At 57.4% G+C, this 55409-nt stretch carries 57 protein-coding genes and 2 pseudogenes (2 of these 59 cut by a window edge); 29 read left to right on the forward strand and 30 right to left on the reverse strand.

The features are described from left to right. From H7R58_RS25450 to gapA, 3 genes are all read right to left on the reverse strand, one after another. Positions 1-7, reverse strand: partial view of an autotransporter outer membrane beta-barrel domain-containing protein gene (locus H7R58_RS25450; RefSeq protein ID WP_182929069.1) — the 5' portion only. 4022 nt of this gene lie to the left of the window's left edge; 7 of the gene's 4029 nt are visible here — the first part of the coding sequence; its start codon is at positions 5-7; its stop codon lies beyond the left edge, outside the window. A 322-nt stretch (positions 8-329) separates the two neighbouring features. Beyond that, positions 330-1214, reverse strand: coding sequence for a D-hexose-6-phosphate mutarotase (locus H7R58_RS09555; RefSeq protein ID WP_106926477.1), 885 nt, complete (start codon positions 1212-1214; stop codon positions 330-332). Positions 1215-1298: 84 nt separating this feature from the next. Next, on the reverse strand, positions 1299-2294 hold the full coding sequence (gene gapA, locus H7R58_RS09560; RefSeq protein ID WP_106926479.1) for a glyceraldehyde-3-phosphate dehydrogenase: 996 nt from the start codon (positions 2292-2294) through the stop codon (positions 1299-1301). Positions 2295-2633: 339 nt separating this feature from the next. On the opposite strand from gapA, the gene msrB reads away from it, so the two are divergent. Both msrB and H7R58_RS09570 read left to right on the forward strand, forming a co-directional pair. Continuing rightward, on the forward strand, positions 2634-3047 hold the full coding sequence (msrB, locus tag H7R58_RS09565; protein ID WP_182929068.1) for a peptide-methionine (R)-S-oxide reductase MsrB: 414 nt from the start codon (positions 2634-2636) through the stop codon (positions 3045-3047). 43 nt (positions 3048-3090) lie between these two features. Further along, positions 3091-3369, forward strand: coding sequence for a YeaC family protein (locus tag H7R58_RS09570; protein WP_106926617.1), 279 nt, complete (start codon positions 3091-3093; stop codon positions 3367-3369). On the opposite strand, the gene H7R58_RS09575 is transcribed toward H7R58_RS09570, so the two are convergent. After that, positions 3366-5294, reverse strand: coding sequence for a sigma-54-dependent Fis family transcriptional regulator (locus tag H7R58_RS09575; protein ID WP_182929067.1), 1929 nt, complete (start codon positions 5292-5294; stop codon positions 3366-3368). The genes H7R58_RS09570 and H7R58_RS09575 overlap by 4 nt on opposite strands. 273 nt (positions 5295-5567) lie before the next feature. Between H7R58_RS09575 and ssuD the strand changes: the two genes are divergently transcribed. From ssuD to H7R58_RS09590, 3 genes are read left to right on the forward strand one after another with little or no spacing between them, the layout of a single operon-like run. Beyond that, positions 5568-6740, forward strand: a complete 1173-nt coding sequence (gene ssuD, locus H7R58_RS09580; RefSeq protein ID WP_106926485.1) for an FMNH2-dependent alkanesulfonate monooxygenase — start codon at positions 5568-5570, stop codon at positions 6738-6740. A gap of 10 nt (positions 6741-6750) precedes the next feature. Next, positions 6751-8142: an FAD/NAD(P)-binding protein gene (locus tag H7R58_RS09585; protein WP_182929066.1), complete on the forward strand. Its 1392-nt coding sequence runs from the start codon at positions 6751-6753 to the stop codon at positions 8140-8142. Positions 8143-8190: 48 nt separating this feature from the next. Next, entirely contained in the window at positions 8191-9588 is a 1398-nt protein-coding gene (locus H7R58_RS09590) for an LLM class flavin-dependent oxidoreductase (RefSeq protein ID WP_106926489.1), read from the forward strand. A gap of 96 nt (positions 9589-9684) precedes the next feature. Here the strand turns inward: H7R58_RS09590 and H7R58_RS09595 are convergent, their stop codons facing one another. From H7R58_RS09595 to sppA, 4 genes are all read right to left on the reverse strand, one after another. Next, on the reverse strand, positions 9685-10938 hold the full coding sequence (locus tag H7R58_RS09595) for a chitinase ChiD (protein WP_182929065.1): 1254 nt from the start codon (positions 10936-10938) through the stop codon (positions 9685-9687). Between the two features lie 215 nt (positions 10939-11153). Then, positions 11154-11795, reverse strand: coding sequence for a bifunctional nicotinamidase/pyrazinamidase (gene pncA, locus H7R58_RS09600; protein WP_182929064.1), 642 nt, complete (start codon positions 11793-11795; stop codon positions 11154-11156). A 10-nt stretch (positions 11796-11805) separates the two neighbouring features. Next, positions 11806-12822: an asparaginase gene (gene ansA, locus H7R58_RS09605; protein ID WP_106926496.1), complete on the reverse strand. Its 1017-nt coding sequence runs from the start codon at positions 12820-12822 to the stop codon at positions 11806-11808. 56 nt (positions 12823-12878) lie between these two features. Continuing rightward, the gene (sppA, locus tag H7R58_RS09610) at positions 12879-14735 is read right to left on the reverse strand and encodes a signal peptide peptidase SppA (protein ID WP_106926498.1); all 1857 of its coding nucleotides are present in this window, start codon (positions 14733-14735) and stop codon (positions 12879-12881) included. 160 nt (positions 14736-14895) lie between these two features. On the opposite strand from sppA, the gene H7R58_RS09615 reads away from it, so the two are divergent. The 3 genes from H7R58_RS09615 (at position 14896) to H7R58_RS09625 (ending at position 18561) form a co-directional block, all read left to right on the forward strand. Further along, positions 14896-15447, forward strand: a complete 552-nt coding sequence (locus H7R58_RS09615) for an NAD(P)H nitroreductase (protein ID WP_182934705.1) — start codon at positions 14896-14898, stop codon at positions 15445-15447. A 128-nt stretch (positions 15448-15575) separates the two neighbouring features. Then, positions 15576-16619: a selenide, water dikinase SelD gene (gene selD / locus H7R58_RS09620; protein ID WP_106926502.1), complete on the forward strand. Its 1044-nt coding sequence runs from the start codon at positions 15576-15578 to the stop codon at positions 16617-16619. Between the two features lie 4 nt (positions 16620-16623). Beyond that, positions 16624-18561, forward strand: coding sequence for a DNA topoisomerase III (locus tag H7R58_RS09625; RefSeq protein ID WP_182929063.1), 1938 nt, complete (start codon positions 16624-16626; stop codon positions 18559-18561). A 111-nt stretch (positions 18562-18672) separates the two neighbouring features. Here H7R58_RS09625 and gdhA read toward each other — a convergent pair whose 3' ends face one another. Next, entirely contained in the window at positions 18673-20016 is a 1344-nt protein-coding gene (gene gdhA / locus H7R58_RS09630) for an NADP-specific glutamate dehydrogenase (RefSeq protein ID WP_106926506.1), read from the reverse strand. Positions 20017-20250: 234 nt separating this feature from the next. Between gdhA and H7R58_RS09635 the strand changes: the two genes are divergently transcribed. Then, a complete protein-coding gene (locus H7R58_RS09635) occupies positions 20251-20520 on the forward strand; it encodes a DUF1496 domain-containing protein (protein ID WP_182929062.1) in 270 nt (89 codons plus the stop codon). Here the strand turns inward: H7R58_RS09635 and H7R58_RS09640 are convergent. After that, positions 20480-20896: a pyrimidine (deoxy)nucleoside triphosphate diphosphatase gene (locus tag H7R58_RS09640; protein WP_106926510.1), complete on the reverse strand. Its 417-nt coding sequence runs from the start codon at positions 20894-20896 to the stop codon at positions 20480-20482. The genes H7R58_RS09635 and H7R58_RS09640 overlap by 41 nt on opposite strands. 78 nt (positions 20897-20974) lie before the next feature. Here H7R58_RS09640 and H7R58_RS09645 point away from each other — a divergent pair, with 78 nt between their 5' ends. Both H7R58_RS09645 and H7R58_RS09650 read left to right on the forward strand, forming a co-directional pair. Next, positions 20975-21541, forward strand: coding sequence for a carboxymuconolactone decarboxylase family protein (locus H7R58_RS09645; RefSeq protein ID WP_223878926.1), 567 nt, complete (start codon positions 20975-20977; stop codon positions 21539-21541). Then, positions 21534-22166: a CDP-alcohol phosphatidyltransferase family protein gene (locus tag H7R58_RS09650; RefSeq protein WP_106926512.1), complete on the forward strand. Its 633-nt coding sequence runs from the start codon at positions 21534-21536 to the stop codon at positions 22164-22166. The genes H7R58_RS09645 and H7R58_RS09650 overlap by 8 nt, the downstream gene beginning before the upstream one ends. On the opposite strand, the gene H7R58_RS09655 is transcribed toward H7R58_RS09650, so the two are convergent. The 6 genes from H7R58_RS09655 to H7R58_RS09680 all read right to left on the reverse strand — a co-directional run bounded on the left by H7R58_RS09655 (position 22163) and on the right by H7R58_RS09680 (position 28230). Continuing rightward, positions 22163-23467 carry a rhodanese-like domain-containing protein gene (locus tag H7R58_RS09655; protein ID WP_106926514.1) on the reverse strand — a complete coding sequence of 435 codons (1305 nt, stop codon included), beginning with the start codon at positions 23465-23467 and terminating at the stop codon, positions 22163-22165. The two genes, H7R58_RS09650 and H7R58_RS09655, sit on opposite strands and share 4 nt — an antisense overlap. 84 nt (positions 23468-23551) lie before the next feature. Beyond that, complete coding sequence (locus H7R58_RS09660; RefSeq protein ID WP_106926516.1) at positions 23552-24184, reverse strand: ATP-binding cassette domain-containing protein; 633 nt, start codon at positions 24182-24184, stop codon at positions 23552-23554. Then, on the reverse strand, positions 24184-25719 hold the full coding sequence (locus H7R58_RS09665; protein WP_182929061.1) for an ABC transporter permease family protein: 1536 nt from the start codon (positions 25717-25719) through the stop codon (positions 24184-24186). Before H7R58_RS09665 ends, H7R58_RS09660 begins: the two co-directional genes overlap by 1 nt. Then, a complete protein-coding gene (locus tag H7R58_RS09670) occupies positions 25692-26879 on the reverse strand; it encodes an ABC transporter substrate-binding protein (protein WP_413774309.1) in 1188 nt (395 codons plus the stop codon). Before H7R58_RS09670 ends, H7R58_RS09665 begins: the two co-directional genes overlap by 28 nt. After that, the gene (locus H7R58_RS09675) at positions 26879-27571 is read right to left on the reverse strand and encodes a TVP38/TMEM64 family protein (protein ID WP_182929060.1); all 693 of its coding nucleotides are present in this window, start codon (positions 27569-27571) and stop codon (positions 26879-26881) included. The genes H7R58_RS09670 and H7R58_RS09675 overlap by 1 nt, the downstream gene beginning before the upstream one ends. Beyond that, positions 27568-28230: a TVP38/TMEM64 family protein gene (locus H7R58_RS09680; protein WP_182930647.1), complete on the reverse strand. Its 663-nt coding sequence runs from the start codon at positions 28228-28230 to the stop codon at positions 27568-27570. The genes H7R58_RS09675 and H7R58_RS09680 overlap by 4 nt, the downstream gene beginning before the upstream one ends. On the opposite strand from H7R58_RS09680, the gene H7R58_RS09685 reads away from it, so the two are divergent. Further along, positions 28156-28314, forward strand: a complete 159-nt coding sequence (locus tag H7R58_RS09685) for a hypothetical protein (RefSeq protein ID WP_181357991.1) — start codon at positions 28156-28158, stop codon at positions 28312-28314. The two genes, H7R58_RS09680 and H7R58_RS09685, sit on opposite strands and share 75 nt — an antisense overlap. Positions 28315-28429: 115 nt before the next feature. Here the strand turns inward: H7R58_RS09685 and xthA are convergent, their stop codons facing one another. Then, entirely contained in the window at positions 28430-29233 is an 804-nt protein-coding gene (gene xthA / locus H7R58_RS09690) for an exodeoxyribonuclease III (RefSeq protein ID WP_182929059.1), read from the reverse strand. A 449-nt stretch (positions 29234-29682) separates the two neighbouring features. On the opposite strand from xthA, the gene H7R58_RS09695 reads away from it, so the two are divergent. From H7R58_RS09695 to spy, 6 genes are all read left to right on the forward strand, one after another. Continuing rightward, on the forward strand, positions 29683-30903 hold the full coding sequence (locus H7R58_RS09695) for an aspartate aminotransferase family protein (RefSeq protein WP_182929058.1): 1221 nt from the start codon (positions 29683-29685) through the stop codon (positions 30901-30903). After that, positions 30900-31931 (forward strand): arginine N-succinyltransferase, encoded by a 1032-nt coding sequence (gene astA, locus H7R58_RS09700; protein WP_182929057.1) that lies wholly within the window; start codon positions 30900-30902, stop codon positions 31929-31931. The genes H7R58_RS09695 and astA overlap by 4 nt, the downstream gene beginning before the upstream one ends. Continuing rightward, complete coding sequence (gene astD, locus H7R58_RS09705) at positions 31931-33409, forward strand: succinylglutamate-semialdehyde dehydrogenase (RefSeq protein WP_182934706.1); 1479 nt, start codon at positions 31931-31933, stop codon at positions 33407-33409. Before astA ends, astD begins: the two co-directional genes overlap by 1 nt. Beyond that, positions 33406-34731, forward strand: a complete 1326-nt coding sequence (astB, locus tag H7R58_RS09710; RefSeq protein ID WP_182929055.1) for an N-succinylarginine dihydrolase — start codon at positions 33406-33408, stop codon at positions 34729-34731. Before astD ends, astB begins: the two co-directional genes overlap by 4 nt. A gap of 9 nt (positions 34732-34740) precedes the next feature. Next, complete coding sequence (astE, locus tag H7R58_RS09715; RefSeq protein ID WP_106926535.1) at positions 34741-35712, forward strand: succinylglutamate desuccinylase; 972 nt, start codon at positions 34741-34743, stop codon at positions 35710-35712. Between the two features lie 318 nt (positions 35713-36030). Next, a complete protein-coding gene (spy, locus tag H7R58_RS09720) occupies positions 36031-36537 on the forward strand; it encodes an ATP-independent periplasmic protein-refolding chaperone Spy (protein WP_181357992.1) in 507 nt (168 codons plus the stop codon). A gap of 81 nt (positions 36538-36618) precedes the next feature. On the opposite strand, the gene nadE is transcribed toward spy, so the two are convergent. Then, positions 36619-37446: an ammonia-dependent NAD(+) synthetase gene (nadE, locus tag H7R58_RS09725; protein ID WP_106926539.1), complete on the reverse strand. Its 828-nt coding sequence runs from the start codon at positions 37444-37446 to the stop codon at positions 36619-36621. Between the two features lie 217 nt (positions 37447-37663). Here nadE and osmE point away from each other — a divergent pair, with 217 nt between their 5' ends. The 8 genes from osmE (at position 37664) to cedA (ending at position 43894) form a co-directional block, all read left to right on the forward strand. Beyond that, complete coding sequence (osmE, locus tag H7R58_RS09730; protein WP_182929054.1) at positions 37664-38005, forward strand: osmotically-inducible lipoprotein OsmE; 342 nt, start codon at positions 37664-37666, stop codon at positions 38003-38005. Between the two features lie 285 nt (positions 38006-38290). Continuing rightward, a complete protein-coding gene (locus H7R58_RS09735) occupies positions 38291-38611 on the forward strand; it encodes a PTS sugar transporter subunit IIB (protein ID WP_182934707.1) in 321 nt (106 codons plus the stop codon). An 80-nt stretch (positions 38612-38691) separates the two neighbouring features. Beyond that, on the forward strand, positions 38692-40050 hold the full coding sequence (gene chbC / locus H7R58_RS09740; protein ID WP_182929051.1) for a PTS N,N'-diacetylchitobiose transporter subunit IIC: 1359 nt from the start codon (positions 38692-38694) through the stop codon (positions 40048-40050). Between the two features lie 54 nt (positions 40051-40104). Further along, positions 40105-40452 carry a PTS N,N'-diacetylchitobiose transporter subunit IIA gene (chbA, locus tag H7R58_RS09745; protein ID WP_106926547.1) on the forward strand — a complete coding sequence of 116 codons (348 nt, stop codon included), beginning with the start codon at positions 40105-40107 and terminating at the stop codon, positions 40450-40452. Positions 40453-40477: 25 nt separating this feature from the next. Next, positions 40478-41302: a transcriptional regulator ChbR gene (gene chbR, locus H7R58_RS09750; protein ID WP_106926549.1), complete on the forward strand. Its 825-nt coding sequence runs from the start codon at positions 40478-40480 to the stop codon at positions 41300-41302. Positions 41303-41407: 105 nt separating this feature from the next. Then, positions 41408-42754, forward strand: coding sequence for a 6-phospho-beta-glucosidase (locus H7R58_RS09755; protein ID WP_182934708.1), 1347 nt, complete (start codon positions 41408-41410; stop codon positions 42752-42754). An 11-nt stretch (positions 42755-42765) separates the two neighbouring features. After that, complete coding sequence (gene chbG, locus H7R58_RS09760; RefSeq protein WP_106926553.1) at positions 42766-43521, forward strand: chitin disaccharide deacetylase; 756 nt, start codon at positions 42766-42768, stop codon at positions 43519-43521. 133 nt (positions 43522-43654) lie between these two features. Next, positions 43655-43894: a cell division activator CedA gene (gene cedA / locus H7R58_RS09765; RefSeq protein ID WP_106926555.1), complete on the forward strand. Its 240-nt coding sequence runs from the start codon at positions 43655-43657 to the stop codon at positions 43892-43894. 94 nt (positions 43895-43988) lie between these two features. Here cedA and H7R58_RS09770 read toward each other — a convergent pair whose 3' ends face one another. The 4 genes from H7R58_RS09770 to hxpB form a co-directional block, all read right to left on the reverse strand. Next, a complete protein-coding gene (locus H7R58_RS09770; RefSeq protein WP_182929049.1) occupies positions 43989-45380 on the reverse strand; it encodes an L-cystine transporter in 1392 nt (463 codons plus the stop codon). A 178-nt stretch (positions 45381-45558) separates the two neighbouring features. Further along, positions 45559-46149: a metal-dependent hydrolase gene (locus H7R58_RS09775; RefSeq protein ID WP_106926559.1), complete on the reverse strand. Its 591-nt coding sequence runs from the start codon at positions 46147-46149 to the stop codon at positions 45559-45561. Between the two features lie 89 nt (positions 46150-46238). Continuing rightward, positions 46239-46997 carry a 2-dehydro-3-deoxy-D-gluconate 5-dehydrogenase KduD gene (gene kduD, locus H7R58_RS09780; RefSeq protein ID WP_413774310.1) on the reverse strand — a complete coding sequence of 253 codons (759 nt, stop codon included), beginning with the start codon at positions 46995-46997 and terminating at the stop codon, positions 46239-46241. 156 nt (positions 46998-47153) lie between these two features. Then, on the reverse strand, positions 47154-47822 hold the full coding sequence (gene hxpB / locus H7R58_RS09785) for a hexitol phosphatase HxpB (RefSeq protein WP_106926563.1): 669 nt from the start codon (positions 47820-47822) through the stop codon (positions 47154-47156). A gap of 138 nt (positions 47823-47960) precedes the next feature. Between hxpB and H7R58_RS09790 the strand changes: the two genes are divergently transcribed. Beyond that, positions 47961-48497, forward strand: coding sequence for a YniB family protein (locus H7R58_RS09790; RefSeq protein WP_182929048.1), 537 nt, complete (start codon positions 47961-47963; stop codon positions 48495-48497). A 97-nt stretch (positions 48498-48594) separates the two neighbouring features. On the opposite strand, the gene yciA is transcribed toward H7R58_RS09790, so the two are convergent. From yciA to H7R58_RS09810, 4 genes and pseudogenes are all read right to left on the reverse strand, one after another. Beyond that, entirely contained in the window at positions 48595-48993 is a 399-nt protein-coding gene (yciA, locus tag H7R58_RS09795; RefSeq protein ID WP_106926567.1) for an acyl-CoA thioester hydrolase YciA, read from the reverse strand. A gap of 15 nt (positions 48994-49008) precedes the next feature. Next, on the reverse strand, positions 49009-49548 hold the full coding sequence (locus H7R58_RS09800) for a septation protein A (protein WP_106926569.1): 540 nt from the start codon (positions 49546-49548) through the stop codon (positions 49009-49011). A 47-nt stretch (positions 49549-49595) separates the two neighbouring features. Then, positions 49596-50338 (reverse strand): annotated as a pseudogene (locus H7R58_RS09805) (YciC family protein). Between the two features lie 25 nt (positions 50339-50363). Continuing rightward, entirely contained in the window at positions 50364-50777 is a 414-nt protein-coding gene (locus tag H7R58_RS09810; protein WP_106926571.1) for a YkgJ family cysteine cluster protein, read from the reverse strand. Between the two features lie 268 nt (positions 50778-51045). Between H7R58_RS09810 and ompW the strand changes: the two genes are divergently transcribed. Next, positions 51046-51681 (forward strand): outer membrane protein OmpW, encoded by a 636-nt coding sequence (ompW, locus tag H7R58_RS09815; RefSeq protein ID WP_106926573.1) that lies wholly within the window; start codon positions 51046-51048, stop codon positions 51679-51681. A 72-nt stretch (positions 51682-51753) separates the two neighbouring features. Here the strand turns inward: ompW and H7R58_RS09820 are convergent. After that, positions 51754-51828: pseudogene (locus H7R58_RS09820) on the reverse strand (LysE family translocator); the annotation flags it as partial. 261 nt (positions 51829-52089) lie between these two features. Then, complete coding sequence (locus tag H7R58_RS09825; protein WP_182929046.1) at positions 52090-53037, reverse strand: quinone oxidoreductase family protein; 948 nt, start codon at positions 53035-53037, stop codon at positions 52090-52092. Between the two features lie 75 nt (positions 53038-53112). On the opposite strand from H7R58_RS09825, the gene H7R58_RS09830 reads away from it, so the two are divergent. Next, on the forward strand, positions 53113-53568 hold the full coding sequence (locus H7R58_RS09830) for a MarR family winged helix-turn-helix transcriptional regulator (RefSeq protein ID WP_182929045.1): 456 nt from the start codon (positions 53113-53115) through the stop codon (positions 53566-53568). Between the two features lie 32 nt (positions 53569-53600). On the opposite strand, the gene trpA is transcribed toward H7R58_RS09830, so the two are convergent. Both trpA and trpB read right to left on the reverse strand, forming a co-directional pair. Next, positions 53601-54410, reverse strand: coding sequence for a tryptophan synthase subunit alpha (gene trpA, locus H7R58_RS09835; protein WP_182929044.1), 810 nt, complete (start codon positions 54408-54410; stop codon positions 53601-53603). Next, positions 54410-55409: the 3' portion of a tryptophan synthase subunit beta gene (trpB, locus tag H7R58_RS09840; protein WP_106926581.1), read on the reverse strand. It continues 194 nt past the right edge of the window; the window shows 1000 of its 1194 coding nt (coding positions 195-1194); the start codon falls outside the window, past its right edge — the gene reads right to left on this strand; the stop codon is at positions 54410-54412. Before trpB ends, trpA begins: the two co-directional genes overlap by 1 nt.

A 55409-nucleotide genomic window follows, 5' to 3' on the forward strand; every position in this document is an offset into this window, starting at 1 on the left:
CAGGCATGGTAATCCTCTGCTAAAAACTGAATCGGCACATATACGCTTTGCGCAGGTGAGGCCTTTATGGCGTCATGGTTTGCGCAATAGAGTTGATAAGGGAGGCGAGGAGGGATTTAAATAGATAAAAATGGTATTCATTCACTATTAGCTAGTGAGTTGTTTTTATCGATGCAGACTATCACCGATTTTTGTGCCGATTTAGGATCTTGCTTAGAAGATTGATCTATTCAATGTTACCGGTAACTTATTTTGAATAAATGCGCTTTGTTGATGTGCCGTAGAGAAAAAGGCCGGGCAATAGGATAGGCCCGGCCAGGAGGAGGGAATTAGCGGTTGAGGACGCGAATGGTTTGCGCAAGGCGCGCCGGTTTTTCTTCGGTGGCTTTCTGCGTTGCGCTGGCGCAGGCGGTTTCTACGCAAACGAAGGTTTTATAGCCGTCATCCGGCATATCACCCATGCTAACGGACAGGGCCGGGCCAGGGTTCCAGCCGACAACGTTCACATGGTGATGATGAATCACGTCGATAGTACGCTTCAGCGAGGCGTCGTGGATCACGCTGCATGCTTCCGGGTTCAGGTAAACGCGGTCGGTTCGATCCGGGAAGGTCTGTACACCGTCGCTCAGCTCACCGATTTGCGCATTCAGCACTTTATCAATATAGCGATCGCCCAGACCACTCACTTTCACGGCATGAATGTCGCCGACGTTGAAATAGGTATGCAGTGCGGTCGTGGTTTCGAATTCACCGTGGGCTTCCAGCTCCATCTCGCAGGTTTTACCCAGCTTGAAGCGCGCGAGCAGAGAGAACTCGTGCGGCCAGTACTGACGGGTGGCATCGCTGCTTTTGAGCTCGAAGGTTAAGACCACGCCATTATCGTCTTCATTATGCGCCTTCAGCGCCCACGGCAGGTTACGGGCAAAACCGTGCGCCGGGAAACCCTGCTGCGCGGCTGGGCCAAACCACGGCCAGCAAATGGGCACGCCGCCGCGGATGGCAACGCCGTCTTTAAACGGGGTATTGGCGCTTAGCCACAGCACTTCTTGTTCCCCCTCTGGCTTCCAGGAAAGCAGATGTGCACCCTGGAAGGCCACTGAGGCTTTTACTTTGGGATGGTCTACGACAATCAGTTCCAGCTCGTCGAGCTGGCGACGGGAGAGGACAGGGGTAAGCTGTTCGATAACCGGGAGAGCGAAAATTTTGTTAATCATGATGCAATCCTTGGTGTTGAAAACTTTTAGCCATAAAAAAAGGCGACCGAAGTCGCCTTTTTGGATCAGGTTCTCATCTCAAACTTATTTGGAGATGTGAGCGATCAGGTCCAGAACTTTGTTAGAGTAACCAGTTTCGTTGTCGTACCAGGAAACCAGTTTCACGAAGTTGTCGTTCAGAGCGATACCTGCTTTAGCATCGAATACGGAAGTGCAAACTTCACCGTTGAAATCGGTAGATACAACGTCGTCTTCGGTGTAACCCAGAACGCCTTTCATTGCGCCTTCGGAAGCAGCTTTGATTGCTTTCTTAATTTCTTCGTAAGAAGCAGCTTTTTCCAGACGAACGGTCAGGTCAACAACGGATACGTTCGGGGTAGGAACGCGGAACGCCATACCGGTCAGTTTGCCGTTCAGTTCTGGCAGTACTTTACCTACAGCTTTAGCAGCGCCGGTAGAGGACGGGATGATGTTCTGAGCTGCGCCGCGGCCGCCGCGCCAGTCTTTGTGAGACGGGCCATCAACGGTTTTCTGAGTGGCGGTGGTCGCGTGAACAGTCGTCATCAGACCTTCGATGATGCCGAAGTTGTCGTTGATAACTTTAGCCAGCGGTGCCAGGCAGTTAGTGGTGCAGGATGCGTTGGAAACGATGTCCTGGCCTTCGTATTTGTCAAAGTTAGCGCCTTTAACAAACATCGGGGTGTTGTCTTTGGACGGACCAGTCAGAACAACTTTTTTCGCGCCAGCGGTGATGTGCTTACGAGCGGTTTCGTCGGTCAGGAAGATACCGGTAGCTTCAGCAACAACGTCAACACCAACTTCGTCCCATTTCAGGTTAGCCGGATCGCGTTCAGCGGTAACACGGATTTTTTTACCGTTAACGATCAGATGACCGTCTTTCACTTCAACGGTACCGTCGAAACGGCCGTGAGTGGAGTCATATTTCAGCATGTATGCCATGTACTCTGCGTCTAACAGGTCGTTGATTGCAACGATCTCAATGTCAGAACGTTTCTGAGCAGCACGGAAAACAATGCGACCGATACGGCCAAAACCGTTGATACCTACTTTGATAGTCATATATTCCACCAGCTATTTGTTAGTGAATAAAAGGTTGCCTGTAAAATTACAAAAACCTTACGCAGCGTCAAGCGGAATCGTGTCAATCATTGCGACAAATCAATCTGCTGCCTAAGCTTTGCACGACTAACCTGCCTCACTCTCCCTTTGAGCTTGAAACCACGTGGGGGCGGCGCCGGGGATTTTAAAGGGCACTGGAGATAAAAATGTGATTGGCGTCACAATTACCCGGCAGCTTTTTTACGCCGATTAAGTTTAGAACAAAAGTTCACGCTTCATTGTTAATGTTTTGTTAGAATCGACTGGCAAATGTATTTTTCATAGCGAGATGTGAGCAAAATGGTGAACAAACCCACCCCAGAAGAACTGAAAAATACCCTGAGTGAAATGCAGTTCTATGTCACGCAGAAACATGGCACAGAGCCGCCGTTTACCGGGCGTTTACTGCACAACAAGCGTGATGGGATTTACCACTGTCTGGTGTGCGATGCGCCGCTTTTCCACTCCCAAAGTAAGTACGATTCCGGATGCGGCTGGCCGAGCTTTTATGAGCCGGTTAGCGATACCGCCATTCGTTATCTCAACGATTACTCCCACGGTATGCAACGCACTGAAATTCGTTGCGGAAATTGTGACGCGCATTTGGGGCACGTGTTTCCCGACGGTCCGCAGCCAACGGGTGAACGTTTTTGCGTCAATTCCGCATCGCTTAGCTTCACGGATGATGAAAATGGCGACGCAACCAAAGGGTGAAGAAACGATTCAGCAAATTATTCCACAGGAGAGGGGGCTGAACATGAGTATTGAGCAAATGATCGACAATATGACGCCGGAAATTTACCAGCGTTTAGCCACCGCGGTGGAGCTGGGTAAATGGCCCGACGGCGTGGCGCTGACCGCAGAGCAAAAAGAAAACTGCCTGCAGTTGGTGATGCTGTGGCAGTCGCGCAACAACAGCGATGCCCAGCACATGACCATTGATACCAACGGCCAGATGGTGATGAAAAGCAAGCAGCAGTTGAAGGAAGACTTCGGCATTGCGCCGAAGCCTATTGCGACCTTTAAGCAGCACTAAGCGGCGGCCCACGGCTCAATTAACCGCTCTTTGGCGTACCACATCGCCTCTCTGACCGCGACCGGCCTGCTCAGCAGGCCAAGCGCGTAGAAGCGATCGGCGATGGTTTGCTGCGCGCGAATGGCCTGCATATCCATTTCCCGGGTCTGATGGCTGCGCCTTGCCAGCGCGCAGGCCAGAGACCCGGTATCCAGCCCCAACTCCCCGGCCAGCAGCTGCGCGGCCTCCTGGCGGTGACGATCGATATATTTGCCAGTTTTGACCAGCGCGGCCACCACCCCAGCAATAATATCCTCGTTTTGTTGAGCGTACTGGCGGCGGGTGATGTAAAACTGATGATTGTTGACGCGACCTTCGCCCGTGGCCAGGACACGCAGCGTACCGCTGCGCTCGGCGGTGCTCAGCAGCGGGTCCCACATCATCCAGGCGTCGGCTGACAACACGTCGCTGGCGGTCAGCGGGTATTTCGGCGGCGCGTAAACCACTTTCACATCTTCAAGCCCCAACCCGGCTTCCTCCAGAATCTGTACCAACAGCCAGTGCACGTTCGATCCCTTATTCAACGCAATCCGTTTTCCCCGGAGCTGCTCAAGCGTGCGGATATCGCTCGCGTTGGGCACGACCATCGCCACGCTTCGCGGCGCTGGCGGCTCCCAGGCAACGTACAGCAGCGCGTTGTCCTTCGCCTGGGCGAAAATCGGCGGGGCTTCACCGGTGGTGCCAAAATCAATTTCGTTGTGACTTAAGGCCTGTAACAGCTGTGGGCCTGCCGGGTATTCGCTCCACATCACGTTAACCCCCAGTTCGGCGAAGTTTTGTTCAAGCAGCTGACGCGCCTTCAGCACGCCCAGGTTGCCAAAACGCTGATAGCCGATACGCAGTTCGCGTTCGCGTGGCGCAGGGGGCGGCAGCACCCCGGCTTTCCGCCGCTGTTTAATCACGCCCAAATGTGCCAGATGCGTGCGCAGCGTATGGCGGCTGATACCCAGAAGCTGAGCGGCCTGGCTTTGGTTATGGTCGCTTCGGTCCATGGCGGCGTGGATCATCGCGTGCAGCAGGCGGTCGTACAGCGCGCCGCTGTGGCTGTCCAACTGACGACGCATAAAGGCGGCCAGTTCATCACTCTCCTCCGGTGCGCCCGGCTGCGTGGGCGAAACCGGCGTTAAGCGCAGATGTTCGGCGCCGAGTTCGCTTTCCGGGTTCAGCAGCACCGCGTTGTGCAGCGTGTTTTCCAGCTCGCGGATGTTGCCTGGCCACGGATGAGCGCTCAGCCGCGCCAACGCCTGGGCGGAAAGCCGCTGGGTTGGTCGCCCCAGACGACTGGCATACAGCTGCACGAAATGGTGCGCCAGCACCGGAATATCCTGCCGACGCTGGCGCAACGGCGGCAGCGTGACGGCGGCGATGTTCAGACGATAAAACAAATCCTCACGAAAACGGCGCGCCTGAATCGCTTGCGCCAGATCGACGTGGGTGGCCGCCAGCACCCGCACGTTAATACGGATGGGACGATGAGAGCCGACGCGGGTAATTTCCCGTTCCTGAAGCACCCGCAGTAGTTTCACCTGCAGCGCGAGGCTGAGCTCACCAATCTCATCAAGCAGCAGCGTGCCGCCTTCTGCCGCCTCAAACCAGCCCTGATGGGTGTGGGTGGCGCCGCTGAATGCGCCTTTTTCGTGGCCGAACAGCTCCGACTCCGCCAGCGACTCGGTCAGCGCGCCGCAGTTGACGGCTAAAAATGGCCCGCCGGCGCGCGGGCTATGGCGATGCAGGTAGCGCGCCACCACCTCCTTGCCGGTGCCGGTTTCTCCGATAATCAGCACCGTCGCGTCGGTAGGCGCAAGGCGCGCAAGGACCTTCTGGAAGGCCTGCGACGCGGGGTCGATCGGCGCGGGTCCGGATAATGTGAGTTCGGCGTTAAGCATCGTGTATCTCCTGCGGATTAATGGCTCGACGTTATCCGTTGCCCACGCAAGATACCAGAGGGGGAAGGCGGCGGTTTGTCGCCATTGCAGCAGCTTTCGCCGTTGCGCTGTTGTATTTGCAACACGCACCGAACGACGGCTTTCTGTTTAATTCAATGATAAATAACGTTTTTATTTTAACGAAAAACTGGCACGCATTTCGCTAATGTCTTTATAACTGACGAAGATAATGCCTTCTATAAATACCAAATATAGTTATAAAGGAAATGGATAATGACAGTACAAGCCGCTGAGAAAATAAATGTTTTCTGGTTCTTACCCACCCACGGTGACGGGCGCTACCTGGGGACTACCGAAGGCGGTCGGCCGGTCGATTTACCGTATCTCCAGCAGGTTGCGCTGGCGGCGGACAGCCTTGGCTATTACGGCGTGCTGATCCCGACAGGTAAAAGCTGTGAAGACTCCTGGCTGGTGGCCGCCGCGCTGGCACCGATGACCCGCAACCTGCGCTATCTGGTGGCGGTACGTCCCGGGCTTCAACCGCCGACGCTGGCGGCGCGCATGGCGGCTACCCTCGATCGCCTGTCAGAAGGACGGTTATTGATTAACGTGGTTACGGGCGGCGATCCGGTCGAAAACAAAGGCGACGGCATTTTCCTCAGCCACGCCGAGCGTTACGAAGTCACCCATGAATTCCTGGAGGTTTATCGCCGACTGCTGGCGGGCGAAAAAGTGGATTACCACGGCCAGCATATTCAGGTGGAAGGGGCAGAAGTGCTGTTCCCGGCGGCGCAGAAAAATGGGCCACCGCTCTATTTTGGCGGTTCGTCGACGCAGGCGATCGACGTTGCCGCTGACCACATCGATGCCTACCTGACCTGGGGCGAGCCGCCTCAGCAGGTGGCGGAAAAGTTGGCAGTAGTCCGGGCGCGGGCGCAAGAAAAAGGTCGTCAGCTTGAGTATGGCATTCGTCTGCATGTGATTGTGCGCGAGACGGAAGAAGAGGCATGGGCGGCGGCAGACAGGCTGATTGCGCATCTTGACGACGACACCATCGCTCAAGCGCAGCAGATTTTCGCCCGTATGGATTCAGCGGGGCAGGCGCGGATGAGCGCGCTGCATAACGGCAGCCGCGACAACCTGCGCATTGCGCCCAATCTGTGGGCGGGCGTCGGGCTGGTGCGCGGCGGCGCGGGGACCGCGCTGGTGGGCAATCCGCAGCAGGTGGCGGAGCGTATTCGTGAGTATCAGGCGCTGGGCATCAGCCACTTTATTTTCTCCGGCTATCCGCATCTGGAAGAGGCGCACCGCTTTGCCGAGTTGGTGATGCCGCTGCTGAACACCAGCAGCCAGCCGCGTTCGGCGACGGGGCAGGTGAACACCGGGCCGTTTGGCGAAACCATCGGCGGGGCCAAACGCCCCACTCAGCACGCCAGCGCCAGCTGAGGAGGAAACCATGCCCGAGCGTGAGAAGGACCCGCATATTGTGATTGTCGGCGGCGGCTTTAGCGGCACGGCCGTGGCGATTCATCTGCTGCGCGAGGCGACGAGCCCGCTGCGCATTAGCGTCGTGGAGCCGCGCCCGAGTCTGGGATTCGGCGTGGCCTATTCAGCCACCGATCCGGCGCACCGCATTAACGTGCCTGCCGCACGTATGCAGCTTGCCGGTGACGACGATGGCGCGTTCGATCGCTGGTATCGGCGGCACGGTGATTTCCCTCAGGACCCGCAGGCCCTGCTGGCGGACGGTAGCGTTTACCCGCAGCGCGGCGCGTTTGGTCGCTATGTTCAGGACGCGTTTACCGCGGCGGCGCGGGCCCATGGCGATCGCGTGACTCACGTCCGGGATCGCGCGGTGGGCTGGCAGGATGGCTGCGTTATCACAGCTGAAGGCCAACGCCTGCGCGCGGATGGCCTGGTGCTGGCGGTGAGCCATCCGCCGCCGCGACTGCCTCAGGCTGCACGGCCGCTGGCGCAGCACCCGCGCTTAATTGCCGACCCCTGGCGCGACGGGGCGCTGTCGGCGATCCCCGCCACCGCGCGGGTCGCCATTATGGGAACGGCGCTGAGCATGGCTGACGCGGTCGCGACGCTACAACGTCAGGGGCATCACGGTGACATTGTCGCGTTTTCACGTCATGGGCTGCTCTCGCGGCCCAATGCGCCGCTGACCGCCGAGAAATGGCAGGCCGACTATCAGACGGGAACGCTGCGCCAGCGTTTACGCCAGATTCGCGTCGATATCGCCCGGGCAGCGGCGGTGGGGCTGCCGTGGCAGGCGGTGCTGGACGCGGTGCGCGGACAGGGACAAACCCTCTGGCAGCAGATGGGCGATGCAGAAAAACGGCAGTTCTTACGTCACCTGCGGCGCTACTGGGACGTGCACCGTTACCGGATTGCGCCACAGGTTGCGCAGGCCATTGAGGCACGACGCGCCAACGGAACGTTTCGCTCGCTGGCCGCGCGTTTGCAGACGCTGGAAGCCGATGACGAGGCGCTGGCGCTTCATCTGGCGCTGCGCGGCGGCGGTCAGCATCGGGAAGCGGTGGATTATCTGGTGCTGACTACCGGGCCTGCGCATCACGATTTACTCGACGGCCAGCCTTTTTTCACCGCGCTGCGGCAGGCAGGACTGATTCGCGCGGATGCGTTGGGATTGGGGATAGCGGTCGATGCGCACTCCCTGGCCGTGGGGCGTGCCGACCACATCTGGGTCGCCGGACCGGCGGCGCGCGGCTATTTCGGTGAGTTGATGGGGCTGCCGCAGGTTGCGGACCACGCTCAACGGGTGGCCCGGTCGGTGCTACAAACCCTGGCCTGTCGGCAATCCGTAGCCTTCTTAAATTAATACAACCTTATGATTGCGCTGGGGAATCCGGGCGCAGGAGAGACCGTTATGCCATCACAACGTGAAATTCGTCTAAATGCCTTTGATATGAACTGCGTCGGCCACCAGTCCCCGGGACTGTGGGCGCATCCGCGCGATCGTTCGTGGCAGTATAAAGACCTGGAATATTGGGTCGATCTGGCGCGTCTGCTGGAACGTGGCAAATTCGACGGTTTGTTTATCGCCGATGTGTTGGGCGTTTACGATGTCTATAACGGTAACGGCGACGCGGCGATTCGCCAGGCGGCCCAGGTACCGGTAAACGATCCGCTGGCGCTGGTGACGCCGATGGCCCTGGTGACCGAACATCTGGGCTTTGGCCTCACCGCCTCGCTGTCGTTCGAGCACCCTTATCCGTTTGCGCGCCGTCTGTCGACGCTGGACCACCTCACCAAGGGCCGCGTGGGCTGGAATATTGTCACCTCCTATCTGGAGAGCGGGGCGCGCAATATTGGCCAGCAGGCGCAAACGGCGCACGATGCCCGCTATGACTACGCCGATGAATATCTGGAAGTGGTGTATAAACTGCTGGAAGGCAGCTGGGAAGAAGGGGCTATTCTGCGCGATCGCGAGCGGCGTATTTTCAGTGACCCGAGTAAAATTCACGCTATCAATCATCACGGTAAATTCTTCGATGTACCGGGCTACCATCTGTGCGAGCCGTCGCCGCAGCGTACGCCGGTGCTGTACCAGGCGGGCGCGTCAAGCCGTGGTAAACAGTTTGCCGCCAGCCATGCGGAATGCGTGTTTGTGGCTTCGCCGTCGAAAAGCGCGCTGAAAAAAACGGTGGCCGATATTCGCCGTCGCGCCGAAGAGGCCGGGCGCGATCCGCGCAGCATTCTGATCTTCAACATGCAAACGGCGATCGTTGGCGAGACGGATCTCGCCGCGCAGGCCAAATGGCGGGAGTATAAAAACTGGACCAGCTACGAAGGCGCGCTGGCGCTGATTTCCGGCTGGACCGGCATTGATTTTGGTCAGTATCAGCCGGATGAAGTGTTTACCTATGCCAAAACCAACGCGATTCAGTCGGTGGTGGATACGTTTTCAACCGCGGATCCCGATAAACAGTGGTCGGTGAAGGCAATGGCGGAGTGGGTGGGCATCGGCGGGTTTGGCCCGCTGGTGGTCGGCAGCGCGCAGACCGTGGCCGATGAGCTGCAATCCTGGGTGGAAGAGACCGACGTTGATGGGTTTAACCTCGCGTATGCGGTGACGCATGAAACCTTTACCGACGTGGTGGAGCTGCTGATCCCCGAGCTGCAAAAACGCGGCGTGTATAAAAAAGCGTACCGCGAGGGGACGTTGCGCGAGAAGCTATTCGGCGGTAGCGCCCGGCTTCAGGCGCCACATCCGGGGGCCGGTTACCGTATTCATGAAACCAGCGGGCTGTTAACGCCGGTCTGAATTTTGTAGGCCGGATAAGGCGACGCCGCCATCCGGCAAACGGCGCCGGAGCGCCTGATGGCGCTGCGCTTATCAGGCCTATAGGATCACCGCGTCTTAATGCTTGATGCCTAACGACTCAGCCAGTTGCTTCGCCAGCTGGTTGTGGTCATCCGCGCCGTACTCCCAGAACATCGCGCCAGCCAAACCTTTACGCTTGATGTAGTCGGCCTTAATGCTGACCGATCGCGGATTCTCATACGACAGCGCAAACAGCGGTTTACCGTCGCTTGACTGCACCGACAGCCACGGTACCTTCGCCTGGTCGTCCCAGTGCTCGGTAAAGCTTTTCTGCGGGTCGTTCAGCAGCTTGCTGACGATATCGTTGTACTTGACGTACGTATCTTTGGTTAAGTCAACGCCGAGCGATTTAAACAGCGCCAGCTCCGGCTCGCCGAAATAAGGCTGGGTAACCGGATTTTTCTGTGCGTCCGCTTTGCTCCAGTCGATGCCCGGCTCTACGCTGCGTTTGGGCACCCGACCATAGAAGCCGATGCCGAGGTTCATCTGGCTGGGCTTCAGCCCGGCGGCAAGGTAGTTATTGACCACAAAGTCGACGCTGTATTTATCGGCGTTCGCCACCGTTGGCCACTGGGTTGAATCATACAGGTTCGCGTTAAAATACTGCGTGCCGTATGCCATGTCATAGGTCATCAGGTTGATGTAGTCCAGCAGTGGCGCAATTGTCTTCACGTCTACCCAGCTTTTCGGGCTTTCTGCGTTGGCCCCCACGGCGATAGTGACCAGCTTTTTCTGCCCGAACGCCGCGCGGAGCTCTTTCAACAGCGCGGTGAAATTATCACGATCCGCTGGCTGACTTGCGACCAGCCCCCACGCGCCGTTGACCGGATATTCCCAGTCAAGGTCGATTCCGTCGAGGCCGTATTTTGCCACTACCGCCTGGGCCGAGCGGATAAACACCGCGCGTGTTTCAGGCGTCGCTGCCGCGCCGGAGAAGCCGCGAGCCCCCCAGCCGCCGACCGACAGCAGTACTTTCAGATTGGGGTTCTGTTTACGCAGCGTGGGGATGATTTCTAAATCGGACTGCACCTTCGGCGACAGCCAGATTTGATGCAGCCTGGCGGCATCTTTTAAGGCGTCGTTGGTTTCATCTTTTTCGTCATTGTAGATAAGGCCAAACGAATAGTTCAGGTGGGTGATTTGGCGCACGTCGAGCTTATTGATATCGCCGCCCGGCCCGGCGGTAACGTCACCGCCGCCGTTGAAGTAGCCGACGGACATCAGGGAATTCGCGGAAACAACCGAAACGCAGAGCAGGGGTAATGCTGCCAGCAAAGGCAAAAGTTTCATACACGGTCCTCTTTGACATTGAAAAAGCAAACATGCCACGGAAAGGGTGTGGCGAAAAAACAACCGCCTGAACATAGCATTGCCGTGAGGGGAAATCTGCGAGGTGGTTCACGCCGAAGGGAGAGGAGGAGAGTAGGCCGAATAAGGCAAAGCCGCCATCCGGCAAACTGTGCCGCAGTGCCTGATGGCGCTGCGCTTATCAGGCCTACGTGGTGCTAGTTGTGAATTTCCAGCCAGTCGTCCAGCGTATACAGCGTTGCGCCTGCCGCTGCCATCTCCATAAACGCGTTGGCGCTGTCCTGCGGCGTAAGATTCACCCCGCGGCAGCCGTCGGTAATGACGTTAACGGTATAGCCCAGTTGCAGCGCATCGAGCACGGTGAATTTCACGCAGTAGTCAGTGGCCAGGCCCAGGACGATCAGTTCGCGGATATCGTGCTCGCGCAGCCACGCGTCCAGCCCGGTTTTCTGCCGATGCCCGTTGTCGAAAAAGGCGCTATAGCTGTCGATATTGACGCTTTCGCCTTTGTAGAACACCGCGTCGATCGCCTGCTGAGAGAGCAGCGGGTGCAGGGCGGCACCTTCGCTGCCCTGCACGCAATGATCCGGCCAGAAGGTCTGCGGCAAACCGTCAAGCGTCCCCTGGCTGTAAGGTTCCACGCCGTGCTGGCGGGCAAAGCTACCGTGGTTGGCCGGATGCCAGTCCTGGCTGGCGATAACGGCCTCGTCGCGCTGTTTCGCGGCGGCGATCAGCGCATTCGCCACATCAACGGTGCTGTCGCCATCGGCAACGGCCAGCGCGCCGCCCGCACAAAAATCGTTTTGCAGATCAACTAATAACAATGCGCGTGCGCTCATTATGCTCTCCTTAGTCGTCCGGGGTTAATTCACCGCGCAGGTTTTGCTGCATGGCCTTACGAATCGCCGTCGCATCCAGCCCCTGGCTTAGCAGATAGTGCAGTTTGGTCAGCGTCGCCTCAACGGTCATGTCCGAGCCGCTAATCACTCCTGCCTGTGCCAGCGCATTGCCGGTGGCGTAGCCGCCCATATTGACCTTACCCGACATACACTGTGTCAGATTGACCACCACGATGCCGCGCTTGCTGGCTTCCGCCAGTTCGTTGAGGAATACGCCGTTCTGCGGCGCATTGCCTACGCCATAGGAGCGCAGAATCAGCGCTTTCACCGGCTGCAGCAGGAAGTTGCGTACCACGTCGGCGGAAATGCCCGGATAGATCGTGACCACGCCAATCGGCTGCGGGGTGATGGGATGCACGATAAGCGGGCCTTCACCGTGCGGGGCGGGCGGCGTACCGAGCCTACGGATATGGATGCCCGCTTCCAGCAGCGGCGTCAGGTTCGGTGACGCAAAGGCATCGAAGCCGTCGGCATGAGCTTTGGTGGTTCGGTTACCGCGATAGAGACGGTTGTTGAAAAACAGCGTCACTTCGTTGATCGGGTAGTTGGCCGCCACGTACAGCGAATTGAGCAGGTTGATTTGCCCGTCAGACCGCAGCTCCGCCAGCGGAATCTGCGAGCCGGTGACGATGACCGGTTTACCGAGGTTTTCCAGCATAAACGACAGCGCCGAGGCGGTGAACGCCATCGTGTCGGTGCCGTGCAGGATCACAAAGCCATCGTACTCGTCGTAGTGCGCTTTAATATCGTCAGCGATGTGCTGCCAGTCTTCCGGTGTCATGTCGGAAGAGTCCATCAGCGGCTCGTATTCGTGGATAGTAAAGTCCGGCATCTCGGGGCGATGGAACTCCGGCATCAGCGCCAGCTGACGCTGCAGGTGCCCAGAGACCGGAATATAGCCGTGGTCTGAGCGCTGCATCCCGATGGTCCCGCCGGTATAGGCGACGTAAATGGATTTTTTAGGCATGGTTCGTCTATTGATTGAGCAAAAGAAAATCCCCTCCGGCGAGGAGGGGATTACGATTAGCGAATATTGGCGCAGGTCAGGCAAATTGCATAGCGATTTTGCGGATCGTTAAAAATCGCCAGCTTGTCGCCTTCAGCCTTCATCGCGCTGGCGGCATTCGCCAGCGGTGCCGGTAGGTAGGCCTGTAGCGCCTGCGGCAGCGATGCACGCACCGAGCCGGAGAGGTTATCCATGACCATATCAAAGAACGTCGGCTCGCTCTGATAGTAATCGATGTGCCACACCTTCAGTTTCGCCAGTTCAGCGGCTTTCGCCACCGCATCGTCGAAGTCGCCGAGGCTATCTACCAGGCCGTTCGCTTTCGCGTCTTCGCCGGTCCAGACGTGGCCTTGGGCGATTTTATCGATCGCTTCCGGGGTGCTGTGACGCGACTGCGCGACAAGGGTAATAAAGCGTTTGTAGCCGTTCTCAATGCTCAGCTGCATCATCTGCTGCACTTCCGGCGTTAAGGCTTTGGTGACCGCCATGTCGGCCAACGGTGAGGTTGCGACGCCGTCGGTGTGCACGCCGATAGAATCCAGCGTATTTTCCACGGTATTGATCACGCCAAAGATACCGATAGAGCCGGTCAGCGTGCTTGGACTGGCGATGATGTAATCCGCCGGGGTGGAAATCCAGTAGCCGCCGGAGGCCGCCATGCCGCCCATTGAGACCACAACCGGTTTGCCCGCCGCCTTCGCCGCCGCCAGCTCTTCGCGGATCACCTCAGAGGCGCTGACGCTGCCGCCTGGGCTGTTCACGCGCAGCACAATCGCTTTCACCTTCGCGTCCAGGCGTGCGTCGCGAATCTGCGCTGCCGTGGTGTCGCCGCCGACGTTGCCCGGGGTTTCTTCACCGTCCATGATAGCACCGTTGGCAAACACCACCGCGATGCTTGAGCCGGTGTCGGCCGGGGTTTTCACCGCATAGTCATACATGCTGACGGCGCTGAAGTTATTGTCTTTTTTACTCCAGCCGAACGCTTTGGTCATCGCTTTTTCAATCTCTGCGCTTGAGCCTAAGGCATCCACCAGCTTGTTATCCAGCGCGTACTGCGCCGTGTCGCCGTCGACTTTACGCAGGCCGTCCAGCACGCCCTGCGCGCCCGGGAAGATCTGCTGCGCAGTAACCTGACGGTTGGCGGCGACGGTATTGAGGTAGTTCTGCCACAGTTCGCCTATCCAGCGGCTGTCGGCCTCGCGCGCGGCGGGGGACATATCGTCGCGGATAAACGGTTCGACGGCGGATTTATACGTGCCGACGCGGAACACGTGGGTCGAAACCTTCAGCTTGTCGAGCAGCGTTTTATAGTACAGGCCGTTGGTGGCGAAGCCGTGTAAATCAACCACGCCCTGCGGCGACAGCCAGATTTTATTGGCGAAGCTCGCGAGGTAATACTGCGCCTGACTGTAGCTGTCGTTGATCGCATAGACCGGTTTACCGCTGTCGCGGAACTCGCGCAGCGCTTTACCGATATACTGCATTGAAGGCTGGTCGCCGCCGGCAAAGTTTTTCAGGTCCAGCACGATGCCGGTGATGTTACGGTCATCCTTCGCCTGGCGAATGGTCTGAACGACATCGAACAGTGAGTTTTCCTGCAAACGGTCCGAGCTGGCGCCAAAGAACTGACGGCCCAGAACGCTGAGCTTGCTGCTGGGCGAGGGTTTATCCACCACCACGCCGCTGATGTCCATCAGCAGCGCACCACGGGTACTGTGCTCCGTGCTGCTGCTGGAACTGAGCTGCATCCAGATGCCGACGCCGACCAGCACCAGCAGAATAAAGAACAGGTTCAGCACCAGTTCCCGGACGAAATTAAGTAATCGCCACGTCCATTTAAAGAATCCGGCAATGAAGCGCCATACGGTTCGCATGTATTCTCCCTGCAAAACAAAAAAGGTTTACCGAAACGGTAAAACGTCTGGCTATCCTAAATAGACCGCCGCCGGTTGTCAGCAGGAATCGCCTTCGGCGCTGTAACAAAATCCTTGCGCATGTTAATTTTATGAAAAATAACGTGAGAGGAGTGGTTCAATGGATGCCCTGGAACTATTAGTGAATCGCCGCAGTGCGTCGCGCCTGGCCGAACCGGCGCCGGCGGGCGAACAGCTGCAAAATATTCTCCGTGCCGCGCTGCGCGCGCCGGATCACGGCACGCTGCAGCCGTGGCAGTTTGTGATTGTCGAAGGCGAAGGCCGCGAGCGCTTCAGTCAGTTGCTTGAGCAGGGCGCGGTGGCCGCTAACGGCGATGATAAGGCGATTGAAAAAGCGCGCAACGCACCATTCCGTGCGCCGATGATTATCGTGGCGATCGCCAAATGCCAGGATCACCCGAAGGTGCCGAAGTGGGAGCAGGAGATGTCGGCTGGCTGCGCGGTGATGGCGATGCAGATGGCCGCGGTAGCCCAAGGGTTCAACGGTATCTGGCGCAGCGGTGCGCTGACCGACAGCCCGGTGGTGCGTGCAGGCTTCGACTGCACCGAGCAGGATAAAATTGTTGGCTTCCTCTATCTGGGTACCCCGCAGCTGAAAGCGTCGACGACGATCGGCGTGCCGGATACCGCGCCGTTCGTCCGTTATCTCTGAAAAACGGCTACGATTGTCTGGATTTCACGCAAATGCCCGCGAATTCAGACAGTCGTACTTATCACCGCAGTGTTCTGGCGTTAACATACATCTCTATTCCCATGCCAAAGCAATGACAGGAGTTGTCCATGAGCGAGCAGGCCATTCGTTTAACGCAGTACAGCCACGGAGCAGGTTGCGGTTGTAAAATTTCGCCGAAAGTGCTGGAGACTATCCTGCACAGCGAGCAAACGAAGTTTATCGACCCCAACCTGCTTGTCGGCAACGAAACGCGCGACGATGCTGCCGTTTACGACCTGGGTAACGGTACCTCGGTCATCAGCACCACCGATTTCTTTATGCCAATTGTCGACAATCCGTTCGACTTTGGCCGCATTGCCGCGACCAACGCCATCAGCGATATTTTTGCCATGGGCGGCAAGCCGATTATGGCAATTGCGATCCTCGGCTGGCCTATCAACACGCTGGCGCCGGAAATTGCTCGCGAAGTGACCGAAGGCGGGCGCTTTGCCTGCAAACAGGCGGGCATTGCGCTGGCGGGCGGCCACTCCATCGACGCGCCAGAGCCCATTTTCGGCCTGGCGGTTACCGGCATCGTACCAACCGAACGGGTGAAGAAAAACAGCACCGCGCAGGCGGGTTGCAAGCTATTCCTGACGAAGCCGCTGGGCATTGGCGTGTTGACCACCGCCGAGAAAAAATCGCTGCTGAAGCCTGAACATCAGGGGCTGGCGACGGAAGTGATGTGCCAGATGAACCTGGTTGGCTCGGCGTTTGCCAATATCGAAGGCGTTAAAGCCATGACCGACGTGACCGGTTTTGGCCTGCTGGGCCACCTGAGCGAAATGTGCCAGGGCGCAGGCGTGCAGGCGCAGATTGACTTTGCCGCCGTACCGAAGCTGCCGGGCGTTGAAGCGTATATCGCGCTGGGCGCGGTACCGGGTGGAACCGAGCGCAACTTTGCCAGCTATGGCCATCTGATGGGCGCGATGAGCGACGCTCAGCGCGCGCTGCTGTGCGACCCGCAAACCTCCGGTGGCCTGCTGCTGGCGGTGACGCCGGACGCGGAAGCTGACGTGCAGGCAGCGGCAGCCGAATTTGGCATCACCCTGACCGCCATCGGCGAGCTGGTGACGGCCCGCGGCGGACGTCCGATGATCGAGCTGCGCTGAACCCATGCGGCTGTTTATTGCGGAAAAACCGAGCCTGGCCCGCGCCATTGCTGATGTACTGCCAAAGCCTCACCGCAAGGGCGATGGCTTTATCGAGTGTGGCAACGGCCAGGTGGTGACCTGGTGTATCGGTCACCTGCTGGAGCAGGCGCAGCCGGACGTCTATGACAGCCGCTATGCGCGCTGGAATCTGCAGGATTTACCCATCGTCCCGGAAAAATGGCGGCTGCAGCCGCGGCCTTCGGTGACGAAGCAGCTCAACGTCATTAAGCGCTTTCTTCACGACGCCAGCGAAGTCATTCACGCCGGAGACCCGGATCGCGAGGGGCAGTTGCTGGTGGATGAAGTGCTGGATTACCTGGAACTGCCGGCGGAGAAGCGCCATCAGGTGCAGCGCTGCTTAATTAATGACCTTAACCCACAGGCGGTGGAGCGTGCGATTTCGCGCCTGCGCGCCAACAGCGAGTTTATTCCGCTGTGCGTTTCGGCGCTGGCCCGCGCCCGCGCCGACTGGCTGTACGGCATCAACATGACCCGCGCCTACACTATTCTGGGGCGTAACGCCGGTTACCAGGGCGTGCTCTCCGTCGGGCGCGTGCAAACGCCGGTGCTGGGTCTGGTGGTGCGTCGTGATGAAGAGATTGAACACTTTGTCTCGAAAGACTTCTTCGAGGTGAAAGCGCACATCGTGACGCCGAAAGATGAGCGTTTTACCGCCGTCTGGCAGCCAAGCGAAGCCTGCGAACCGCACCAGGATGAAGAAGGCCGTTTGCTCAACCGGGCGCTGGCCGAGCATGTGGTGAAGCGCATTACCGGCCAGCCGGCGCTGGTCACCGCCTATAACGATAAGCGTGATTCTGAACCGGCGCCGCTGCCATTTTCGCTTTCTGCGCTGCAAATTGAGGCGGCGAAGCGTTTTGGCCTGAGCGCGCAGAACGTGCTGGATATCTGCCAGAAACTGTATGAAACCCATAAAGTGATCACCTATCCGCGTTCTGACAGCCGCTATCTGCCGGAAGAGCATTTTGCTGGCCGCCACGCGGTGATTAACGCCATCGGCGTGCATGCGCCGGATTTGCTGCCGCAGCCGGTGGTCAATACCGATACCCGCAACCGCTGCTGGGACGACAAAAAGGTTGATGCTCACCACGCGATAATCCCGACCGCGCGCGCCAGCCACGTGAATCTCAATGACAACGAAGCAAAGGTGTATAACCTGATTGCGCGCCAGTATCTGATGCAGTTTTGCCCGGATGCGGTCTACCGTAAATGCCAGATCGACCTCGATATCGCCAACGGTAAATTTGTCGCCAAAGCGCGCTTCCTTGCGGAAGCGGGCTGGCGTACGCTGCTGGGGGCGAAAGAACGTGATGAAGAGAACGACGGCACGCCGCTGCCGGTGGTGGCGAAAGCTGACGAATTACTGTGTGAGAACGGCGAAGTTGTCGAGCGGCAAACTCAGCCGCCGCGGCATTTTACCGACGCTACGCTGCTGTCGGCGATGACCGGGATCGCCCGCTTCGTGCAGGATAAAGACCTGAAAAAAATCCTCCGCGCGACCGATGGCTTAGGCACTGAAGCGACGCGTGCTGGCATTATCGAGCTGCTGTTTAAACGCGGTTTCCTGACCAAGAAAGGGCGTTATATCCATTCTACCGACGCCGGTAAAGCGTTGTTCCACTCTCTACCCGAGATGGCGACGCGTCCGGATATGACCGCGCACTGGGAGTCTACCCTGACGCAGATCAGCGAAAAACAGTGTCGCTATCAGGACTTTATGCAGCCGCTAGTGGGGACGCTGTTCCAGCTGATTGACCAGGCTAAGAGCACGCCGGTGCGGCAGTTCCGCGGACTGGCAGCGCCGGGTGGGGCGAAGAAGTCATTCAGTAAAGGGAAGGGGAAGAGTAAGAAGCCCGCGGCGAGTTCAGAGCAGCCCGGATAGCCCCTCATGCCTGGTGGCGCTGCGCTTATCCGGCCTACAAGACTATCGTAGGCCGGATAAGGTGTTTACGCCGCCATCCGACAACCTGCTCAGGATGGCGGGATAACGCGATTAAATTACGCCCTGCGCCAGCATGGCATCGGCCACTTTCACGAAGCCTGCGATGTTCGCGCCGCGCACGTAGTTGGTTTGCTTCGCTTCACCGCCGTGCTCAACGCAGGCGTGGTGAATATCCAGCATGATGTGGTGCAGACGCGCGTCGACTTTCTCTGCCTTCCAGCTCATGCGCGCGGCGTTCTGCGCCATTTCCAGACCGGAAGTGGCAACGCCACCGGCGTTGGCTGCTTTGCCCGGCGCGAACAATACGCCCGCGTCGAGGAACAGGTCGGTCGCTTCGATCGTGGTTGGCATGTTGGCACCTTCCGCGACCGCCTTCACGCCGTTGGCGATCAGCACGCGTGCCGCATCGGCATCCAGCTCGTTCTGGGTAGCGCACGGCAGGGCAATATCCACCGCCACGCTCCACGGCTGCTGGCCTTCGAGATACACCAGACCAAATTCACGCGCGTAGTCGGCGACGCGGCCGTCGCGGCTGGCTTTGATTTCACACAGGCGCGCCAGTTTCTCTTTAGTGAAACCAGACTCATCAACCACGGTACCGCTGGAGTCAGACGCGGTGATCACGCGCGCGCCCAGCTCCATCGCTTTTTCAATCGCATACTGCGCTACGTTGCCGGAGCCAGAGACCGCGACGCGCATCCCCTCGAAGCCCAGGCCGTGACGCTGCAGCATTGCCTGGGTGAAATACACCAGACCGTAGCCGGTGGCTTCCGGACGAATCAGGCTGCCTCCAAAAGAGAGACCCTTGCCGGTAAACACGCAAGAGGTGTCGTTGGAGAGTTTCTTCATCATTCCGGCCATAAAGCCGACTTCACGGCCGCCTACGCCGATATCGCCCGCTGGAACGTCGGTGTCGGCGCCCAGATGACGATACAGTTCGGTCATCAGTGCCTGGCAGAAGCGCATCACCTCACCTTCGCTTTTGCCTTTTGGATCGAAGTCAGAACCCCCTTTGCCACCGCCCATCGGCAGGGTTGTCAGGGCGTTTTTAAAGGTCTGTTCAAAGCCGAGGAATTTCAGAATAGAGAGGTTTACGGACGGGTGGAAGCGCATCCCGCCTTTGAACGGCCCGATAGCCGAGCTGAACTGGACGCGCCATGCGCGGTTCACCTGAACCTGATTACGGTCGTCTACCCACACCACGCGGAACTGAATGACGCGCTCAGGTTCAACCAGTCTTTCCAGCAGGGAAAGCTGACGATAGCGCGGGTTCTGCTCGAGGAACGGCCAGAGGGTCGTCATGACTTCGCGTACGGCCTGAGCAAACTCGGTCTGGTGTGGGTCGCGCTGTTGAACATGAGCCAGGAAGGTATTAAGGGAGCAAGCCTTGTCCATAAGTATAAGTACCTCTTATGATTGTGAATGTATGTAGTTGTTATGGTTGTGTTTAATAACGTGCGTTATTTCGACTATATCACTACCCTGCTAACGGATGACAAGGAATTTCCGGGTGCGTAATAAAATTAATACGTCGCGTCGGGTCATAACGAAAAGCGATGACGTAAAAAAGTTAAGTTAGACGTCCATTTGGTCGATAGTAATAAAAGGGCTTTTTAAAGGAGATTGCTGATGAAATGGGTGTGGATGGTCGGTGGGCTGTCGCTTTTGTGCAGCGTCGCGCAGGCGAGGCCGCAGGTGGAAGTGAACGTTCCACCTGAAGTGTTCAGCAACAATGCCAGCAGCCAGCGCGCACAGCCGTGCGCCCGTTGCTGCATGTATGAAGACAGGAACTACTCGGAAGGGGCGGTGATTAAAGCGGAAGGTGTGCTGCTTCAGTGCCAGCGCGATGAGCGCGCCATCAGTACGAATCCCCTGGTGTGGCGTCGGGTAAAGCCATAAACGCGGCGAGTAACGGCACGTCGGCAGGGGCCAGCGCGTAGCGTAAGGCTTCCTGCGGCGTGCACCACACCAGCGCGCTGTGTTCGCGGGCAATGAGTTCGCCGTCGAAACGGGGGACGTGCCAGCCGTGCAGATGCACGATCCTTCCTGAGACTTCGCGCCGATGGCTAGTAATATAGCGCCCCGGCCACGCGACGATAGCCAGCTCTTCCTGTAGTTCGCGCACTAACGCCTCCTGCTGGCTTTCACCGGCTTCAACTTTCCCACCGGCAAATTCCCACAGCCCGGCCTGATCGGCATGCGGCGGGCGCTGCGCAAGGAGAATTTTGCCATTTTGTTCGATAATAGCGGCAACAACATCAATGGTTTTCAGCATAGCGGTCAAAGACTCCGTGAATGAGTTGCCATATTATCGCTGCTTTGTCGTGTGCTAAAGCCTTACAGGAGTTTTCGGGTGAAAAATCAACAACCCTGGGTGCCGCCGCTCAGCCAGCTGCCGCTGAGCCTGAAGCCGATTACCGCGATGCAGCAAAAGCACTATGGCGAGGTACTGAACCCCACGCGCTGGTGGGGGCGGATGCCGCGACTGTTCTGGCTGGTGGCGCTGTTTGTCGGCTACCTGGAGCGGAAAAAAGCGCGTCTGACGCCGACGCTGCGCGCGCTGCTGATGACCCGCGTCTCCCAGCAGTGCGACTGCGCGTTTTGCATTGACGCCAACAGCCTCCGCCTGGCTCAGCGCTGCGGGGCGATGGACAAGGTGCTGGCGCTGAGCGACTGGCGATCGTCGCCGCTGTTTAACGATGCTGAGCGCGCGGCGCTGGATTATGCCGAAGCGATGACCGCTACGCCGCCGCAGGTCACTGTTGCGCAAAAAGATGCGTTACGTTGTCACTTTAATGCGGAGCAGATTAGCGAAATGACGGCGCTGGTGGCGTTTCAGAATTTATCCGCTCGCTTCAACGCCGCGCTGGATATTCCGTCGCAGGGGCTGTGTCAGATGGGAGAAAAAGCCGATGCTTGATAAGCACCTTCATCCGCGACTTAAGCCGGTACTCAACCGCCTGGCGCAGGCGCTGGACAAGCCCGGCGTATCGGCGGACGGCATTACGCTACTGGGGTTCGCCATTGGGGTGCTGGCGTTGCCGTTCCTTGCGCTCGGTTGGTATGGCGCGGCGCTGGTGGCGATTGTGGCCAACCGTCTGCTGGATGGTCTTGACGGCGCGCTGGCGCGGCGGCGCGGCCTGACGGATGCCGGGGGATTTCTCGATATCGCGCTCGATTTTCTGTTCTACGCGCTGGTGCCGTTCGGCTTTATGCTGGCGGATCCGGCAGCCAATGCGCTGGCGGGCGGCTGGCTGCTGTTTGCGTTTATGGGCACCGGCAGCAGCTTTCTGGCCTTTGCCGCGCTGGCGACGAAGCACCAAATCGACAATCCGGGCTATGCTCATAAATCGTTTTATTACCTGGGCGGCTTAACTGAAGGCACGGAGACGATCCTGCTGTTTGTGCTGGGCTGCCTGTTTCCGGCGTGGTTTGCGTGGATGGCGTGGGTTTTCGGCGCGCTGTGCTGGCTGACGACCTTTAACCGGGTGTGGGGAGGTTACATGACGCTGAAAGGGCTTCAGCGTCATGAAGGCGCGAATTAGCGTGCGCTTTCTGGCCCGCGATCGCCGGTGGCAACCGGGTTTTTCGGGTTCGCACTCCATTCGTACCAGCCGCCATCGTAGACGCTGACGTTCTGCCAGCCCATGGCGCGCGCGTACATGAAGGTTTCCGAGGCGCGCCAGCCGGTACCGCAGTAGAAGGAAACCTGCTGGCTCGGCAGGATATTCCAGGATTTCCACATCCGGGTGATATCATCGGCGCTGCGCATAGTGCCGTCCGGGTTGTGGAAGTCTTCCATATGGGTAGAATCGCTGCCCGCATGGCCCCAGCGCGCGCCGGCAATGTCACCTTTTGGCTTAATGTAGCTATAGCCGCTAGTGGTACCGATAAATTCCGGCCATGAGCGAATGCTCACCAGCGAGGCGTCCTGACGGTGCAGCAGGCCGCGCGCCTGTTCCATATCCAGCATCAGCTGCGGCTGCGCGGGAATGGTGGCACCAAAATCAGGCGCTGGTTTCACGTCCTGAGGTAAGCCACGCTCGACCGGCAGCCCGGCATCGGCCCAGGTCTTCCAGCCGCCGTCCAGCAAGCGAACATCCTTCACGCCCGCATACAGCATGATCTGCGCGACGCGCGCTGCGGCGTACACATCACGACCGTAGAGAATCACGGTGGTGTCGTGGCGGATACCGTGTTTGGCCAGCATCGCCTTGAGCTGTTCGTCGGACACTTTATTCCACAGCGGCTCGCTTTCAACCTCGTTGGTATCGATATAGCCAGCCCCCGGAATATGGCTGACCAGATACAGCTTCGGCGCGCCCCATGCGGCTTCAATAATTTTGTAGTCGCCCGCCGGTTTGGCGGCCACCGCTTTACCTTGCTGCAGGTCGTGCAGCCACTGCGGGTACACCAGTTGCTCGAAGTGCGGCAGCTTTTGCAGCCGTTCCGGCTGCTGCAGCGCATCGCTGAGGGTGGAGATACGGGTGAAACCTGCCGCTTTTAAGCGCTTCGCCACGGCATCGTTATCTTTGCTGTCACCGTAGAGGGCAATGTCGGTCTCTTTTTTCAGCTGATGCTGCTGCGCCCAGGCTTCCAGCTGCTCGTTGTTCATGGCTGACAGCCAGCTGGCAGAGAGGTTCAGCGCGCCTGGCTCATGCCCGCGAGGGCCATTTTCCTGCTGTGGCCAGCCGTTGTAAAAGGCGCTCATGCGCGTATCGATGGCGGCACCCTTTTGCTGGAGCAGGTGGGTAAAGGTGAGGGTACTCGCCGTTTCAGCGGCGAAAGCAGAAGAGGCGAGGCCAAGCGCAAGGGCCAGCGCAGTCAGTTGAGAAACACGTTTCATCAAATCGTCCGACGAAGATAAAAGGAGCGTCATTCTGAACCTCTGCTAAAAGAAATACCTTGCGTTAACGCAGTATTTACCGCGTCAGCGCCAGTCCGCGAGCGGTAAACAGCGGCCGTTCGGCGGCACATCGTCCGGGTCGTGGGTGACCTGAACGACCGGAATCTGCTGCGCGCGTAGCGCGTGAAAGACCCACTGACGAAAGCTGCCGCGCAGCTGTTGATCGAGACGGCTGAACGGTTCATCCAGCAGCAGAGCATCCGGCTGCGCCAGCAGAGCGCGGAGCAAGGCCACCCTGGCGCGCTGACCGCCGGAAAGCGTCGCCGGATCGCGCGAGAAAAACCCGGCCAGCTCCGCGTGGGTCAGCGCTTGTTCAACCTGCGCATTACGTGCGCTGCGCGGCACGCTGGCGGGCAGGGCCAGCCGCAGATTCTGCCCAACGCTCAGATGATCGAACAGCAGCGCGTCCTGAAACAGAATGCCGATGCGCCGCTGCTCGGTAGGCAGCGCATCGCAGCGGCGGCCGTTGAGCCACAGCTGGCCCTGGCTGCGGAACGCGCCGTCCAGGGCGCCAACCATCCACGAAAAGAGCGTCGATTTTCCGCAGCCGGAAGGCCCCATCAGCGTCACAATTTCACCCGGCGCGACACTAAAGTTAACCTCGCGCAGCAGGGGCTGCTCTGCCTGCATGAGCGTTAAATTCTGCACCTGTAGCATCAGCGTAGCCCTCGTCTGAAATGGCTGATTCGCCGCGCCAGTAGCGCGGTTAACAAAAAGAAGAACATCGGCAGCAGCGTTTGCCAGAGTCCCTGAGCGGCAAGCGTGGCGGTGGCGCCGCCGCTGCTCAGCGCGACCGCTTCTGTGGTGAGCGTGGGAATGCGCCCGCCGCCGAGCCATTGCGTGGGGAGATATTGCGCGATGCTGACGGAAAAGCCGACGGCCAACGCAGAGAGCAGGGGGCGGATGACCAGCGGGCACTTTAGCTGTAAAAAGACGCGCCCGCGCCCCCAGCCCAGCGTGTGTGCCAGCAGCGTCTGGCGCGGGTCTATCTGCCGCCAGGCAGGACGCAGTACAAACAGCATCCAGGGGACGACCCACAGCAGGTGTCCCCACAGCACGGTACTGAACAGTCCGTCTACCCAGCCGTACAGCGCTAACTGATACTGCCCGGCGGCCAGCGGCAGCGCCGGCAGCAGCAGCGGCAGATCCAGCCAGCGCTGATGCCGCGCAGGCCCCCATTCCAGCCACAGCAGGCAGACGACAGCGCCAATCGTGGCCGACAGCAGCGCCAGCCACAGGCTGTTGCCGATCGTTTCCTGGCCGGGCAGCGCGCCGTGCGCCAGCGCCAGCAGGAACAACGCGCAAAGCGGGCCGCACAGCGGCAGAAGTTGCCCCAGGCTGCGCCCCGGTAGCAACGGGAAATGCGGCTGCCGTTCGCCGTCAAAGTGCGGCGTGCGGTTTTGCCCGTACCGCCACAGTCGCGCAGCGGCGCTGGCAATGACGGCGAGGGCCGCCAGCAACAGCAGGCAGGCCAGTGCGCCTTTGGCCTGCGTGTCGACGTCGCCGTCGTTCAACCACTGCCAGGCCAGGACTGCCAGCGTCGGCGGGTTCCCCGGGCCGACTATCATGGCGACGTCGACCACGGAAAGCGTCCAGGCGGTGGTCGCCAGCAGCGCAACGCTGAGCGATGGCATCAGCGAGGGCAGGATCACCCGATTAAGACACTGGCCGCGCCCGTAGCCGAGACTTTTGAACACCACCACCTGTTCCGCCAGCCGCCGCTCGCCGAGCAGCGCCCAACAGACCCATAGCAGAAAGCCGCTTTCTTTCACCGCCAGCACCAGCCCGAGTCCGATGCCATAGCGATCCTGAATCGGGCTCAGGGCCGGCAGCAGCCGATACAGCGCGCCGCCTTCGGCAAACAGCAGCAGCGCCGCGCTGGCAAAGGCCACATGCGGCAGCGCCAGCAGCCACGGCAGACGCGAGGCCAGCCGCTGCCAGGCGGGAGAGGGCCAAAGGGTGGCGATAATCAGCAGGGTTAACAGCAGCGCGCCGCCGACGGCAATCAGCGTTGAGATAAACGTCGCCGCTGCAGCCTGAGGCAGTTGAGGATCCGCCAGCAGCTGTTGCCAGGAGGATAGCGATAGCACAGGCGTGAAGAGCACACCCGCAGCGGGCAGCAGGGGCAGATAGATGACCAGCATCATGCCCCAGCACAGCAGAATCAGTGCGTACCGTAGCGGCGAAGCCATTCCTGCTCCAGCGCGTTCACCCAGGCAGCGTGCGGCTCAGCCAGCACCGGCGGCGTATCTTCCGGCATCAGCGCCCGCAGCGTTTTTTGCTGGCCGGCGCTGAGCGTTACCGGGTTGAGCACGCTCGGGTCACCCCATACGGCGGGGTCCGCTTTACGCAGTTGTGCCGTCGGCGACAGCAGGAAATTCGCCACCACCTGCGCTCCGGCGCTGGCCGAGGCATTTGCCGGAATGGTGACGAAGTGAACGTTGCCGAGCATCCCGGAGCGGAAGCCGAAGCTGTAGCTGTCCTTCGGCAGTTGGCCTTTTGCCACTTTCTGTCTGGCGTGCATAGGGTTAAAGGTCAACGACAGGCGTAGCGTGCCGTTGGCCAGCATGCTATCCATCCGCGCGGGCGAGGGCGGGAAATCTTTGCCCTGGCGCCACATCAGCGGATGCAGCCGGTCGAGATAAGCCCACAGCGGCGCGGTAACGGCGGCAAAGCTCTGGGAGTCCGGTGGCAGCTTAAGGGCGTCGGGTTGTGTGGTCAGGTTGATCAGCAGCTGTTCGAGCAACGCGGTGCCGGTAAAGTCCGGCGGACGCGGGTAGGTCACCGTACCTGGATGCGCCTGGGCAAAATCGAGCAGCGCCTGCGGTGATTGCGGCGGCTGCGGCGTTTGCTGCTGACGGGCGATAAAGGTCAGCTGCGCGCTGCCCCACGGTGATTCAGCGCCCTCGACCGGCACGGAAAAGTCTTCACGTACGGGCTTGCTGAGATCGACATAGCGCCAGTTTGGCAGCTGTTCTGCCCAGCCGGTGCGCAGCAGGTTGGCCTCTTTAAGCGTACGGAAGTTCTCACCGTTGACCCATAGCAGGTCGACCGAGCCGCGCTGGGTACGCCCGGCACGGGCTTCGGACTGGATGCGTTTAACCGTATCCGCCGCGTCGGCAATGTGCACAATCCGCAGGTTGATGGCGTAATCACGCTTCACTTCACCGCTGACCCAATCCAGGTAGTGATTGACCGCTTCATCGCCGCCCCAGGCGTTGAACCAAACGGTTTGGCCTTTGGCTTCATGTTCAATTTGCTGCCAGTCGACGGCGATGGCTGCCGATGAACATAGCGATAGCAGGCCCAGCAGCGCGCCGCGCAGGTAACGGTGTGATCCGTGATAACGCATCAGGATTTCCTCTTCTGGCGTTCGAGATAAAATGTCTTCGCGACAAAGATAACGATAGTCAGTGCGAACAGAATCAGCAGCCCCGTCACGAACCAGTACGTGCCGCCGGTAAGCATGCTGCCGACCCACGAATAGACGATGGTGGCGGGCAGTTGACCGAGGCCGGTGGCAATCAAAAAGTGGCGAAAGCGCATTGACGTTAACCCGGCGGCGTAGCTTATCGGATCGAACGGCACGAAAGGCAGCAGGCGGCAGATAAGGATCGTGTGTTTACCGTAGCGTGCAAAAAAACCGTCGACGCCGTTGAGCACCGCTTTTCCGGTGAGCTTTTCTACCACGCCGCGGCCCATAATGCGCGCAATATAAAAACATAGCGCTGCGCCGGCCATCGCGCTGCTCCAGGAGAGCACGCCGCCCCAGAATGCGCCAAACAGCGAGGCGTTGGCAAAGGTGATCAAAAACGCCGGCAGCGGCGCGGCGATAGCCTGAAAAATCATCAGCAGAAACGAGACGATCGCCGCTTGCGAACCGTAGGCGCGAATAAAACGCTCGATGCCCTGCTGGTCTACCGCCAGAAAGGCATCGAGGCTATCGCGAACGAACGCATGTACGCCGGGAATCCATAGCCATGCGAGCACCAGCGCCGTCAGCGCGGCAATCATCAGCAGTCGGGCGTACCAGATAGGCTTCATTTCTCGTCCTCTTCGGCCAGCGCAATGTGCTTATGGCGTGCGTAAGCCTTGGCCGCTTGTACCAGCGCAAACAGCACCAGCCCGGCAAGGCTAAGCTGAAGCACAAAGGTCAGGGTGATGCCTTCCGCCACCAGTTTGCTGGCCATCAACGTATAGATAACAATCCCCGGCAGGGTGGTGAGCGCAGAAACCAGGGTGTATGACCAGAAGGGCATCGACGTTAAGCCGTACGCGTAGTTCTGAATATTATACGGAAACAGCGGGATAAGTCGGGTCAGGATCAGAAAATCAATGCCGCTGTGGGCGATGCCGCGCTCGATAGCCTGAAAGGTGCGGGTATGGCCGACGTATTTGAACACCAGCGCGCGTCCCAACCCGCGGGCCAGCAAAAAAGAGAGCGCCGAGGCAACGGTCGCGGCGATAAGCGACAGCAGCGTACCGAGCCATGGGCCGAATACCATGCCCGCCGCCAGCACCAGGACGCTGCCCGGCAGCAGGCAGAGCGACGCGAGCACAAACAGGGCGATGTAAAGCGCATAGCCCATCGCGCCGCTGTGCTGCACGGTATCCTGTAATTGACGTAAATGGGTGACCAGCTCAATCAGGCCGATGCGGTGTATCAGAAAGGACAGCAGTGCGACAACGGCAACAATCAGCAGGAGCTTAACGGCTGCGTGGTTGCGACTTCTTTTGCATGGGGGTCCTCCTGCCGGGAAGAAAAGGTGCGCGCGACGGTATTATAGAACGGCCATCTCGGCAAGGATTTCGCGCCTGTTTGTTGATTTTGCTCAGGATTTTTACAAAGCTGCGTTAACGCGACGCCCTTTACGTCAGCAAAGCGCGCCGCGCGGCAACCGATTATTTAAACGTCGCCCATACCGGCGCGTGGTCCGACGGTTTTTCCATCCCGCGGATCTCATAATCGATGCCGGTTTCCACGCAGCGTGCTGCCAGCGGCTGGCTGGCCAGCAGCAGGTCTATGCGCAGGCCACGATTGTCGTCAAACCCTTTGGAGCGGTAATCAAACCACGAGAAGCGGTCGTTGGTTTCCGGGTTGGCGTGACGGAAGGTATCCACCAGACCCCAGCCGAGCAGACGCTGCATCCATTCACGCTCTTCTGGCAGGAACGAACATTTACCGGTGCGCAGCCAGCGCTTGCGGTTCTCTTCGCCGATACCGATGTCGAGATCGGTCGGGCTGATGTTCATATCCCCCATAATCAGTACCGGGTTATCTTTGTTCAGCCGGGTTTCCAGGTAATCCTGCAGATCCTGATAGAACTTGGTCTTGGCCGGGAATTTAGTTTCGTGATCGCGGCTTTCTCCCTGCGGGAAGTAGCCATTGATTACCGTCACGTTGCCAAACGGCGACGGCACTTCGGCAATGATAATGCGGCGCTGAGCGTCTTCGCCATCGTTCGGGAAGCCGCGATAAACCGCCACCGGCTCGGCCTTGGTCAGCAGCGCCACGCCATAGTGACCTTTCTGGCCATGATAGAAAATGTGATAGCCGAGCTTTGCCACTTCTTCCAGAGGAAACATGTCATCGTGAACTTTTGTCTCCTGTAGACCAATCACGTCGGGCTGATGCTTTTCGACAATGGCTTCCAGTTGATGAGGACGGGCGCGCAGGCCGTTGATATTAAAAGAGACAAATTTCATAGTCGTTGCCACTTTGCAGAGTGAATTGTGACGGGATAGTAGCAGAATTTAACGTCAGCCGCTGCCTTCACTCCGCGGTATCGCCAATTTCTTTGATGGCTGCTGCCATCTTCCCGAGCAAAATGTGCACCAGGTTGAGGCAATCTGCGCCGTGATGAAGCGTAAAGCTACGATAAATTTCGCAGTGGATCACAAATCCAGAATGATATTTTGCCGATGCATAACATTTCTTAATTTTGCCCTGCAAAGCGCCGTTAATGCCTTAATATTCACTTTTTATGCACATCTATTGAATGGTGATGGTGTGTAACCTATTGATATTTCGTTTGCAGTCCGCGTTTATGCAGTTTTCTCTCTCGCTGGCACGAACCGTGCAATCTACATTTACAGTGAAAAGCACTCAAATAATTAACATAAATTAAACCATTCATTTACCTGTAGAGGTCGCTATGTCTCAGTCAATCAGCCGTCAAGATTTTGATCAGTGGATGATGCCGGTTTATGCACCGGCACCGTTTATTCCGGTTCGCGGTGAGGGCGCCTGGCTGTGGGATCAACAGGGGAAAGGCTATATCGATTTTGCTGGCGGTATCGCGGTAAATGCGCTGGGACACGCCCACCCGGCGATGATACGTGCGCTGACCGAGCAGGCGGCAAAATTCTGGCATACCGGTAATGGCTACACCAACGAACCGGCGCTGCGACTGGCAAAGCAGCTGATCGATGCCACGTTTGCCGACCGCGTGTTTTTCTGTAACTCCGGCGCCGAAGCTAACGAAGCGGCACTGAAGACGGCGCGTAAGTATGCGCACGACAAGTTTGGCAGCCATAAGAGTGGGATCGTGGCCTTTAAGAATGCGTTTCACGGCCGCACGCTGTTTACCGTAACCGCCGGCGGGCAGCCCGCCTACTCGCAGGACTTCGCGCCGCTGCCGGGGGAGATCCGTCACGGGGTATATAACGACATCGACTCGGCCAGCGTGCTGATTGATGACGATACCTGTGCCGTTATCGTGGAGCCTATCCAGGGCGAAGGTGGCGTGGTACCGGCATCGGGTGAATTTTTACAGGCGCTACGCGCGTTGTGCGATCGTCACCACGCGGCGCTGATTTTTGATGAGGTGCAGACCGGCGTAGGGCGTAGCGGAGAACTCTATGCGTATCAGCATTATGGCGTGACGCCGGATCTGCTGACGACCGCCAAAGCGTTGGGCGGTGGCTTCCCGATTGGCGCGCTGCTGGCACGCGATGCGTATGCCAGCGTGATGACGGTGGGGACGCACGGCACCACCTATGGCGGTAACCCGCTGGCCTGTGCGGTGGCCGGTGAAGTGCTGTCGATCGTGAATACGCCGCAGGTGTTAAACGGGGTGAAGCAGCGCGAACAGTGGTTCAAAGAACGCCTGCAGGCGATTAACCACCAGTTTGCGTTATTTAAAGAGATCCGCGGCGTTGGCCTGCTGATTGGCTGCGCGCTGCGGGATGAGTATGCCGGGAAGGCGAAGCTGATAAGCCAACTGGCGGCTGAAGAGGGGCTGATGGTGCTGATTGCCGGGGCTAACGTGGTGCGTTTTGCGCCGGCGCTGATTATCAAAGAAGACGATGTGACCCTTGGCCTCAATCGCTTCGCCGCCGCCTGTGAACGGTTCATTGCGGGAGAATCATCATGATGATTATCCGTCCGGTCGGCGCAGACGATCTGCCCGGCCTCTATACGCTGGCGGGGGAAACGGGCGGCGGGCTGACCTCATTGCCGGCCGACAAACAGACCCTGGCGGCGCGTATCGCCCGCTCGCAGGCCACCTGGCAGGGCACGCTGCCGCGCGGCGACCAGGGCTATGTTTTTGTCCTGGAAGATACCCGCAGCGGCGCGGTGGTTGGGGTGTGCGCGATTGAGGTCGCCGTTGGCATCAACGATCCCTGGTATAACTACCGGGTCGGTACGTTGGTACATGCCTCGAAGGAGCTGAACGTGTATAACGCGCTGCCGACGCTGTTCCTGACCAACGATCATACCGGCAGCAGCGAGCTGTGTACCTTGTTTCTCGACCCGGCGTGGCGCAAAGAAAGTAATGGCCACCTGCTGTCCTCGTCGCGTTTTCTGTTTATGGCGGCCTTTCGCGATCGCTTTAACCACAAGGTGGTGGCGGAAATGCGCGGGGTAATTGATGAGCACGGTTATTCGCCGTTCTGGGAAAGCCTGGGCAAACGCTTTTTTTCTATGGAGTTTGCTCGCGCGGATTACCTGTGCGGCACCGGGCAAAAGGCGTTTATCGCTGAGCTGATGCCAAAGCATCCGATCTACACCGATTTCCTGAGCGAAGAAGCGCGGGCAGTGATAGGCCAGGTGCATCCGCAAACGGCTCCCGCGCGGGCGGTGCTGGAAAAAGAAGGCTTTCGCTACCGTGACTATGTCGACATTTTCGACGGTGGCCCGACGCTGGAATGTGAAATTGACCGGGTGCGCGCGGTGCGTAAAAGCCGTCTGGTGACGGTGGCTGAAGGCGAACCCGGCGGCGAGGACCTGCCGCTGTGCGTAGTGGCTAACGAACAGTACCAGCATTATCGCGCCATGCTGGTTCACGCTGACCCGGCGAGTGACAGCCTGAGCTTAAGCGCCGAACAGCGAGATGCGCTGAACTGCCATCCTGGCGATAACGTACGCCTGGTGCGCCTGTGCCCAGAGGAGAAAAAATAATGAGCCTGTGGATTAATGGAACCTGGCTTGCTGGCGATGGCCCGCGTCGCCAGCGCGCAAACCCGGTAAGCGGTGAAACGGTGTGGCAGGGGCACGACGCGAGCGTGCAGCAGGTGACCCTGGCCGTGGACGCGGCGCGGGCGGCGTTTCCCGCCTGGGCGCGCCGGCCGTTCGGCGAACGTCAGCAGATTGTTGAGGCCTTTGCCGGGCTGCTTGAGGCGAATAAGGCGGGGTTGACGGAAACCCTGGCACGCGAGACGGCCAAACCGCGCTGGGAAGCGGCGACCGAGGTGGCGACGATGATCAACAAAATCGCCATTTCCGTGAAGGCCTATCACAGCCGGACCGGCGAAAGCCAGGCCGATATGGCCGACGGGGCCGCAACGCTGCGGCACCGCCCGCACGGCGTGCTGGCGGTTTTCGGTCCCTACAACTTTCCCGGTCATTTGCCGAACGGGCATATCGTACCGGCGCTGTTGGCAGGCAACACGGTGGTGTTTAAACCCAGCGAACTGACGCCAGATTGCGCGCAGGCGGTGGTGAAACTGTGGGAACGGGCGGGGCTGCCGCCGGGCGTACTTAACCTGGTTCAGGGCGGGCGGGAGACCGGGGAGGCGCTGAGCGCCCAGCCGGGAATCGACGGCGTGCTGTTTACCGGCAGCTCGGCGACCGGTTTCCATCTGCATCGTCAGCTGGCCGGTCAGCCGCAGAAGATACTCGCGCTGGAAATGGGCGGCAACAACCCGCTTATCGTCGATGAACCTGCGGATATTGACGCTGCCGTACATTTGACCATTCAGTCGGCGTTTATCACCGCCGGTCAGCGTTGTACCTGCGCGCGCCGTCTGCTGGTGAAACGCGGCGCGCTGGGCGATGCGTTCCTGCAGCGGCTGGTCGAGGTGAGCGGACGGATTATTCCGGCCGCCTGGGACGCTGAACCGCAGCCGTTTATCGGTGGGCTGATTTCTGCGCAGGCCGCCGAACGCGTGTATCAGGCCTGGCAAATGCAGGTGGAAAAGGGCGGCGTGACGCTGCTGGCCCCGCGTATTCTCCAGCCGGGAACATCGCTGCTCACGCCGGGGATTGTTGATCTGAGCGAAGCGCGCGATCTGGCTGATGAAGAGGTCTTTGGCCCGCTATTGGGCGTCTGGCGTTATGATGATTTCGATCGGGCTATCGCGCTGGCGAACGCGACGCGTTACGGGCTTTCCTGCGGATTGATTTCGCCGGACCGGCACAAGTTTGACCGTCTGCTGCTGGAGGCGCGCGCCGGGATCGTGAACTGGAATAAACCGTTAACCGGCGCGGCCAGCACCGCACCGTTTGGCGGCGTGGGTGCATCGGGCAACCATCGTCCAGGTGCCTGGTACGCTGCGGATTATTGCGCATGGCCAATGGCCAGCCTCGAATCGCCGACGCTGGTGCTGCCTGCCGCGCTTAATCCCGGGCTGGATTTTCAGCGTGAGGTGCCCTCATGAACGCCTGGGAGGTTAACTTCGATGGCCTGCCGGGTCTGACGCACCACTACGCCGGGCTGTCGTTTGGCAACGAGGCGTCGACGCGTAATCAACATCAGGTGTCGAATCCACAGCGAGCGGCCAGACAGGGGCTGCTGAAAATGAAGGCGCTGGCTGATGCCGGTTTCCCGCAGGGGGTGATTCCGCCGCAGGAACGGCCCAACGTGGCGCTGCTGCGTCAGCTTGGGTTTAGCGGCCGCGACGAGCAGGTGCTGGCGAAAGCCGCCACGCAGGCGCCAGCGCTGCTCAGCGCCGCCAGTTCGGCGTCGGCGATGTGGGTGGCGAATGCGGCGACGGTATGCCCCTCCGCCGACGCGCTGGACGGAAAGGTCCATTTGACGGTTGCCAATTTGAGCAGCCTGTTGCATCGCGCCAGCGAAGCGCCCACCACCCAGGCCATCCTGCAGGCGATATTTGCCGATCCAGATAAGTTTGCCGTACATGGCCCGCTGCCTGCGGGCACATCGATGGGGGACGAAGGTGCGGCAAACCATAATCGGCTGGGGCGTGATTACGGGCAGCCGGGCACTCAGCTGTTTATCTACGGCCGTGATGCGCATGCCAGCACATCACCGCAGCGCTATCCGGCGCGGCAGACCCGCGCCGCTAGCGAAGCGGTGGCCCGGCTTAACCAGATCAATCCCAATCAGGTGATTTTCGCCCAGCAAAATCCGCAGGCGATCGATGGTGGCGTGTTTCATAATGATGTTATCGCCGTCAGTAACCGCCAGGTGCTGTTTTGCCATGAGCAGGCGTTTGTTGACCAGCCGGCGTTATTGCAGCTGCTGGCGCATAAAGTGCCGGGGTTTATGCCCATCGAAGTTCCCCGTGCGAAGGTGACGGTGGCGGAAGCGGTGGCGACCTACCTGTTTAACAGCCAACTGCTGAGTAAGCTTGACGGCAGCATGCTGCTGGTGTTGCCGGGAGAAGTGGAGGAGAACCCGCGCGTCTGGCGTTATCTGAATACGCTGCTGGCGCAGGATAATCCTATCGACGAGCTAAAGATGTTTGATCTGCGCGAAAGCATGGCCAACGGTGGCGGCCCGGCGTGCTTGCGTCTGCGGGTCGTGCTGACCGAAGATGAGCGCCGGGCGGTAAACCCGGCGGTGATGATGAACGATACGCTGTTTGCCACGCTCAATAATTGGGTCGACCGCTATTATCGCGATCGGTTGACTCAGGCCGATCTTGCCGATCCGCTGCTGCTGACAGAAGGGCGGGAAGCGCTCGACCGTCTGACGCAAATTTTACAGCTGGGTTCCCTCTACCCCTTTCAGCGTTAAGGAGGCGGCATGAAACAGTTTCTGGCATTAACGCTGGCGGGGCGGTTGCCGTCGCAGCCCGAAGGGGACATGGGCACGTTTCACTGGGAGTGGCGAGAAGCGGGGGTGCTGCAGCTGACGCCGCACCGCCCTTGCTCGCAGGCGATGGTGCTGTCGGCGGGGATCCACGGTAACGAAACGGCACCGGTCGAAATCCTCGATAAACTGTTGAGTGCGCTGATCGGCGGCAAGCAGGCGCTACGCTGGCATCTGCTGGTGGTGTTAGGTAACCCGCCGGCGCTGCGTGATAACAAGCGCTACCTGCACAGCGATCTTAACCGCATGTTCGGCGGACGCTGGCTGCATTTTCCGGTCAGCGATGAAACCATCCGTGCCGCCAGTCTGGAGCAGACCGTGACGGCATTTTACCAGCGCTGTGCGGCCGACACGCGCTGGCACCTTGATATGCACACCGCCATTCGCGGCTCACATCACCCGCGCTTTGGCGTCCTGCCGGCGCGCGAGCTGCCTTGGGAGCCGGAGTTTTTAAGCTGGTTAGGCTCAGCGGGGCTTCAGGCGCTGGTGTTTCATCAGGCACCGGGCGGCACGTTCAGCCATTTTACTAGCGAGGCCTTTGCGGCGCTGTCATGCACGCTGGAGCTGGGTAAAGCGCGGCCGTTTGGGCAAAACGAGCTGAGTCAGTTTGCCCTGGTGGAACGACAGTTGGCCAATCTGCTGGCGGACGAGCGCGGCGGCGGCTGTGCAACGCCGCCGCTCAACTACCGGGTGGTACAAGAAATAACGCGTCGCAGCGCTGAGTTCCAGCTGCACATGTCGGCACAGACGTTGAACTTTACGCCGTTTGCCAAAGGGACGCTGCTGGCGCAGGACGGCGAGATCCGCTACGTGGTGCAATCGCCCTGCGAGTACGTGCTGTTTCCTAACCCTGACGTCGCGCTGGGTATGCGGGCGGGGCTCATGCTTGAACGTCTTCCCCCATAATATAAAAAAGCCGCACATCATGGTGTTGCGGCTTTTTATTATTTCTCCTCGAGGATATTGCAGAATATTCCTGGTGTTTTGCTTTATTAATAAACATGCTTGCTTTATACTTCTTCAAAATCTCTTCTTAATCAGCATATTGCATATTTTTGTTGCAACTCTCCACAGTTTATCCTTAATTTCCTCATAATTGTCGTAAAATTTTTTTTTACACTTTCATTGTTTTACCTACACTCTGATTATTTGACGATAAACCCCGTAAAGTTAATCTCGTCAACACGGCAATGCGCCGTCAGAATAACTGAAAGTAAGGACTTGATGATGAAAAAATTAACTGCACTGTTTGTTGCTTCTACCCTGGCTCTGGGCGCGGCTAATCTGGCTCACGCTGCGGATACCACCACGACCACCGCGGCAGATGCGACGCAGCCGGCCGGTAAGATGATGCATCATCACAAAGGTAAGATGGGCCCACGTCACGATATGATGTTCCAGGGGCTGAACCTGACCGATGCACAGAAACAGCAGATTCGCGACATTATGAAAGACAGCCGCGAACACATGAAACGCCCGCCGCAGGAAGAGATGCGTGCAATGCACAGCCTGATTGCCAGCGACAGCTTCGACAAAGCTAAGGCTGAAGCACAGATTAACAAGATGGAAGAGCAGCATAAGACCATGATGCTGTCTCGTCTGGAAACCCAGAACAAGATTTACAACATTTTAACGCCGGAACAGAAAAAGCAGTTTAATGCTAATTTTGAGAAGCGTCTGACAGAACATAATGCACCGGAAGGTAAAATGCCTCCTGCGCCTGCCGAATAATCGACCCGGCATACGATCTTAAGACCGCCGAAGTTGCCCATAAATGCCGATGGCTATGGGCAGCTCCGGCGGTTTTCTCATTTATCGCTTCCAGAAGTCATCAAAAACGGTAATCGGCGGACGGCGTTTGTGCTCCGTCTTCAGATACCAGCCTTCGATAATCTTCGCCTGTTCAGGCGCCAGGGTTTTACCTTCCAGATAGTCGTCAATGTTGTCATAAGTGACGCCCAGCGCGACCTCGTCCGGCAGAGAAGGGCGGGAATCTTCAAGGTCAGCGGTGGGGGCTTTCAGATAAAGATGCTCAGGGCAGCCCAGCGCGGCGAGCAGCTGTTTGCCCTGGCGCTTGTTGAGGCGGAAGATGGGGTTAATGTCGGTGCCGCCGTCGCCGTATTTGGTGAAGAAGCCGGTTATCGCTTCCGCTGCATGATCGGTACCGACCACCACGCCGTGGGTCATCCCCGCGATGCTGTACTGGGCCTTCATGCGCTCACGGGCTTTTTCATTGCCGCGAACGAAGTCGCTCAGCTCAATGCCTGCTTCGCGCAGCGCCTGTTCGCTGGCCAGCACGGCTCCCTTAATATTGACCGTCAGTACGCGGTCCGGCTGAATAAATTCGATGGCATCCTGACAGTCCTGTTCGTCGGCCTGCACGCCATAGGGCAGGCGGACCGCGATAAACTGCAGCGCACTGTCGCCGGTTTCCGCGCGCAGCTCGTTAATGGCCTGTTGGCACAGCTTGCCGGTTAGCGTCGAATCCTGACCGCCGCTGATTCCCAGCACCAGGGATTTGATAAACGGATAGGTTTTCAGATATGCCTTGAGAAAATCCACGCTGCGGCGGATCTCTGCTTGTACATCTATTTGTGGTTTTGCGCCGAGCGCCTGAATGATCTCTTGCTGTAATGCCATTTACCCCTCCGGAATGAGTGTGCCAGCCTTGCCGATAGCCCATCAGAACAAAGTGTTAAAGCTACCTCTTTGACGGTAAAACGACAAGGATCACAGTTTTACCAGAGGTAAATAAATCCGATTCATTAACCTGATTGGCGTTGATTTCGGCGTATCGGTTGATAATTAGCAATATTTATTCCAGGCTTAAAAAACATCGAACGAAAGGAGAGGGAAGATGAAAAAGCATGTTGCAGGACTTCTGGGGGCCGCAGCCGTACTGGCAATGCTGGCAGGCTGTACCGCTTACGATCGTACCAAAGACCAGTTCACACAGCCGGTTGTGAAAGATGTGAAAAAAGGGATGAGCCGTTCACAGGTGATGCAGGTCGCCGGCAAGCCGTCGTCGGAAGTGACGATGATCCACGCACGCGGCACGTGCCAGACCTATATCCTGGGTCAACGTGATGGTAAAGCTGAAACCTACTTTGTGGCCCTGGATGACACCGGTCACGTTATCAATTCCGGCTATCAGACCTGCGCTGAGTACGATACCGATCCGGCGGTTAAGAAGTCATAATCGCGCATCTAGAGGACATCTACGAAAGCCCGACCTTAGCGTCGGGCTTTTTTATCAGATGTCATGCTTATTTCTTGTCGCGAATTATTTTGAGTAAAGTGTGAAGGTAGTCAAAACAAGAGGTCAATGAGAGACAATTTTTGGGTCTTAGGAATTATCGGTAGGCAAATTGTTGCCGTATACTCAAGGCATAAACAGTAGATAACTCATCTGTTACATACGAGGGTTATGGGCACATGGAACATCGCCCGATGATGACAGATTTCACAAGTTGAGGAAGCGTGAATGGAAAAGAAACATATCTATCTTTTTTGCTCTGCCGGAATGTCCACTTCATTGTTGGTATCCAAAATGCGTGCACAGGCTGAGAAATACGAAGTACCGGTCGTGATTGAAGCCTTCTCGGAAACATTTGCCGGTGAGAAAGGTCCGCAGGCTGATGTTATTTTACTCGGCCCGCAAATCGCCTATATGTTGAACGATATTAAAAAGATTTTACCGAACAAGCCGGTTGAGGTTATTGATTCAACGCTGTATGGCAAGGTCGATGGTTTAGGTGTGCTTAAGGCAGCTGTTGCTGCAATTAAAAAAGCAGCTGCGCAGTAATTTTTTTATTTTTCCCGTCAAAGAGTTATTTCATATTTAATCGCCGCAATTTTATTGCGGCCCTTTAAGGGTATTTTTCTATGAGTAAAGTGATCGATTCGCTTGAAAAGGTACTCCTTCCTTTTGCTGTTAAAATAGGAAAGCAGCCACACGTCAATGCCATTAAAAACGGCTTTATTAAATTAATGCCACTGACCCTCGCGGGGGCCATGTTTGTATTAATTAATAACGTTTTTCTGAGCTTTGGTGAGGGGTCATTCTTCTATTCAATGGGCATTCGTCTGGATGCGTCCACCATTGAAACATTAAACGGCTTTAAAGCCATCGGCGGTAACGTTTATAACGGTACCTTAGGCATTATGTCGCTGATGGCACCTTTCTTTATCGGTTCAGCGTTAGCCGAAGAACGCAAAGTTGACCCGATGGCCGCAGGCTTAATTGCAATTGCCGCGTTTATGACCGTTACACCGTACAGCGTAGGCGAAGCCTATGCCGTAGGCGCTAACTGGTTAGGCGGGGCAAACATTATTTCCGGTATCATTATCGGTCTGGTTGTTGCCGAACTGTTCACCTTTGTGGTGCGCCGTAACTGGGTCATCCGTTTGCCGGATAGCGTACCGGGCTCGGTGTCCCGTTCGTTCTCAGCGGTTATCCCGGGGTTCATTATTCTGTCCATCATGGGGATTATCTCCTGGGCGCTGACCCACTGGGGCACCAACTTCCACCAGATCATCATGGACACCATCTCTACGCCGCTGGCTTCTATGGGTCACGTCGTGGGCTGGGCTTACGTTATCTTTACCTCGCTGCTGTGGTTCTTCGGTGTGCACGGTTCCCTGGCGCTTTCCGCGCTGGACAGCGGCATCATGACCCCATGGGCGCTGGAAAACATCTCTCTGTACCTGCAGTACGGTTCTGTTGAAGCCGCGGTTGCCGCCGGTCACCAGTTCCACATGTGGGCGAAGCCGATGCTGGATTCCTACATCTTCCTCGGCGGTACGGGTGCAACGCTGGGTCTGATCATCGCTATCTTCATCGCCTCTCGCCGCGAAGATCACCGTCAGGTTGCTAAGCTGGCGCTGCCGTCAGGCATCTTCCAGATTAACGAACCGATTCTGTTCGGTCTGCCAATCATCATGAACCCGGTTATGTTTATTCCGTTCATCCTGATTCAGCCGCTGCTGGCCGCGATTACCATGACCGCGTATACCCTGGGCATCATCCCGCCAATCACCAACGTGGCGCCATGGACAATGCCAACCGGTCTGGGTGCATTCTTTAACACCAACGGTAGCGTAGCCGCACTGATTCTGGCGCTGTTCAACCTGGGTGTCGCAACGCTGGTCTACATGCCGTTCGTGATTATCTCGAATAAAGCGCAGGCCACCATTGACAAAGAAGAAAGCGAAGAAGACATCGCCGCTGCTCTGAAATTCTAATGCCAATGCGGTATGGAGCGAACCTCCATACCGCCCTCACAAAAGGGAATAAGTATGTTCGATCTGGATAATGTTGTTGCTGAGGACGTGCAGGAAAACGATCTCGAAGAAGTGGTGATGGGTCTGATTATCAACTCAGGTCAGGCGCGTAGCCTGGCATACGCCGCGCTGAAGCAGGCAAAGCAGGGTGAATTTGAGGCCGCGAAGGCGACCATGGAACAGTCCCGCATCGCGCTGAGCGAAGCACACCGCGTACAGACGCAGCTGATTGAAAGCGATGAAGGTGAAGGCCGCATGAAGGTTAGCCTGGTGCTGGTTCATGCGCAGGATCATCTTATGACGTCAATGTTAGCGCGCGAGCTGGTTGCTGAATTGATCGAACTTCACGAGAAGGTACAATAGGCTTTTCCCTATGAGGCAACCAAAGATGATCACCATGGAAATCAACACCGCCCGAGAACAACAGCTCTTTAACGGTAAGAATTTTCATGTCTTCATCTACAACAAAACGGAAAGCATCAGCGGGCTGCACCAGCATGACTACTACGAGTTCACCATCGTACTGACCGGGCGCTATTATCAGGAGATAAACGGCAAGCGGGTCATGCTGGAGCGCGGAGACTTTGTTTTCATCCCGATGGGTTCGCACCACCAGAGCTTTTACGAGTTTGGCGCGACGCGGATCCTCAACGTCGGGATCAGCAAAGACTTCTTCGACACCCATTATCAGGCGCTGGTACCGTTTGCTTTGGTTGCTTCGCAAGTCTATTCGATTAAAAGCACGTTTCTTAGCTACATTGAGTCCGTTATTTCTTCGCTGCATTTTCGTGAAACGGAATTTGACGAATTTATTGAACTGGTTTCCTTCTATGTGATTAACCGCTTGCGGCATTACCGTGAAGAACAGGCGCAGGATGTTACGCCAGCGTGGTTAAAATCCACCGTTGAAGCCATGCACGATAAATTAAAATTTGGTGAAGGTGCTCTGGAAAATATGGTCGAGTTATCCGGAAAAACTCAGGAATACTTAACTCGAGCGACCCAGCGCTACTATGGCAAAACGCCAATGCAGATCATTAATGATATCCGCATTAACTTCGCCAGAAAACAGCTTGAAATAACCAACTACTCGATTACCGATATTGCCTATGAGTCAGGGTATAGCAGCCCAAGTTTGTTTATTAAAACATTCAAAAAGCTCACCTCATTCACGCCGAGCAATTATCGGAAGCAACTGACGGTTATTAAATAACGCGCTGCGGAGTTTCGCCGCAGCTCTGAATTAAAGACTTTAACTATCCACGCATAATGTGGAGGGTAACCCACGTTTAACTTGTGGATCACGAGGGAGAAAAGTATGAGCCAGAAATTAAAAGTTGTCACAATTGGTGGTGGTAGCAGCTATACGCCGGAATTACTGGAAGGTTTTCTCAAGCGCTATCATGAACTGCCGGTCAGCGAACTGTGGCTGGTGGACGTGGAAGATGGCCAGGAGAAGCTGGACATCATTCACGCACTTTGTGAGCGCATGGTAGAAAAGGCCGGCGTGCCGATGAAGGTCTATAAGACGCTGAACCGCCGTGAAGCCCTCAAAGATGCCGACTTCGTGACCACCCAGCTACGCGTGGGCCAGCTTAAAGCCCGTGAAAAAGATGAACGCATTCCGCTGAGCCACGGTTACCTGGGCCAGGAAACCAACGGTGCGGGCGGCCTGTTTAAAGGTCTGCGCACTATTCCGGTGATTTTCGACATCATTAAAGATGTTGAAGATGTTTGCCCGAACGCGTGGGTTATCAACTTCACCAACCCGGCCGGGATGGTGACCGAGGCGGTGTATCGCCATACCAACTTCAAGCGTTTTATCGGCGTATGCAACATTCCGATCGGCATGAAGATGTTCTTCACCGACGTGCTGCGACTGACAGAGAAAGACGATCTTTCCATCGACCTGTTTGGTCTGAACCATATGGTCTTCGTGCGTGATGTGATCGTCAACGGCGAGTCCCGTTTTGCCGAACTGCTGGACGGCGTGGCCTCCGGTACGCTGTCTGCCAACACGGTGAAGAACATTTTCGACATGCCGTTCAGCGAAGGGCTGCTGCGCTCCCTGAATCTGCTGCCGTGTTCTTATCTGCTGTACTACTTCAAGCAGAAAGAGATGCTGGCTATCGAAATGGGCGAGTACTACAAAGGCGGCGCGCGCGCGCAGGTGGTGCAGAAGGTTGAGAAACAGCTGTTTGAGCTGTACAAGAATCCGGATCTGAACGTCAAACCGAAGGAGCTGGAACAGCGCGGTGGAGCGTATTACTCCGACGCGGCGTGTGAAGTGATCAACGCTATCTACAACGATAAGCAGACCGAACACTACGTCAACATTCCGCACCATGGGCACATTGACAATATTCCGGCGGACTGGGCCATTGAGGTCACTTCTATTCTGGGCCGCGACGGCGCGAAACCGCACCCGCGTGTGACCCATTTCGATGAGAAGGTGCTGGGCCTGATTCACACCATCAAAGGCTTCGAAATTGCCGCAAGCCAGGCGGCTATCAGCGGTGAATTCAACGATGTGCTGCTGGCGCTGAACTTAAGTCCGCTTATCCACTCTGATAAAGATGCAGAGGTGCTGGCGCGCGAACTGATTCTGGCCCATGAAAAATGGTTGCCGAACTTCGCCGCCACCGTGGAGAAACTGAAACAGTGACAGGAGGCATGATGGAGCGTTTGTTAATCGTTAATGCCGATGATTTTGGCCTGAGCAAAGGGCAGAACTACGGCATTATCGAAGCCTGTAAGAATGGACTGGTTACCTCGACCACCGCGCTGGTTAACGGCGCGGCTATCGACCACGCGGCTCAACTGAGCCGCCGCACGCCAGCGCTGGCGGTGGGGATGCACTTCGTATTGACGCTGGGCGAACCGTTGACGCCGATGCCGGGTCTGACCCGTGAGGGTAAGCTGGGCAAATGGATTTGGCAGATGGCGGAAGAAGACGCGTTGCCGATGGATGAGATTGCCCGCGAGCTGGAGTGTCAGTACCAGCGCTTTGTCGACCTGTTCGACGCTGAGCCGACGCATTTTGACAGCCATCATCACGTGCATATGATCCCGCAAATCTTCCCGCTGGTGGCCGAGTTTGCGAAATCCAAAGGCATTGCGCTGCGGGTTGACCGCACCATTCCGTATCCGTTTACCCTCCCGGAAGGGCTGCGCAGCAGTGAAGGGTTCAGCAGCGAGTTTTATGGCGATGCTATCTCAGATGCGCTGTTCCTTGAGGTACTGGATAGCTCTGCCGCGCGCGGCGAGCAGTCCCTGGAAGTGATGTGCCATCCGGCGTTTGTCGACAACACCATTATGGGCAGTGCGTATTGCTACCCGCGTCTGGCTGAACTGGATGTACTGACCTCAGCGTCGTTGAAATATGCTATTGCGGAAAGAGGCTACCGCCTCGGGACATTCCGCGACGTGTAATCCTTGTTTTACCCCCTCAACCCTTTGCCCGACAGCCACCCTGTCGGGCTTTTTTGTGTATGACGATTGCGCGTGAATCCTGCTATCATAAGGGTTTACCGCTTTGTCTTACTGATTGTGAATTTAACTGCTTATGAAACCGCTTCGCCAACAAAATCGGCAGATTATCAGCTATGTCCCCCGTTCCGAACCCGCTCCGCCCGAGCATGCTGTGAAGGTTGAAGGCTTTCGCGACGTGTGGCTGCTGCGCGGCAAATACGTGGCGTTTGTGCTGATGGGCAGCGCGTTTCGACGTTCTCAGGCGTTCAGCGTTCCGGAATCGGCCCAGCGTTGGGCGGTGCAGATGCGTCAGGAAGGGGACATTGAGGCGTAGCAGGTATAACACCGGATATCAAAAAACCGCGGGTGATTAACCCGCGGTTTTTTTGTGCCCCGGAGAGGGGCGGCGATAACGGTAGCCCGACAGATTAGCGGTGGGCTAACTCGGCATCTTCTTCGCTGTTCAATACGTCTTTATCGGTCTGACGCAGCCATTGGCTGGTCAGCGTACCGGCGGTCATTGAGCCACTGACGTTCAGCGCGGTACGCCCCATGTCGATCAGCGGTTCAACGGAGATCAGCAGCGCCACCAGCGTGACCGGCAGACCCATCGCGGGTAGGACGATCAGCGCGGCGAAGGTTGCACCGCCGCCAACGCCCGCAACGCCTGCGGAGCTAACGGTGACCATACCGACCAGGGTCGCAATCCACAGCGGATCCAGCGGGTTAATGCCGACGGTTGGGGCAACCATTACCGCCAGCATGGCCGGGTAGAGGCCCGCACAGCCGTTCTGGCCGATGGTCGCGCCAAAAGAGGCGGAGAAGCTGGCGATAGATTCCGGTACGCCCAGACGACGCGTCTGCGCTTCAACGTTCAGCGGGATGGAGGCCGCGCTGGAGCGACTGGTGAAGGCGAAAGTCAGCACTGGCCATACTTTACGGAAGTATTTCAGCGGGCTGACGCCGTTGACGCCCAGCAGAATGCCGTGCACAACGAACATAATCAGCAGGCCCAGGTATGAGGCAACCACAAAGCTGCCCAGCTTGATGATGTCCTGCAGGTTAGAACCGGCAACCACTTTGGTCATCAGCGCCAGTACGCCGTACGGCGTCAGCTGCATGACCAGACGCACCAGCTTCATGACCCAGCCCTGTAAGGTGTCGATAGCCGTCAGCACGCGCTGGCCTTTCGGCGCGTCATCTTTCAGCAGCTTCAGCGCAGCAACGCCGAGGAAAGCGGCAAAGATAACCACGCTGATGATTGACGTTGGGTTAGCACCCGTCAGGTCAGCAAACGGATTTTTCGGCACAAACGACAGCAGCAGCTGAGGAACGCTGAGGTCGGCCACTTTACCTGCGTAGCTGCTCTGAATTGCGTTCAGGCGTGCCGTCTCGGCGGTGCCCTGTACCAGACCTTCGGCGGTCAGGCCGAACAGGTTGGTGACCAGTACGCCGACCAGCGCGGCAATCAGCGTGGTGAACAGCAGAGTACCAATGGTGAGCACGCTGATTTTACCCAACTGAGAGGCGTTGTGCAGACGGGCCACCGCGCTCAGAATCGAGGCGAAGACCAGCGGCATGACAATCATTTGCAGCAGCTGTACGTAACCGTTGCCGACAACGTTAAACCACTGAATAGAGTCTTTGAGTACCTGGCTATCAGACCCGTAAATAAGCTGCAGTGCAAGCCCGAAGACCACGCCGATAACCAGACCGACCAGCACTTTTTTTGCCAGACTCCACTGCTTGTGACGCGTTTGCGCCAGCGCCAGCAGCAATACGGCGAACACAACGATGTTCGCGATTAATGGAAGGTTCATCCCCGTTCTCCTGAAGCATTTTCCACGCCGTCTGCGGGCAGTAAAGATGCCGCAGCGGGTGTCTTTTTAGGACAAACCCGTAAAGATTTGTCTGGATGTGAGAAGGTTAACAGAACTGAAAAAAGTCCGCTTATATCCAAATGGAATGGATTATGCCAAAAAAGACATTATCGCTGGATTATTGCTCAGCCCGGCGATTAATAAAGCGATCGAAGTCGTTTTGCAGCAAATTAATCATCGACGAAGACCAGCGCACCACGCTGTTGTCTGGCAGCGATTGCGGCATAAAAACGGCGTAGGCAAACAGCGCCATGCACAGTACGCGCTCTAATTGGTTGCCCTTGCGCGGTGCGAGAATCGGCAAACGAAAGCGCCAGCGGCACGGCCAGAGTAGCGGTACGCCGGCGGGCGTGAGCATATCGGCAAGAATGTGGCTCAGGTAGCCCAGCACCATGCCCTGTACGGCATCGGCGGGGACAATCCAGCTATCCGGGACTTTCAGGTAGAAAAGGGTTAGCGCGCCGAACACGGCGAGCAGGCTGTGGGTAAAGCCGCGATGGCCGCACATTCGGGCGATGGGTTTAGACAGCCAGCTGAGCCGTTGCCCGAGGAAGGAGCGCGGATGGTCGATGTCCGGAAGCAGACAAGTTAATATCGCCGAAGGCACGATGTGCCACCAGTCTCCTTGTGCGAGTACCGGCGTCAGTTCGGCATTTTTAGCAAATACCGCGCAGGCGATAGAAAAGAGCAGATGACCTTCCGCCGTCATGATAAAACCCATTAATCTGTGAATTCATACAGTATAGGGTTTTTGTACAGTAGGCGGAAGAGGTTACGGTGTAACTCTTTGTCAAAAAATTAACGTGCCAGCCAGCCACCGTCTACGGCTATCGTATAGCCATTGATGTAGTCTGATGCCGGCGAGGCAAGAAACACCACCGGGCCTTTGAGATCGTCCGGCGTTCCCCAGCGACCGGCGGGAATGCGTTCGAGGATGGCTTTATTGCGCTCGACGTCATCACGCAGCGCCTCGGTGTTGCTGGTCGCCATGTAGCCCGGGGCGATGGCGTTAACGTTGATGCCATGCTGCGCCCATTCGTTAGCCAGCAGGCGGGTGATACCTAATACGCCGCTTTTGGAGGCGGTGTAGGATGGCACACGGATGCCGCCCTGGAAAGAGAGCATTGACGCAATATTGATAATCTTGCCGCCGCTGCCCTGGCTCAGGAACTGCTTTGCTACCGACTGGGAAAGGAAGAATACGGATTTCAGATTCAGGTTCATGACGTCGTCCCAGTCTTTTTCGCTGAAGCTCAGCGCATCTTCGCGACGGATAGTCCCGGCGTTATTCACCAGAATATCGATGCGGCCAGCGGCAGCAACGGCGGCCGGCACGATATCGGCGATCCCCTCAGGTCGGCCGAGATCGGCCTGAATAGCAAACATCCGGCGGCCCAGCGCGGCCACTTTTTCTGCGGTTTCCTGCGGGATACTGCGGCTGACGCTCACGATATCGCAGCCGGCTTCCGCCAGCCCCAGCGCCATCCCTTGACCAAGACCTTTATCACACCCGGTCACCAGCGCGACTTTACCTTGCAGATTGAAAGTATGAAGCATGATTTCGACCCCTGTATTTGGTTTTTATCGTTATGAGAAGACTTACAGGGCTAGAGCATAGAAGGGCATAGCAGAAATTTCAAATAAAAATAAAACAGCGTTTCATTTTTATGATTGGGTTGGCATTTGCGGGCACAATTGGTGCCCGCATTATCATTAGCCGCACAGATTTTCGCGGGTCAGATATTCCAGCGACGTCAGTTTAACGTCGGCAAGCGCAAAACGCGGGTCGAGCTGGCTTTCTGCGGCAGGCACGACAATCGAGCGCATGCGGGCGGCCTTGCTGGCGACCATGCCGTTCACGGAATCTTCCAGCGCCACGCAGCACAGCGGGTCAACGCCTAGCGCCGCCGCACAGTTGAGATACACCAGCGGGTGCGGTTTGCTGTAGGGCAGGCTGTCGGCGGAAGCGAGCGCATCGAACTGGTCACGCAGGTCGAACATGGTCAGCACTTTTTCCAGCATATACAGCGGAGAGGCCGAGGCCAGGCCCACTTTTAGCCCCTGCGCTTTACACAGGGCGACGGCTTCGCGTACCCCCGGCAGCAGTGGACGCGTTTGCTCAACCAGCGCAATCACGCGGGCAATCATGCGTTCAACGACCGTCGCGCGGTCCGGGCCGCTCCAGGGTTGTTGACCGAACCACAGATCCACCACCAGGTCGATGCGCAAACCGCGGGTGTCAGGAAGCTCGTGTCGGCGGGAGAAATCGACGCCCAGTTCGCTCAGTACTTCGTGTTCGGCGCGATCCCACAGCGGCTCAGAATCGATCAGTAAGCCATCCATATCGAAAATAGCGGCGCGTATTTGACGCTCGGCGGACATAACTACCTCTCCTTTAGGGTAACGAATGCGGCTTAATGGTATATCATATCGCGCGTAAAGTCGGGCGAAAGTCGCCTTCAGCAGGTAGACTTCATAAGCACTTAGCCCGAGATTCAGGCGTCTTAACAAGGGGAACTCATGACGTATCAACAAGCTGGACGCATTGCCATCCTCAAGCGTATCGCCGGGTGGGTGATATTTATTCCTGCGCTTATCTCTACGCTGATTTCCGTGCTGAAATTCATGTACGAGCACAGTGCAAAGCAGCCGGGGATCGATGCCGTCATGATGGATTTCGTACACGTGATGGTCGACATGATGCGTTTCAATACGCCGTTTTTGAATCTGTTCTGGTACAACTCGCCGCAGCCGGACTTTCAAAACGGGCTGAATATCATGTTCTGGATTATCTTTGCGCTGATCTTTGTGGCGCTGGCGCTGCAGGATTCCGGGGCGCGGATGGCGCGTCAGGCGAAGTTTCTGCGCGAAGGGGTGAACGATCAGCTCATCCTGGAGAAAGCGAAAGGGGCGGAAGGGCTGAGCCGTGAAGCGCTGGAGGCGCGGGTAGAGGTACCTCGCCATACGATTTTTGTGCAGTTCTTCCCGCTGTATATTTTGCCGATTATCGTCATCGCGATCGGTTATTTCGTTCTGAAGGTGCTGGGTTTTCTCTAATGCAGGCCGGATAGGGCGTTTACGCCGCTATTCGGTCATCTGACCGTATCCGGTCGACAAACAATAGGCCCGGCGATTCATTGCCGGGCCTATTGTTTTATGCAGCGGGAATGGCGCGCGGTTTGCCCTGAGGGTCGACCGCAACGTAGATAAACAGCGCCTCGGTGGCTTTATAGCGCTGGCCAATCGGTTCTGATGAAACCTTCTTGACCCAGACTTCAATATTGATGGTGACCGACGTATTGCCGCGCTTGACGCAGCGTGCGTAGCAGCACACTACGTCGCCGACCGCGACCGGGCGCAAAAACGTCATGCCGTCGACCCGTACCGTCACCACGCGGCCGTGGGCCACTTCCTTCGCCATAATGGCGCCGCCAATATCCATTTGTGACATTAGCCAACCGCCAAAAATATCGCCGTTGGCATTGGTATCCGCAGGCATGGCTAGCGTACGTAATACCAGCTCTCCCTGCGGAGCGTCATTCTGTAGTGTCATTCTTATTCTCTGTGCTTACTTGTGGTCGTCTTGTGGCATATGACGATAGATGTACACGCCGCTCAGTACGGTGAATACCAGCGTCAACGCCGTCAGGCCAAACACCTTAAAGTTTACCCAAATGTTTTGCGGTAACCAGAAGGCGATATAAATATTTGCCAGCCCGCAGAGGATGAAAAACACCGCCCAGGCGAGGTTCAGCTTCGACCAGACCGCGGCCGGCAGGGTAATCTCTTTGCCGAGCATGCGCTGAATCAGCGGCTTTTTCATTACCCACTGGCTCACCAGCAGCGCGCCGGCGAACAGGGCGTAAATCACCGTCACCTTCCACTTAATGAACTCGTCGTTGTGGAAGAAAATGGTCAAACCGCCGAAGAACGCCACCACGATAAAGGTGATCAGGGCCATTTTTTCGACTTTGCGATAGCGCACCCAGCTGTAAATCAGGACCACGGCGGTGGCGACAATCAGCGCGCCGGTTGCCGCATAGATATCATAAATTTTATAAAAAGCGAAAAAGACAACCAGCGGTAAGAAATCCAGAAACTGCTTCATACTTCGATTCCGTAGTTCAGCGCCGCCCGCCAGCGGGCGGCATCAGATTATTGACGAATAAGCATATACACGCGGAATAAATAGATCAGCAACAGGGCGGAAACCAGGTTACTGAGCGCATTAACCACTACGGCGCCAAGGTACGGCGTCAGGAAGGCAAAGCTTGATGCAAACAGCAGCAGCAGCGTTTTGCCAGCATCCAGCCCACGACGGCGGGCGCAATCAGGCGCATATTAGCCCAGCCGAGTCGGGTACTGTGCCGAATGGCGGCAAAGACACCCAGCTTGTCCTGGACCAGCATGACCGGCGCGAACGCCAGCACGATAGCCAGCAAAATGCCCGGCACCACGATCAGCATGACGCCCATCTGGACGAGGAAGGTACTGATAAAAATCAGCACCAGCAGCTTCGGCAGCACCGGCGCGCTGGCGCCAATGGCGCGAAGCGCGCTCACCGGCTGCCCGGCAGAGATGAGCTGAATCATCAGCAGAATACCGCCCGCAAGGATGGCATTACCAATCAGCCCGGCAAAGGTCGATGCCGCAGAGGAGCGCAGCAGGATCTGCTGTTGCTCCGGCGTCATGTTCTGAACCAAATCAAACAGCCCCGTACTGCCGGCGAGATGATCGCCGGTTGTCAGCGTCGCCAGCTGTTCATCGCTGGGGGAAAAGGCATGGCCAAGCACCACCGTGATAAATGAACAGAGCAAGGCAATCAGTAAAATGGTGACGAACTGATTGCGGAAAAAATTACCCGTGTCACGGTATACAGACTGCGCCGTGATAGACATGCACTCTCCTTGAGTATTGCAGGTGTTAATTAGCCGGCAATTGTACCGCAAATCGCGCCTGCGTAGCAGCCTCTGCGCCAGCTCCGCTAAGTATATCTTTGTAAAGAGGTTCCAGCGGCGGCAGGCCGTATCGCGCGCGGGCGCGATTGCACGCTTCGTTGAGTTCGCCGTTCTCACCGGACATCGCGAACTCGCGGCACGGAGAGGGACGGTGAGCATAGATAGTACAACTGACGGAATCGCCTATCGTGCCCGAAAGGGCCGAGCAGCGCGACTGACGCTGGTTAGTGCCGGTCATACAGCGCAAAAAGGGGGTAACAGGCTCAGTAAGCTGCGCGGGGACGGGGCCACCTGCATCATCACCTTCTGCCCAGTAAAAAGAGACTCGAAAATACGCACAACAGGCACCGCACGTCATGCACGGGTTGATTTCACTCATGATTACACCTGATCAAAACGCATCAACAATATTGTCGTGTCCTAAATTATCCAGCCGCTGAGAAGCCGACAAGAGGAGACAAAAAAAATTTTCCGACAAATCAATAAAATTGATATGGCTATTAATAACGGTTGTGACATAAAGCCACAAAATTGATCTGGATTAACAAATGTTAAATCTAATGACTTTGTGTGATCCGTGACGGATCAAAAGTAACTCATTGTGGGTATATTTGCCGCGCTTGAAAAACCATAATGAGGAAGTGGATATGAAAAAGTTAGCAGCGGTTGCATTGGCGTTAAGTACTGTTTCCGGCGGCGCCTGGGCGCATGAAGCCGGCGAGTTTTTTATTCGTGCGGGTTCGGCAACGGTACGTCCTACGGAAGGATCGGATAGCGTCCTCGGCAGTCTGGGAAGCTTTAACGTCAGTAATAACACCCAGTTAGGCTTAACCTTTACCTATATGGCGACTGACAATATTGGTATTGAACTGCTGGCCGCCACGCCGTTCCGTCATAAGGTTGGCACGGGCCCTACCGGCGATATCGCCACTGTCCATCATTTACCGCCGACGCTGATGGCGCAGTGGTACTTTGGCGACGCGCAGAGCAAATTCCGTCCTTATATTGGCGCGGGTATTAACTACACCACCTTCTTTGATAATGATTTCAATAAAACCGGTAAAGAGGCGGGGCTGTCGGATCTCAGTCTTGACGATTCCTGGGGCGCGGCCGGGCAGGTGGGGCTGGATTATCTGATCAACCGCGACTGGCTGATCAACATGTCCGTCTGGTACATGGATATCGACACCAACGTGAAGTTTAAACACAATGGCGTGAACCAGAGCGTCAGTACCCGACTGGATCCGTGGGTGTTTATGTTCTCGGCGGGTTATCGCTTCTAAGGCGTTCCCGGCGGCAATTTATGCGGTCGGGATGTTTTTCTAGCGGCAGGCCTCGGTAGTGATTTTCACCGCCAGCCTGGCCGCGCGCCCTTGGGCGATAGAACGCGGAATCAGGTAGATCATATTCGGACCCGGCGTCAGCGCCATGCCCAGCGAGACGGTGATTTTTTCATCCTACGATGCCAGGCTTTACTGCGGAGGTCATTGTTAGTGGGAAGGTCAGTTACGCCAGGCGTAGCGTTTCGGGCGAAAAAAAAAGCCCGCATCGGATGCGGGCAAAAATACTGGAAGCAATGTGAGCAATGTCGTACCGAATACCTGAGTGATTTGCTCAACTACTCGGTAATGAGAAAGATAATATTTCTCATTTAAGATATCAACCCTATCTTTTGTGTGAAAGCGATTTTTTTATCCGAGGGTGAAGACCGTCCGTTTCAGACTATTGTCCAGTGACCAGGCTGTGGCAACGTTTTGCAGCGGCACGGGCGTGGTGGCGATGGTAAATCCGCCCGCAACCGCCGCATTCAGCATCTCGCCGGTCGCCTGCAACAGCTGCGACATTGGCAGGCTGCCAATCCCGCTTCCCATTAGCCGCAGCGGGGCGGATCGCAGTATCGCGCCGTTAAGCGCAATGTCGCTTCCCGCGAGTGACCCGACCTGTACGTAACGAATGGGGGTGTGGCCGCGGCTGTATTTCGCCAGCGCCGGCAGCATCAGTTCCGCGCTGTGCCCCCAGAGATAATCGACGACGACATCAATCCCCAGGTTGGCCTGAACGGCGAATTCGGCGCTGAGGGCGGTGTCATCTCCGGTGAGCAGGATGCTGATATCAGCGTCCAGTGCCGCCAATGCGCTGGGGTTACGCCCGGTAGCGATCACTTTGCTGGCCCCGAGATGGCGGGCAATTTGCACCGCTAGCTGTCCGGCGCTGCCGGTTGCGCCGTTGACCAGTACGGTTTCACCGGCCCGGAAATTCGCGCGCTTCACCAGCGCCGCCCAGGCGGACATGCCTGGATTGGCCATCGCCGCGGCGGTGATATCGTCCAGGTCGTCCGGCAACGCAAAGCAGTTCTGACGGTCAACAGGGGCGTACTGCGCCATGCTGCCCCACGGCGCGGTTGGAAAGGCAAAATAGACTCGTTCACCGGAAGGGAGCGTGCCGGTGCCGTCGATGCCGACGACAAACGGCAACCTGCCGTCAAAGCTGTAATGTTTACCCGAGGCGCGGCTTTTCACGACGTGGCTGATGGCGGCGGCACGGACGCGAATCCGCGTCTGTTCATCGCCCACCGGCGGTTCATCAAAATCGGACCATACCGGGCCCTGGTCAAGGTCAAAAACGACGGCTGCTTGCATAAAGGTGTCTCCAGAAGATAATTATGTGTAAAATGCACATATCAGATAACGGCACTATACTTGGTTGGAAAATATATGCAATATGCACATAATAATTATGACATCACGGACTTCCACGGTGCGCTGCTGGATATTATCGGCGTCATGAATCAGCCGGCCCGCGACGAACAGCTGTTACAGGCGGCGGGCGTTCAGCTTGAACAGCTGCTGTTTCCGCTGCTGGTGGCGATTGGTCGCTGTGGGCCGATAGGCGTGGTGGAGCTGGCGGATAACCTCGGGCGGGATTACACCACCGTCAGCCGCCAGGTGAAGAAACTTGAAGCTCAGGGGCTGGCACATAAGCAGCCGAACGAACGCGACAGGCGGATTAGCGAAGTGACGCTGAGCGAGCAGGGGCAGGCGATTTTTGCGCAGATAGCGGTCGCGCGGCAGACGCTGATGAATCGGGTACTGGAGAACTGGTCGCCGGAAGAGGTACAGACGCTGTTTACGCTGACGCGTAAATACGCCGACAGCCTGCAACAGCAATAAGCCGCCCGACGAGCGTCAGGCGGCTTGAGGCGTTACGCCGATTTGGTGGCCGCTTTCATACGGGCCACAAAGCGTGAAAGCTCATCCAGCATTGCCTGCGGATTGTCGACGTTACGCTCAATGATTTTGACAATGGCGGAGCCCGAGATAGCCCCGGCGGCACCGGCTTCAATCGATGCGGATACCTGATCCGGCGCAGAGATACCAAAGCCCTGCAGCGGCGGCGCGGCGTTGTACTCTGCCAGTTTCGCCACCAGGTGGTGCAGCGGCAGGGCGGCGCGGGTTTCGGTACCCGTCACGCCCGCACGGGAGAGCAGATAAGTGTAACCACGACCGTGTTCGGCGATCTGACGCAGCAGCTCGTCGTCGGCGTTCGGCGGGCAGATGAAAATCGGTGCCACGTTATGACGCATGGCGGCCTGACGGAACGGCGCGGACTCTTCCACCGGCACATCGGCGACCAGTACGGAGTCGACGCCTACGCGCGCGCATTCGGCGTAGAACTCGTCAATGCCGCGGTTGAACACCAGGTTGGCGTACATCAGCAGGCCAATCGGAATCGTCGGGTGCTTCTGGCGAATAGCCGCCAGCATCTCAAAGCACTGAGTCGGCGTGACGCCAGAAGCAAACGCACGCAGGGTCGCGTTCTGGATGGTTGGGCCATCGGCCAGCGGATCGGAGAACGGAATACCCAGCTCAAGCGCATCGGCGCCGCCTTCAATCAGCGCATCAATGATTTTCAGTGATTGTTCCGGATTCGGATCGCCTAAGGTGACGAAGGGAACAAACGCGCCTTCCTTGCGGGCCTTCAGTTGAGCAAACAGGTTGTCATAGCGTTCCATCAGATTTCCCCTCGCGCTTTCAGAATATCGTGTACGGTAAAGATGTCTTTGTCGCCGCGCCCGGACAGGTTTACGACCAGCAGCTGCTCTTTTTCTGGGTTTTCACGCATCATTTTCAGCGCGTGGGCCAGGGCGTGGGAGGACTCCAGCGCCGGGATAATCCCTTCATGGCGGCTGAGTTCCTTGAACGCATCCAGCGCTTCGTTATCGGTAATCGAGACGTATTCAGCACGGCCAATGCTGTTCAGGAAGGCGTGCTGCGGCCCAACGGACGGGAAGTCCAGACCCGCAGAGATTGAGTAAGACTCTTCAATCTGGCCTTCATCAGTCTGCATCATCGGCGATTTCATACCAAAGTAGATGCCGACACGGCCGTGTTTCAGCGGCGCGCCGTGTTCGCCGGTTTCAATACCGTGACCGGCTGGCTCAACGCCAATCAGACCAACGCTGGTTTCATCGATGAAGTCGGCGAACATACCGATGGCGTTAGAACCGCCGCCGACGCAGGCAATAACCGCATCCGGCAGACGACCTTCTTTTTCACGGATTTGCACTTTGGTCTCTTCACCAATCATGCGCTGGAATTCACGCACGATGGTTGGGAACGGGTGCGGGCCTGCTGCGGTGCCGAGCATATAGTGCGCGGTTTCATAGCTGCCAGACCAGTCGCGCAGCGCTTCGTTACAGGCATCTTTCAGCGTCGCGGAGCCGCTGTGTACCGCAATAACCTCTGCCCCCATCAGGCGCATACGGAAAACGTTCGGCGACTGACGTTCGATATCTTTCGCGCCCATATAGATGCGGCACTTCAGACCGAGCAGGGCACAGGCGAGCGCGGAGGCTACGCCGTGCTGACCAGCACCGGTTTCGGCGATAATTTCGGTTTTACCCATGCGTTTTGCCAGCAGCGCCTGACCCAGAACCTGGTTGGTTTTGTGCGCGCCGCCGTGCAGCAGATCTTCACGCTTGAGGTACAGCGTGGTTTTGGTGCCTGCCGTC

The organism is Klebsiella sp. WP4-W18-ESBL-05 (assembly GCF_014169075.1).
GTDB lineage: Bacteria > Pseudomonadota > Gammaproteobacteria > Enterobacterales > Enterobacteriaceae > Kluyvera > Kluyvera ascorbata_B.

Excerpts from the sequence above, each read along its gene's own strand:
- nadE (WP_106926539.1), bottom strand. The coding sequence starts at position 37,446 with ATGGCATTACAGCAAGAGATCATTCAGGCGCTCGGCGCAAAACCACAA.
- chbA (WP_106926547.1), top strand. The coding sequence starts at position 40,105 with ATGTTCGATCTGGATAATGTTGTTGCTGAGGACGTGCAGGAAAACGAT.
- H7R58_RS09555 (WP_106926477.1), bottom strand. The coding sequence starts at position 1,214 with ATGATTAACAAAATTTTCGCTCTCCCGGTTATCGAACAGCTTACCCCT.
- H7R58_RS09660 (WP_106926516.1), bottom strand. The coding sequence starts at position 24,184 with ATGCTACAGGTGCAGAATTTAACGCTCATGCAGGCAGAGCAGCCCCTG.
- H7R58_RS09575 (WP_182929067.1), bottom strand. The coding sequence starts at position 5,294 with ATGCTTAACGCCGAACTCACATTATCCGGACCCGCGCCGATCGACCCC.
- pncA (WP_182929064.1), bottom strand. The coding sequence starts at position 11,795 with ATGAGCGCACGCGCATTGTTATTAGTTGATCTGCAAAACGATTTTTGT.
- selD (WP_106926502.1), top strand. The coding sequence starts at position 15,576 with ATGAGCGAGCAGGCCATTCGTTTAACGCAGTACAGCCACGGAGCAGGT.
- kduD (WP_413774310.1), bottom strand. The coding sequence starts at position 46,997 with ATGCTTCATACTTTCAATCTGCAAGGTAAAGTCGCGCTGGTGACCGGG.
- H7R58_RS09800 (WP_106926569.1), bottom strand. The coding sequence starts at position 49,548 with ATGAAGCAGTTTCTGGATTTCTTACCGCTGGTTGTCTTTTTCGCTTTT.
- H7R58_RS09770 (WP_182929049.1), bottom strand. The coding sequence starts at position 45,380 with ATGAACCTTCCATTAATCGCGAACATCGTTGTGTTCGCCGTATTGCTG.
- astD (WP_182934706.1), top strand. The coding sequence starts at position 31,931 with ATGAGCCTGTGGATTAATGGAACCTGGCTTGCTGGCGATGGCCCGCGT.
- H7R58_RS09570 (WP_106926617.1), top strand. The coding sequence starts at position 3,091 with ATGAGTATTGAGCAAATGATCGACAATATGACGCCGGAAATTTACCAG.
- H7R58_RS09830 (WP_182929045.1), top strand. The coding sequence starts at position 53,113 with ATGCAATATGCACATAATAATTATGACATCACGGACTTCCACGGTGCG.
- ssuD (WP_106926485.1), top strand. The coding sequence starts at position 5,568 with ATGACAGTACAAGCCGCTGAGAAAATAAATGTTTTCTGGTTCTTACCC.
- H7R58_RS09590 (WP_106926489.1), top strand. The coding sequence starts at position 8,191 with ATGCCATCACAACGTGAAATTCGTCTAAATGCCTTTGATATGAACTGC.
- astA (WP_182929057.1), top strand. The coding sequence starts at position 30,900 with ATGATGATTATCCGTCCGGTCGGCGCAGACGATCTGCCCGGCCTCTAT.
- yciA (WP_106926567.1), bottom strand. The coding sequence starts at position 48,993 with ATGACACTACAGAATGACGCTCCGCAGGGAGAGCTGGTATTACGTACG.
- H7R58_RS09665 (WP_182929061.1), bottom strand. The coding sequence starts at position 25,719 with ATGGCTTCGCCGCTACGGTACGCACTGATTCTGCTGTGCTGGGGCATG.
- H7R58_RS09655 (WP_106926514.1), bottom strand. The coding sequence starts at position 23,467 with ATGAAACGTGTTTCTCAACTGACTGCGCTGGCCCTTGCGCTTGGCCTC.
- H7R58_RS09635 (WP_182929062.1), top strand. The coding sequence starts at position 20,251 with ATGAAATGGGTGTGGATGGTCGGTGGGCTGTCGCTTTTGTGCAGCGTC.
- sppA (WP_106926498.1), bottom strand. The coding sequence starts at position 14,735 with ATGCGAACCGTATGGCGCTTCATTGCCGGATTCTTTAAATGGACGTGG.
- H7R58_RS09790 (WP_182929048.1), top strand. The coding sequence starts at position 47,961 with ATGACGTATCAACAAGCTGGACGCATTGCCATCCTCAAGCGTATCGCC.
- astB (WP_182929055.1), top strand. The coding sequence starts at position 33,406 with ATGAACGCCTGGGAGGTTAACTTCGATGGCCTGCCGGGTCTGACGCAC.
- chbR (WP_106926549.1), top strand. The coding sequence starts at position 40,478 with ATGATCACCATGGAAATCAACACCGCCCGAGAACAACAGCTCTTTAAC.
- H7R58_RS09640 (WP_106926510.1), bottom strand. The coding sequence starts at position 20,896 with ATGCTGAAAACCATTGATGTTGTTGCCGCTATTATCGAACAAAATGGC.
- chbG (WP_106926553.1), top strand. The coding sequence starts at position 42,766 with ATGGAGCGTTTGTTAATCGTTAATGCCGATGATTTTGGCCTGAGCAAA.
- H7R58_RS09775 (WP_106926559.1), bottom strand. The coding sequence starts at position 46,149 with ATGACGGCGGAAGGTCATCTGCTCTTTTCTATCGCCTGCGCGGTATTT.
- H7R58_RS09650 (WP_106926512.1), top strand. The coding sequence starts at position 21,534 with ATGCTTGATAAGCACCTTCATCCGCGACTTAAGCCGGTACTCAACCGC.
- ompW (WP_106926573.1), top strand. The coding sequence starts at position 51,046 with ATGAAAAAGTTAGCAGCGGTTGCATTGGCGTTAAGTACTGTTTCCGGC.
- gdhA (WP_106926506.1), bottom strand. The coding sequence starts at position 20,016 with ATGGACAAGGCTTGCTCCCTTAATACCTTCCTGGCTCATGTTCAACAG.
- H7R58_RS09755 (WP_182934708.1), top strand. The coding sequence starts at position 41,408 with ATGAGCCAGAAATTAAAAGTTGTCACAATTGGTGGTGGTAGCAGCTAT.
- H7R58_RS09585 (WP_182929066.1), top strand. The coding sequence starts at position 6,751 with ATGCCCGAGCGTGAGAAGGACCCGCATATTGTGATTGTCGGCGGCGGC.
- H7R58_RS09675 (WP_182929060.1), bottom strand. The coding sequence starts at position 27,571 with ATGAAGCCTATCTGGTACGCCCGACTGCTGATGATTGCCGCGCTGACG.
- gapA (WP_106926479.1), bottom strand. The coding sequence starts at position 2,294 with ATGACTATCAAAGTAGGTATCAACGGTTTTGGCCGTATCGGTCGCATT.
- H7R58_RS09735 (WP_182934707.1), top strand. The coding sequence starts at position 38,291 with ATGGAAAAGAAACATATCTATCTTTTTTGCTCTGCCGGAATGTCCACT.
- xthA (WP_182929059.1), bottom strand. The coding sequence starts at position 29,233 with ATGAAATTTGTCTCTTTTAATATCAACGGCCTGCGCGCCCGTCCTCAT.
- ansA (WP_106926496.1), bottom strand. The coding sequence starts at position 12,822 with ATGCCTAAAAAATCCATTTACGTCGCCTATACCGGCGGGACCATCGGG.
- astE (WP_106926535.1), top strand. The coding sequence starts at position 34,741 with ATGAAACAGTTTCTGGCATTAACGCTGGCGGGGCGGTTGCCGTCGCAG.
- osmE (WP_182929054.1), top strand. The coding sequence starts at position 37,664 with ATGAAAAAGCATGTTGCAGGACTTCTGGGGGCCGCAGCCGTACTGGCA.
- H7R58_RS09670 (WP_413774309.1), bottom strand. The coding sequence starts at position 26,879 with ATGCGTTATCACGGATCACACCGTTACCTGCGCGGCGCGCTGCTGGGC.
- hxpB (WP_106926563.1), bottom strand. The coding sequence starts at position 47,822 with ATGTCCGCCGAGCGTCAAATACGCGCCGCTATTTTCGATATGGATGGC.
- H7R58_RS09685 (WP_181357991.1), top strand. The coding sequence starts at position 28,156 with ATGGGTGACCAGCTCAATCAGGCCGATGCGGTGTATCAGAAAGGACAG.
- H7R58_RS09595 (WP_182929065.1), bottom strand. The coding sequence starts at position 10,938 with ATGAAACTTTTGCCTTTGCTGGCAGCATTACCCCTGCTCTGCGTTTCG.
- spy (WP_181357992.1), top strand. The coding sequence starts at position 36,031 with ATGATGAAAAAATTAACTGCACTGTTTGTTGCTTCTACCCTGGCTCTG.
- H7R58_RS09810 (WP_106926571.1), bottom strand. The coding sequence starts at position 50,777 with ATGAGTGAAATCAACCCGTGCATGACGTGCGGTGCCTGTTGTGCGTAT.
- H7R58_RS09825 (WP_182929046.1), bottom strand. The coding sequence starts at position 53,037 with ATGCAAGCAGCCGTCGTTTTTGACCTTGACCAGGGCCCGGTATGGTCC.
- H7R58_RS09625 (WP_182929063.1), top strand. The coding sequence starts at position 16,624 with ATGCGGCTGTTTATTGCGGAAAAACCGAGCCTGGCCCGCGCCATTGCT.
- H7R58_RS09615 (WP_182934705.1), top strand. The coding sequence starts at position 14,896 with ATGGATGCCCTGGAACTATTAGTGAATCGCCGCAGTGCGTCGCGCCTG.
- trpA (WP_182929044.1), bottom strand. The coding sequence starts at position 54,410 with ATGGAACGCTATGACAACCTGTTTGCTCAACTGAAGGCCCGCAAGGAA.
- cedA (WP_106926555.1), top strand. The coding sequence starts at position 43,655 with ATGAAACCGCTTCGCCAACAAAATCGGCAGATTATCAGCTATGTCCCC.
- msrB (WP_182929068.1), top strand. The coding sequence starts at position 2,634 with ATGGTGAACAAACCCACCCCAGAAGAACTGAAAAATACCCTGAGTGAA.
- H7R58_RS09695 (WP_182929058.1), top strand. The coding sequence starts at position 29,683 with ATGTCTCAGTCAATCAGCCGTCAAGATTTTGATCAGTGGATGATGCCG.
- chbC (WP_182929051.1), top strand. The coding sequence starts at position 38,692 with ATGAGTAAAGTGATCGATTCGCTTGAAAAGGTACTCCTTCCTTTTGCT.